Here is a 56,673-nt window from a genome sequence, read left to right on the forward strand (position 1 = left end):
TTTCGGCGCTCAGAAAGCTGGACGAGAAGGGCGTGACCTTCAAGAGCCATATCGACGGATCCAAGCACCATATGTCGCCGGAGCGTTCGATCGAAATCCAGGGCCTGCTTGGCTCGGATATCCAGATGCAGCTCGACGAATGCGTGGCGCTTCCGGCCGAGGCCAAGGAAATCGAGCGCGCGATGGAATTGTCGCTTCGCTGGGCAGAGCGCTGCCGGGTGGCCTTCGGGGAGCAGCCGGGCAAGGCCATGTTCGGCATCGTCCAGGGTGGTGACATTCCGGCGCTCCGCGTGCGGTCTGCCGAAGGGCTGAAACAGCTCGACCTCAAGGGATATGCGGTGGGTGGCCTTGCGGTCGGCGAGCCGCAGGACGTGATGCTGCGCATGCTGGAGGAAACGCTCCCGGTTCTGCCGTCCGAAAAGCCGCGCTATCTGATGGGCGTCGGAACGCCTGATGATATCCTCAAATCGGTGGCGCGCGGTATCGACATGTTCGACTGCGTGATGCCGACGCGGGCCGGCCGTCACGGTCTCGCCTTCACCCGTCGCGGCAAGGTGAACCTTCGCAACGCACGCCATGCCGAGGATATGCGACCGCTCGACGACGAGTCCGGCTGCCCGGCGACACGCGATTACTCCCGCGCCTATCTGCACCATCTGATCCGCGCAGACGAATCGCTGGGCGGGATGCTGCTCTCGTGGAACAACCTCAATTACTACCAGGATCTGATGAAGGGCATTCGCGAGGCGATCGCGAATGGTCGTTTCGAGGATTTCTGTGCAGAGACCCAGGCGGAATGGGCCAAGGGCGATATCGACCCGGTCTGACAATATTCGAGCGGGCAGGGGCGGTGCCCCTGCCGACCATATTTTGGCTAGATGCCCTGGCTCGCCGTATTGCGGATCATCCGGACGCCGTTGACCTTGTAGGATCCGTCGTCCATCAGCCGCATGTCGTAGATTGCGGTCCAGTCCTTGCCCTGCTTGGCGCTGATCATCACCTCCTGCAGCACGACTTCGCCGCCGCCCACCAGTTTGGAGCGGCCGAAGGCATAGGTTCCGGCCTGATAGACAGCCTCATAGTTGTCGCGGACCATGGCGAAGAAGACTTTTTTATCCGGATAAAGACTGCGGATCCCCGGCGACGCGAGAGAATAGGCCTTATCCGCATCGTCGTTCATCAAGGCGGAGATCTGGGCGGAGATGACGGCGCGGGCGTCGGCGACCGGATCTTCGGCGTGGACGACACCTGCGGGTGACAGAAAGAGGAATGCGGCAAGAGAGGCTATTCGAAAGCGCATCTGACATTCTCCAGCATCGGCTTCCATAAAGTTTAGAGCATACTCACCAAAGGGAAAGGTGGCGTTGCGGATATTTTCAGCATCACCGCGATCTGCCCAGTCGGACGGCAAACCTTAACGCAGGGCAGGGTCCCACGTTCATGTCTTGTCGTCGTCAAAGTCGCGGTGCACCAGTGTGTCTGATGTGATTGCTTCGGAATTCCGTAATGACCCTACTTGCGCCGGCTCTGCTCTATTTCAGCAATGCTCTTCTGTTCGTTTCCCTGTTCACGCGGCTTCCGGCCATTCAGGAATCGATGGGCATCGACAAGGCGGTGCTCGGGATGGCGCTCTTGAGCGCCCCGGTTGGCACGTTTCTGGCGCTACCTCTGGCCGGACGGATCACCGATAGGCTTACGCCACGGCTGACCGCGGTCATCACGCTGCCCATTGTCGCGCTTCTGAGCCCGATCCTGGCGGCCGCGCCGCTCCCTTTATTTGTCCTCGGTTTCTTCCTGTTCGGCTTTTTTCGCACGATCTTCGATGTGTCCGCCAACATGATCTCCGCCGGTATCGAGCAGCGGACCGGCACAAAGGTTCTGGCGAGAAGCCACGGGTTCTGGTCGGTCGGGCTTCTGTTCGGATCGCTTGCGTCCGGTTTCCTCGCAGCGCAGGGCGTATCGCCCTTTGTGCAGCAGAGCGTGGCGGCGCTACTTGTCCTCGTAGCCTGCTTTGCCGTCTTCCGGGTGACGGCCGCCGACCCGGCGCCAGCTGCGCCGACGACGAAAAGAAAATCCGCATACGTCATGCCGGACAAGACCATCATCCTCATCTGCATCATGGTGTTCGGGCTCTGCATCGTGGAAGGCGCGGTCTACGACTGGGCGATCTTCTTTCTGCGCGAGGAAATGGGGGCGGATCCGGCGATGGCCGGCGTCCTCTACGCCGTCTTCACCGTCGGCATGGGACTGACGCGGCTGTCGGGCGACAAGCTGCGGGAAGTCGCAGGACCGATCTCGCTGATCCGGGGATCCGCTATCGCCGTCGCGTTCGGTATCGTGCTGCTGGTGACCGCCGCAAACCTCGTCGTTGCCGGCGTGGCGCTGTTCCTGATCGGCTGCGGGATCGCGCTGGCCTTTCCCCTGGCAGTCTCGACCACGATCGCGCGCGGCAAGGGACAGCCGTCCGACAATCTTGCAGCGCTCGCGCTGACACTGATGCTTTCCACGATCGGCGTGCCGCCGCTTCTCGGCTTCATTGCCGAGCATGTGAGCCTGGTTGCCACGTTCGTCGTTCTTCTGCCGACCGTTCTCATCAGCTTCCTGATGGCGCCCGTGGCCGATGGGCGCCGGCCGTTCCGTCTCAGGCGTTGATCGCTTGCATGTGGAAAACCGGTCGGTTTTGGGGCAGGGGCAAGACTTGCCGGCTGATGGCCCCTAATTGGCCACATGAATGGATAATGGCTTGAGCCGACTGGACTTCGTCGCTACGACTGGATTGGCATTTTCTGATATGACTTTCCGAAAACAGGTGGCACTGTGATCGATCCCTATGAAATTCTTGGTGTTTCGCGCGAGGCGGATGTGACAGCGATCAAGCTTGCCTACCGCAAACGGGTGAAATCTGCCCATCCCGATACCGGCGGCGATGCGGAAACGTTCGGGCAGTTGAAGGCATCCTTCGAACTTCTGAACGACCCGATCCGCCGAAAAGTCTATGACGACACCGGCTACGATCCCGAGCTTGCCGACAAGAAGGATCTGCAGGGTCTCGTCATTCTGGAGATGCTCGTCAACGAGATGATCCTCGACGAGCGCGAGCCTGGCAGCTTTGATCCGGTTTCCTCGATGCGGCGCAAGCTCACGGACCGGATCGTCAATGCGCGCTTCCATATTCTCGAAATGGAGCGCCACCGCGCCCGCATCCGCAATCACATCAACCGGATCGGCCGCAAGCCGGAAACGGATGTTCTGGGTCGCATGCTGAAATCCCGCTGCGAAACGATTGCCGATGCGATCAGCAAGGCCGATTCCGAGATCCAGACCATTGAGCAGGCCTATGGCATGCTGGATGGATACAGTTACGAGATCGAAATTGTCGAGGTGAAGGACGCGGCCGAATAGGCCGCGGACCCTCACTCGGCCATCGGGCGATCACATTTGGCGTCGCCGAAACTTCACGGACTATTCCATGCCACTCTCGATCCGAGACGCTACCCATTCCGATGCCGGCACGCTTCTCTCCTTCATCCGCGAACTCGCGATCTTCGAAAAGGCCGAGCATGAGGTTGCGGCGACCGTCGAGACGATTGAGACATCGATGTTCGGCCCGACATCTGTCACGCGCGGCCTGATCTGCGAAAGCGATGGCAAACCGGTCGGCATGGCCATCTGGTTCTTCAATTATTCGACATGGCAGGCACGGAACGGACTTTATCTCGAGGATCTCTACGTGACGCCGAACGCTCGCGGGCTCGGGGCCGGGAAGGCGCTGTTGCGGCATCTCGCGAAGATCGCTGTCGAGAGCGGGTGCGGACGGTTCGAGTGGAGCGTGCTCGACTGGAACGAACCGGCGATCGGTGTCTACGATGCGATCGGTGCCGAACCGCAGAAGGAGTGGATCCGCTACCGGATGGCGGGTGACAAGCTCAGGGACTTTGCTGACGGCTAGGCCGGGTCAGCGCGTTACCATCGCGCGGTCAAAGGCCAGGTGAGCGCGACGAACGCCATGCCGCCAGCAACCAGAACGAAGGCCACACCCAGACTATAGTGATGGGCGACGAAACCGATGGCTGCCGGACCCATGAGAATTCCGGCGTAGCCCATCGTCGTGATGGCAGCGATCGCATGGCTGGGTGGCATTTGGGTCTGCTTGCCGGCGGCTGTGAACAGAACCGGCACGATATTGGAAGCGCCGAGCCCTACCAGAAGGAAGCCCGCAAACGCCAGGGGCTGGTTGGGAGCCAGGACTGTCAGCAGGAAACCCAGTGCTGCGAGCGTGCCGCCACCGACCACGACTTTCATGCCGCCGAGCGTTTTGACGATCCAGTCGCCCGTCAGCCGACCGACGGTCATCGCGATGGCGAACATCGTGTAGCCAAAGCCTGCCTGAGTCGGATCGACCAGGTGTGCGCCGATGAGGAACAGAGCGCTCCAGTCGAGGACCGCGCCCTCGCCAAGAAAAACCAAAAAGCACAGCAAACCGATGAAGGCCACGATGCCGCGCGGGATGGTGAACAACGGCGCATCTCCGGTCTCCTGGTTTCCGTAGGGCAGGAGGCCCCGAAAGGATTGCGCCAGGAGGCCAAGCAGCAGCGCACTGAACATCAAGGTCGCGGTCAGGGGTGAAACGCCCGCACCGAGCAGAAGGCTCATACCGCCCGCGCCGACAATGCCGCCAACGCTGAACAGCCCGTGGAAGCCGGACATCATGTTGCGGTCGCTATCCTTCTCGACCATGACGGCCTGAATATTGATCGCGACGTCAACCGCGCCAACACTTGCCCCGAACAGCGCCAGCGAGATCGCCATGCCGGGAAGCGAATCGGCGACCGCCAACATCGGGAGCACGAGGGCCAGCGCCAGGGTGCTTGCCACGATGACAGCCCGGCATCCGAATCGGCTCGCGAGAATGCCGACCATTGGCATGGTCACGATAGAGCCCAGGCCAAGGCACAGGAGCAACAGGCCAAGCGTGCCGTCATCTACGCCGATTCGAGCCTTGGCGACAGGAACCAGCGGCGCCCAGGCCGCCATGGCCGAGCCGGCAATGAGAAAGCTGGAGCGCGTGGCCCATTGGTGTCGGCCTCCGGTGCGGGGGCGTCCTGTGAGGATCTGGGCGTTCGGCATCTCGGTAGCTCCTGGATTACAGCGTTGGACCTCGGCAGAGATCGTCGCCGTCCTTGATGGTGCCCTGTTTACAGAATGCGTAAGAATGTGCAAGATCGTGCAGAAACTTTGATGAGGGACCCGGCACGTGCTGACAGAAGAGAGGCTCGACCGCATCCGCGAGCAGTTGACCATCCGCGGCAAGGTCGTGGCGAGCGAGCTGGCGACGCAGTTCGACGTTTCCGAAGACACGGTTCGCAGAGACCTGCGCGAACTCGCCAAGCTGGGCTTCTGCCGTCGTGTCTATGGCGGCGCGCTGCTGCCGACGCCGGATTTCGGCACGCTGGCCACCAGAACTGCATTGGATAAGGATCGAAAGTCGAGCCTTGCACGGGCGGCGGCGCGGCTTGTCGAGGACGGCCAGACCGTGTTCATCGACGCCGGATCCACCAATCTTGCGGTCGCGAACGCGCTCGATCCGAGCCAGACGCTGACGATCATCACGAACGCGCCGGTGATTGCGACGGCGCTATCAGACCGACCGAACTTCACGGTCATTGTACTCGGCGGTCTGTACGATCAGGCGAAAGGCGCGTGCCTCGGGCCGCAGGCGATACGTGAAGCCATGCAGGTCTATGCGGACATGTTCATCATCGGCGTATGCGGCGTGGACAGCATCGCCGGCGTCACTGCGCTCGATCCGAGCGAAGCCGAACTCAAGCGGACCATGGTGAACCAGAGCAGCATTCTCGTTGTCGCCGCGACGGCCGAGAAGCTCGGCACAGTCGCGCCGTTCAAGGTCGCGGACACGTCGATGATCGATCATCTCATCGTGGAGGATGGCGAATTCGACCGCGGAGACTTCGCGCGGTGCGATGTCCAGGTGCATGTCGCACTAGATGGCGGTTCTCCGTCGACGTGAAGCATGTGGCGGCAACGTCCGCATCTTTCGTAGCTTCGCACGTTCGTCAAACGAGGAATTCAACGACCCATGCGCATCGCCCACACAGCACTTTGGACCCGCGACCTCGACGCCGCTGCCGGGTTTTTCGAGACCTATTTCGGCGCAACGGTGGGAGAACCTTACCACAGCAAGAACAGGGTAGGGTTCACATCGAGGTTCGCCAACCTGCCCGGTGCAGAGGACCAGATCGAGCTCATGTCCGGGCCATGGGTGACGGACGCCACAGAAGAAAGCGTTGGCTGGGATCATATCGCCATCGCCCTTGGCAGCGAGAGTGCAGTCGATGCTTTGGCGGAACGTTGCCGACTGGCCGGCTGTCTGCGGTCAGGACCCAGATGGACCGGTGACGGGTTCTACGAGGCCGTCATCGTGATGCCGGATGGTAGCGCCGTCGAGATCACCGTTTGAACGCGATGCCGACGGCGCACAAAGTTGTTGCGTTCGATCATCAATGTTCTGGGTACTGAAACGTATGGGATGTGATCCGGCGGATCCGGCGCTCGCTCAGGTCAAGACCATGCGCCAGTGACACTATTGTCATCAAGCAAGATCCGGCCTTGGACGAAACTTCGATCCGCCGCAGATCGCGCTCGCTACTCACATGCGGGGAGTGTGACAGTCCAGCTTCACGGCTATATCCAAAGATCAGATAATATAGATTATGGAACTATAGGATGCGGTTGAGAGTGCAAGACCTTGGCCTTCTCCCTTAAAGCTGCAGATCATCCGCTGTCACATCGACTTCGAACGCCAAGCCGTCATAGGCCGGTTCGACATTGACCGGCGTTTCAGCCATGACGCGATCGTAATCCAGTGGAATATGCATGTGGGTCAGCAGCGCGCGCTTGGGCGCCAGTTGGCTGATCCAGTCGAGTGCCTGCTGAAGTGACATATGGCTCGGATGCGTGCGGTACTGGAGCGCGTCGATGATGAGCGTATCAAGTCCGATGAGCTTCGGCACGGTTTCCGGCGGAAAGTCGCTGACATCGCTGCAGTACGCGACGTTGCCGATCCGGAAGCCCAGCGAATGGATATTGCCGTGGATCTGCCTGTGCGGCTGGAACCGGATGGCGCCGCCCGGACCGTCGATGACGATCGGTTCGTCCATCGTCTCGATCAGCACCGGCTTGACGATCGGCGGATAGCTGCCGCCGGCCGGTGTTTCCAGGCAATAGCCGAAGCCCTGGCGGATGCGTTCCATCGTCGGCGGATCGGCATGGATCGGAATGCGGTGCTTCTGGAGGATGAAATAGCCGCGTAGATCGTCGATGCCGTGCAGATGATCGGCGTGTGGATGGGTGTACAGAACGGCATCGATGCGCTGGACGCTTGCGGCGATCATCTGCTCGCGAAAGTCCGGGCCGGTATCGATCACGACAACAGTTTTGCCGCCATCCGGCGCGATCTGCTCCACCATGAACGAGGCGCGCGTGCGCCGGTTCTTCGGGTTTTCCGGGTCACAATCGCCCCAGTCGCCGTTGAGCCGCGGTACGCCCGGCGAAGACGCGCAGCCGAGAACGGTAAAGCGCCGCCGATATCCGGTGCTCGTTCCGACCCGGGCCGCCATCACCTCAAAGCCTCGGCATCTTGGAGAAGCAGCGGAACGCGTTTTCCGTCGTGATCGCAGCCATCTCTTCGTAAGTCAGGCCGTGAACATCGGCCAGCACCTCTGCGGTATTGACCACGTAGGACGGTTCGTTGCGCTTTCCGCGCCAGCGTTTTGGCGCCAGATAAGGCGCGTCGGTCTCGACCAGCAGCCGGTCCGTCGGCAGCGTTTTGGCGATGGCCCGGATCTCTTCGGATTTCGGGAATGTCAGGATGCCCGAGAAGGATACGTAGCCACCAAGCTCGATACCGGCACGGGCGAGGTCGGGTCCGGCCGAAAAGCAATGCAGAATGAAGGGGAAGGCCCCCTTCCCGCTTTCAGCTGTCAGGATCTCGATCATGTCTTCGTCGGCACTGCGGCTGTGGATCACCAGCGGCAGCCCGGTCTCGCGTGCAGCTTCGATATGTCTGATCAGACCGGTCTTCTGGTCGGCCGGCGTTTGCGTATCGTAGAAATAATCGAGACCCGCTTCGCCGATCGCGACGATCTTGTCATGCGAATTGGCGAGACGAATGAGGTCTTCCGCCTGGATATCCAGCTCTTCGCTGGCATTGTTGGGATGCGTGCCGACCGAGCAGAACACCGACGGATATTTGTCCGTGATCGCCAGCAGGCTGTCGAGTTTCCTGACGCGTGTCGAAATCGTCACCATCTGCCGGACACCGGCTTCGTGGGCGCGCTCGATCAGTTCGTCGCGTTCGGAGTCGAAATCCGCAAAATCCAGGTGGCAGTGGGTATCTATCAGCATGACTTGCCCTATGCCGCCGGCTGCGGTGCAACGTAGCGCGGAAAGACCGGGCTTGGCGCTTCCAGCACCGTGCCGGGTGTCAGGCGGCCAACTTTGCCGAGTGAGGCAAAATCGCGCGATCCGGCAGGTGCAGCAACCAGGTCGAGGAGCTTGGCCGACGAATCCGGCATGAAGGGCTGCAGCAGGATGGCGATCTGGCGCACCACTTCGGCGGCCACGTAAAGGACCGTCTCCATCCGGGCCGGATCGGTCTTTTTCAGCACCCATGGCGCCTGGGCCGCGAAATAACGGTCGGTTTCCGACACAACGGCGATGATTGCTGCCAGCGCACGGTGAACCAGCTGCTTTTCCATGTCGTCGCGGCAGATCGGCAGGAGCGCATCGACGGATGCCAGCATCTGCCGGTCTGCGTCGGTGAGTTCTCCGGGTGCGGGGATCTTCGCGTCGCAGTTCTTGACGATCATCGACAGCGAGCGGCTGGCAAGATTGCCGATGCCGTTTGCGAGATCGGCATTGATGCGCGTGCCGATCGCGTCTTCGCTGCAGGTGCCGTCCTGGCCGAAGGAGATCTCCCGCAGCAGGTAATAGCGGATCGCATCGAGGCCGAAATGGCCGATCAGTTCGAACGGGTCGAGCACGTTGCCGAGCGACTTCGACATTTTCTCGCCGCCCTTCGCCAGCACGAAGCCATGGGCATAGACGCGCTTGGGCAGCGGCAGACCTGCCGACATCAGGAAGGCGGGCCAATAGACGGCGTGGAAGCGGATAATGTCCTTGCCGATGATATGCGCATCCGCCGGCCAGTATTTCGCCCGCGGACCGTTCGGGTCGTCGAGGTAGCCGGTCGCGGTCAGGTAGTTCGTGAGCGCGTCGACCCAGACATACATGACATGGGCCGGATCGTCGGGAACCTTGATGCCCCAGTCGAACGTGGTGCGCGATACCGAGAGGTCGCGCAGGCCGGATTTCACGAAGGAGATCACTTCATTGCGGCGTTCGGCCGGACCGATGAAATCCGGGTGGTCCTCGTAGTGCTTCAGCAGCTTGTCGCCGTACTCGGACAGCTTGAAAAAGTAGCTGGACTCTTCAACCCACTCGACCGGCGTGCCCTGCGGGCCATAACGGGTGCCGTCACGCAGCTGCGTTTCGTCTTCCGCATAGTAGGCCTCGTCGCGGACCGAATACCAGCCCGCATAGGTATCCTTGTAGATGTCGCCGGCAGCGGACATCCGGTTCCAGATGTCCTTGCTCGCCTGATGGTGGCGCGGTTCTGTCGTGCGGATGAAATCGTCGTTCGAGGCGTTGAGCAGCTTGCCCATTTCCCGGAACTGTTCGGTATTGCGCTCGGCCAGCTCTTCCGGCGAAATGCCTTCGTTGCGGGCCGTCTGCTGCATTTTCTGGCCGTGCTCGTCCGTGCCCGTCAGGAAGAAGACATCCTTGCCGTCGAGGCGCTGGAAGCGCGCCATCGCATCCGTCGCGATCAGTTCGTAGGCATGGCCGATATGCGGCTTGCCGTTCGGATAGGAAATCGCTGTGGTGATGTAGAAAGGTGTCTTGTTCGGCATGGGCTGTACTCGGACAGATGTTAAGTCACGCCGCTCTTAGCGCATGTTGCAGACAAGTGAAACCCAAACTTCCCGCCATGGTCCGGATCGACGATCAGGCGAGCCTGGCGGTTTCGAGAATGGACATCAGCGTCTGTTTGCGATCGAGGTTATAGGCCTGGGCGATCTTCAACTTCTCGGTCATATCGGAAACCAGCTTCGCCCTGCGGTCCGCCGTGGCGAGATCGCCTGACAATGCGGCCTCCCTCGCCCGTTTGACGAGATGGTCCGACAGATGCTCCAGAAAGAAGCCGAAGATGACGTCGCTGTCCTTGCCGGAGAGAACGTCAGCCAGCCGGTGCATTGCCTTGCGCGCGGCCGGTCCATCCGCCGAGACGGCATCGTCGAATGCCGAGATGATATCGGCTCCGCCGTAATTCAAAAGTTTCAGCGCCTGCGCGACGCTTCCCTTGGATTGCGACAGCACCATTTCCTCGGTCTTGCCGCCATCGAGCGGGCTGCCGAGGGCCGCGAGCGCACTTGCAAGATCTGCTTCACTGAGCGGTGACAGCCTGAGCGGCTGACATCTGGAACGGATGGTCGGCAAGAGCCGTCCGGGGGCATGGGACAGAACCAGGAAAAGCGCGCGGCGCGGCGGCTCTTCCAAAATCTTGAGGATCGCGTTGGCTGCGTTGCGGTTGAGGTCGTCTGCCGCATCAATGATGACGATGCGCCAGTTGCCGGTTCCGGATGTCTGGGAAAAGAAGTGACCGGCCCTGCGCACTTCATCGACGGTGATGGCCGTCTTCATCTTTCCGGTCTTCTCGTCCACCGGTCGAGACAGATGCAGGAGATTGTGCGAGGCGCCGGAGGCGATCTGGCGGCTGACGGCGCTGTCTGGATCCGGATCGGCAATGTGATCAGGCGCGCCTTCCGGCTCCGGATGGGAGAGGACATGATTGGCGAAACGGAAGGCCAGCGTCGCCTTGCCGATCCCTTCCGGCCCCTCGATCAGGATGGCGTGATGGCCTTTGCCCGTTTTGTAGCTGGCACTCAGAAAATCCTCCGCGGCACGATGGCCGAACAGGTGCGGATTTCTGGCGGGCGAAATGGCGCCGTCCAGAATGTGCGGATCCTGGTCGCTCATTCGGATGAACCCGGGCCGCCCGCCTGATCAGCGCCGAGGCTCAAAGCCATGGGCTCGATCAGCGCTGCGATCTCCTTGGCGATGATCTCCTCGTCGCGGTCGGCATCGATGACGTGACAGCGGCCGGGATCGGCGGTGGCAATCGCGAGATAAGCCTGGCGTCGCGTTTCGTGGGTCTCGATCTCTTCCCGCTCGAAACGGTCGGGGGCTTCGTCCGGCGCGCGTTTGCGGGCACGGCCAAGGCCGAGTTCTGCGGGCAGATCGAGGATCACGGTACAATCCGGCTTCACACCATCGATTGCGACACGCTGCAAGGCCTCGATCAGATCAGACTCCAGATTGCCGGTGGCGCCCTGGTAGACGCGGGAGGAATCGATGAAGCGGTCGCAGAGAACGATTGCGCCGCTTGCGAGCGCCGGCCGGATGACCTCCTCGACATGATCGTTGCGGGCGGCTGCAAACAAGATGGCTTCCAGCCGTGTCCCGAACTCTTGCGCTGCGCCCGAAAGCAGGACGTGGCGAACCGCTTCGGCGCCCGGCGAACCGCCCGGCTCGCGCGTCATCAGAACGTCGTAACCACGCCTGCGCAGGAGATCGGCAAGCCTGCGGATCTGGGTGGATTTCCCCGCCCCTTCCCCGCCTTCGAATGTCACGAATAGCCCGGATTGTTGTGTCACACCTGGTCCCGTATTGCGCCTGTCGGTCGGTTCATAGCCCATATTGGCGCGTCACGGAACATGTCAAAGCCAGAACAACATCAGTTCCAGAACCGCGTCCGTCGCCTTGTTGAAGAGTGTCCCGTCTTCGATGGCATCGGCGGTCATCAGCGGCACTTCCCGGACCAGCCGGTCTCCGGACGAAATCCTGAGAACGCCGATTTCCTGTCCTTTCGTGACGGGTGCACGGAGCGGCCAGCGGTAGACGATCTGGCCCGAAAGGCGATCGGGGCTATTGGTCGGCAGGTAGAGATCAACGGGCTCCTGCGCGACGAGATCGACGTGGCGGCTTGTGCCGCCATAGACGCTTGCCTGGCCGATCACTTCCCCTTGCGCGAAGATCACCTTGGTCTGGAACGAGGAGAGCCCCCACTCCATCACCCGGCGCGCCTCTTCCACCCGCTCCTTGTCACTGGCAAGTCCCCCCATGGCGAGGAACAGCCGTGTTCCTTCGCGCTCTGCCGACGCAACGAACGAGAAACCTGCGCCTTCCGCATAGCCAGCGCCAAGCCCGTCTATGCCGAGATTGAGCGCGAGAAGCGGGTTCTTGTTGCGCTGGAAGATCTTGTTCCAGGTGAAGTCCGGCTGAGAATAGAGCGGGTAGTATTGCGGATATGTCTTTTGGAGATGGCGCGCGAGTTCCACCATGTCACGGGTGGTGGTTCTGCTTTCGGCAGAAGGAAGGCCCGTCGAATTGCCGAATGCGGACCGGGCAAGGCCGAGATCCTTGGCGCGCGCGTTCATGCGGGTCGCGAATTCACTCTCCGTGCGGGACAGCCCCTCGGCCAGAATGATGCAGGCGTCGTTTGCGTTCTGAATGATCACGCCGCGGATCAGGTCGTCGACCTTCATTTGCGATTTCAGCGCCGCAAACATCGTCGTGGTGCCCGATGGCGCGCCACCGGTGCGCCAGGCAAACTCGGTTACGGGATAGCTGGTTTCGGGTGTGATCTCGCCGCGCTGGAGCGCGCTGAACACCACTTCCATGGTCATTAGCTTGGCAAGCGAGGCTGCCGGAAGAGACTGGTTTTCGTTTGCCGACAGAAGCACCGTGCCGGTCTTTTCCTCGACCATATAGACCTGTCTGGCCTTGGTCGCGAAGGCAGGTGCGGCGTCCTGCGCCTGCACGATCTCAATGCCGGAAAAGACTGCCGTGACGCACAGGCAGGCCGAAAACAGAAAGCGTCGCATCATGCCCCCAGAAACGTTTCGACCTATGCCTACAGCATCGATCCGCGAACAGGAATCAATTTTCGGAGATAGGATGTTTTGTGGAAGACAGCGCGAACAACGCGCTGCCGATCGGGACGTCAGACGCGTCGCCTCAGGGGCGGGCCGTGCCGGGCCGCTTAGTCCTGCAGCAGGACGTTGCCGAACATGACCTGCTGCTTGTGGCCCTTAGGCGGCTCGACATAGGCAGTTTCGGAGGTCCAGGCCTGCTGTGCCCGGTTTGCGACCGGGCGGATCTGCTGTTCTGCCCGCGCCGGAGCGACTGGCTGAACGTAACGCTGCTGGCTTGCAACCTGCTGCTGAGCCGGGGCTGCGATCGCCTTCTGGGTCGTAGCCTGAACTGGTGCCGGCTTTGACGCAACTGCCGCGACCTGTCGCTGCGGTGCTTGGGCACGAACAGTCTCAGCCGTCGAACGCTCGACCGGGCGCGGCGACGCCGCATACTGCTCGGCCTGCTGGAAGCCCCTCTTCGAGGATGCGTTGCTCTGCGCACGGCTCGGATAGGCGGCAGGCGTCGGTACGGACGAACCGAAGCTCTGCATCTGGTCACGCAATGGCTGGTTCGACGCGACCATCACGCCGCTTGAACTCTGACCGCCACCCGGATTGAAGGACGGCAGTCGATCGCCCTTGCGGATGTAGGACGCCATCAGGAACGGTGTATCCTCACCATCCATACGAGCGCGGCCGACATACTGGACATTGACCTTGGCAGTCCCCGAACGCTTCATATCGAGGAGCTCGGCGGTCTTGCTGGACACGTCGAGGATGCGGCCGGCGTGATACGGGCCGCGGTCGTTGACGCGCACGATGACCGACGAGCCGTTTTCGACATTGGTGACGCGGGCATAGCTCGGCAGCGGAAACGTCGGATGGGCTGCCGTGAGGCTGGCCGAATCATAGACCTCGCCATTGGCGGTATAACGGCCGTGGAAGGCCGAACCATACCAGGATGCGAGACCACTCTTGTTATACTGCGGATCTTCCTTGGGAACGTAGGTCTTGCCCCTCACCTGGTAAGGCTGGCCGACCATAAAGCGACCGCCGCCTTTCGGCACCGGCTGTCCGTCCCTGACGACGCGCGGACTGGCTTTGACGCCATACTCCTTCTCGGAGAAGTATTCCTTGCTGCGCACCTGCTTCTGCGCAGGTTCAGGCGTCGGCTTTGTCGTGGCACAGGATGCCATCGCCGCGAAAACCACCGTCATGCCAAGCCACTTCGCACTTAGCGAAACAATACCGCCACTCAAACGCAAAACCTGTCCGCCCCATAATTTCTTGCCACAACGAGCGCTTGAGCTTCGAAGATCGATTCGTCGTTCCGATCAATGAACCAAGCGAGACCCGTTCGGCCCCGTCTTTGATGGATGCCTAGATTTGCTTTTTTCGTGGCTAAAATGCGAACGAAAACTGTTGAGTAATTAAAATTGTATCCAGTATGGTTAACGGATACTTAAAGTAATATTCTATTAATACTTTGATTGCCGCATGCTCCGCCAAAGACTAGGGTACCAGTGCAGCAATCGAAGCGCATCTCCAGTTGACGACAGCAGTTCTGCGATTATAAAGCCTGACAGCGAGGAAGAGTGTCCGAGTGGTTTAAGGAACCGGTCTTGAAAACCGGCGTGCGGGAGACCGTACCGTGGGTTCGAATCCCACCTCTTCCGCCATCAGCCGATCGCATTGAAAAGAGTGACAGCGTTCCATACACGTCATGTCTGTAATGCTTGCGGGCTTTTTGCCCTTGAAAAAAGCGTACCGCTCGCCATTTCGCAACTTCCTGTTTTAACCATGCGTGAAATGATGTCCGATAGCACAGCCTATACCGAATCCGCGAAAATCCTCCTGTTGGAGGATGATCTCCTTCTTGCCATGGACATGGAGGATTACCTCCTCGACCGTGGACACGAAGTCGTCGGACCGTTTGGACGTCTGGTCGATGCGCTCGATGCCATCCCTCGCAACGAGCTTGCCGGCGCGGTGGTCGATCTCAACCTGCACGGCGAGTTGTCCTTTCCGGTGATCGAGGAACTGCAGGCACGTTCTGTCCCCATCATCGTCTGCACCGGTTACGCCGAGCTGCCGGAAGTCAAGACGAGGCTGAAGGGATTGCCGCTGCTTCCCAAGCCCTGGACGGCCCACAAGCTTTCCTCGCTGATGGAAGAGACATTCGGGGCCACTCAGGAACCACGTGATGCGCCTTCGTCGAAGATCCGGAACTAGGCGCTCGGGCTCTCATCAAAGTTCGTTCTGACACAGTTTCGACGCGGCACTTAAAGGGGCAGCTGCGCCGGAGTTCCGAACTTCAGTCGAATGACGGTATCGGGAACGTGATCCGGCAGACTAGGCCTGTCTCGGCATAGTCTATTTCGACGTTCCCTCGGAGTTCATACTGGATGCTCCGCTCCACCAGCGTCGTACCAAAACCCTGTTGCTCGGGTGGCGTGACGGTCGGGCCGCCAATCTCCTGCCAGGTGAGGGTGATGGTTGCCTTTCCCTCCTCCACGGCGTCGCGCACCCAGCTGATCGCGATATGACCGCCATCCTGTGACAGTCCGCCGTATTTCACCGCATTGGTCGTCAGTTCGTTGAAGACCAGGCTGAGCGCCAGCGCGGACTTCGGGTCAAGATGAACGGTCGGACCGGGATCGATCACGAACCGGTTGCCGCGGCCCTCCATATACGGTGCCAGGGTTCGACGTACGACGTCGGCAAGCTCCGCCTTGCTCCAGTTCGTTTCGAACAGGAGCGCATGTGCGTCAGCCATCGCCCGAAGCCTGCCAAGCAGGTTCGACGCGTAGTCGTCGACCGTGTGACTGCTCTTTGCCGTCCGGCGTACGAGCGACATGACCATGGCCATGGTATTTTTCACCCGATGGCTGAGTTCGCGGACGAGCAGTTCCTTCTGGTTCTGCGCGCGCCGGTGCTCGGCTTTCTCGTGAGCCTCCGCCAGTGCCCGCTCGACGGCAGCGGGCAAGCGTATCAACCGTTGCTTCAGAACGTAGTCCGTCGCGCCACGCCGAAACGATTCGATCGCGGCCTCCTCCCCGAGGATACCGGAGACAAAGATGAATGGTATCTCCGGCACCTCGCGGCTTGCCATGTCCAGCGCCGCCATACCGTCGAAATCGGGCAGCGAAAAATCCGAAAGGATGAGGTCGAAATCGCGCGCTTCCAGCGCTTTCACAAATTCACCGCGGTTGCTGACGAGACGGATCTCCGGCTTTTTCGTCAACAGTTCAAGCTGCTCGCGGATCAATTCGGCATCGAGCGGGCTGTCCTCCAGCATGAGTAGGCGTGGATTGTGCTGCACTCTGTTAGCCTCCGTCTTTGGCGCGGTATCCAGGAGGTGGTTCATTCAAGAGAGCCCAAAATACCCCGAGATCCTGAATGGCCTTGAAGAACTGCTTGAACTCGACAGGCTTCACGACGAAGGCGTTGACGCCGAGCTCGTAGCTTCGCACCAGATCCTGCTCTTCCCTCGACGACGTCAGCATGACGATCGGAATGTGGTGCAGTCTCTCGTCTTTCTTGACACGCTCGAGGACTTCGAGACCATCGATCTTGGGCAGTTTCAGATCAAGCAGCACGACGGTCGGATCGCCGGACGGGCGACCTTCATGAATCCCGGTTCCGAAGAGATAATCGATCGCCTCGGCGCCATCGCGAGCAACGACAATCTCGTTGGCAAGCTGGCACTTTTCCAACGCGGCGAGCGTGAGTTCCAGGTCGCGTGGGCTGTCTTCGACAAGCAGTATCGGGCGTAGTTCAGGCATGGGCGCGGCCTTTCTTCTCAGGGCCTGGCAGGGCAAAGACAAAGGTTGCGCCCTTGTCCACTTCCCCATGGGCGGTAATGCTTCCGTTATGGCGTTCGACGATCCTGCGCACAAGAGCAAGGCCGATACCGGTCCCCTCGAAGTCTTCGGCGCGCTGGAGCCGCTGGAAGACCCCGAACAGTTTGCCGACATAAGCCATGTCGAACCCGACGCCGTTGTCGCTGACGCTGTAGGTGGTCACATCGCCTTTGACGGAGCCCCGGACGCGGATTTCTGCGGGGTTGCGGTGCCTGCTGTACTTTACCGCGTTTTCGATAATGTTGAACCAGACCTGCCGCAACAGCGTGGCATCGCCCCAGGCGGTCGGCAACGGCTCGATCGACCACGAGATGGCTCGGTCGTCCTGGTTCAGAATCACGCTCTTCACAACCTCGGCGACAAGCTTGTTCATGTCGACATGCTTATGGGTGATCGAGGCACGCCCCAGCTGCGAAAAATTGAGCAGGCCATCCACGAGCCTGCCCGCTGCCAGCGCCGAATCGGAGATGGTCCGAAGGTAGTGGCGCGATTTTTCGTCGAGACTGTTTTCCCTGTCTGTCAGCAACTGAGCGAAGCCGACGATGTGCCGGAACGGCGCCCTCAGATCGTGCGACACCGAATAGGAGAAAGCTTCAAGCTCCTTGTTGGAGCGCTGCAGTTCGCTGGTGAGTTCACCCAGCTCTTCAGCCTTTCGCAAGACGATCCCGACGATCGCGTTGCGAAGGTCGCGTGCAGCAGAAAGTTCTGCTTCGCTCCAGGCCTGAGAATGGAGCCGGACATTTTCGCTCCAGGCCTGAAAGGATTTCCGCGGATGGATACGTCCTTTTTCCTGGACAATCTTATGCGGGTCTCCAGCCCACTGGACCGTGCGGATCACCTCGGGCCGGAACCAGATCAGCCAGTTTTCGTAAAGCTCGGACAAACGAATGGCGATGATGCCGCTTGCCTCGCCGGCAAACGCTTCAGCCGATGGAAAGTCCGCAGCAAGCGATGTGGTGGCGAAGATGTCGTCGTCCGCTCTGCCGGAAAGCCAGCCGACGATGGAGCGAACTTCGTCGTCCGTCGGGGTGATCCCCACCTTGTGGCACTCTCCCTGTGCAATAATGGCGGCTCCCGAGGCACCGACCTGCGCGACCAGATCCTTCGGCAAGGTCTCCAATCCCTCGCTCCAGGACGAGGCAGATGTCATTGCCCGCAGAAGATCACCGGAGATGCGCGCCAGCTCGACGCGGCGGGTGGCGTCCTGGGAGTGAACTTGCGCTGCGATCCGCATGGCGAGCGACTGGACGATAAAGTCGCAGGCATCGCGCACCCTGACCGGAACCATGTGAGGCTGGGCGCTATGGCAAGCGACAAGCCCCCAAAGGCGTCCGTCGATTATGATAGACATGGACATGGATGCGGCCGTGCCCATGTTGTGCATGTATTCGAGATGCACCGGCGAAACGCTGCGCAGCTGCGAGAAGCTCAGATCAAGCGGACTGCCTGCGGTCCCGGATTCGCGACCAGCGTCTATCGGCACAGGTTCATAGGATGCGTCGGGAATGACCCGCAAGCGATTGGCGGCATAGAGCGCACGCGCCTGTGCCGGTATGTCGCCCGCCGGGAAACGCAGGTCGAGATACGATGGCAACCTGCCATTGCCTGCTTCCGCGACAACGTGTCCGTTCCAGTTGTCGTCGAACTTGTAGACGAGGACGCGATCGAACCCTGTCAGGTCGTGAACAAAGCGAGCGGCCGCCGCAAGCGAACCCGCCACATCCGCCTGCGTCGACAGAACCTGCGCAAAACCGCGCAAGCGCGCAAACAGGCTGCCGAGTGTCTGCGTTCCCGAACGTTCGACTTCCAGGATGACAAGTCCACCAGATCGATGCGCCGTCAGTGTTGCATCGGAGATATCTGTCTGGAAAACGGCTTCGCTCGACTCATGCCAATTTCTAATGTCGTCATTCAGTGGATCAAGGATCGCCGGCGCCGGACCGCCGAGGCGCAGATCGGCACCAAAAAACGCGCCGGCATTGCGGCTTGCCTGCAGGACCGTGAGATCAGCCGGCCGCAGAACGATCAGCGCACCATGCGGCTGGATCGCACCCGGTATATGGATCGGCTCCTGCGCGCAGGATTCCAGGTTGATTTCCGATCGATCCAAAATGCTTTTTCTCCCTCATCTCCGCCCGCATTCCACCGCGGTTCAGAGCCAAACAGGCTTCTAAATTAGTCCTGTCGTTTCACAAGCCAAAATACAAACTGGACGATTCATGTAAACCGAGCCGCTACCCATCGGCTCGGAATCGAGGGAACTTCGCCGTCCCAACTTCATTATTCGCTGACAAACACGAGCAAGATTCGGATGAATGCCAATGGTCCTCAAACAGTGATTGCTCACCTTTACGATTGTCGGCGCCGCGTCTCTTCGCGCCAGAAGAACTCCAGTTCCACGCAAGCGCGATTATCTAGCCTGCCCTTGTCGGAATCAATCGCGACAGTTAGGGGACAATGAATGTCTAAAGAAACCGAACACACGAGCCAGCCATCCGAACAGGCCATTGGCCTTTTCCTGCAGGACGGCGATGGCGACAGCCTTACCGACGTGCTCGTCGAAGCGCTTTACGAAGCATTTCGCATCATGGACGACGACGTCTCTACCGAAACCTACCACTAACGCGCTAAAACGTACACTGGCGGCGAATGAGTGGACGCGACGCCGGGCCTGAGACGGCTCGCACGCGGAGATGCTGAGCAGCGTTCGGCGAAACGGGTCGTTTCGATCAATAGCGGGAATGGAGTGTCCATTGCACCTGGCTGTTATGTCCGTCGTCGTCGTGTAATCCCGCCCGTTACCTTCACGAAATAGTCAGTGGGGCGGACAATGGTGGTACCTGCGCGCTTTTGCGCGTCAACGCCTTCATTTCCGTTGCAGATTGTTCTAGAGACATTCGCTCAAACCGCCGGAAAGGCGGCACTACGACTGATAGGTAATATCGCCGATGCTCAATTCGCTCAGAAACGCAGCCCGCTCCTGGGTCGCAAAACTCCTGCTCCTGGTTCTTGCCGCATCCTTCGGCATCTGGGGCATTTCGCACTCCCTGATCGGATCGAACAGCAATACCGTCCTGACGGTGGGCGATCAGCAGATCTCGTCTGAAGAGTTCAGGCTGGCCTATCAGCGACAGGTCGCCAATATCGGTCGTCAGTTCGGCGCACCGCTGACCGCGGAACAGGCACGTGCATTCGGCGTCGAGAACGAGGTGTTCGCACAGCTCGCCGCAGGCGCTGCACTCGATCAGCTTTCCGACGACATGAATCTCGGTCTTTCAGAAGACAAGCTCGGTATCCTGATCAGCGAAGACCCTGCATTCCAGGGCGTCAACGGTCAGTTCGACCGTGCCTTGTTCACATCCCGCCTGCGCAATGCCGGCCTTCGCGAGGACGATTACATCAAGGAGCGCAGCAAGGTTGCTGTCCGCAGCCAGATCGTCGAATCGGTGTCCGACGGGTTCAAACCGCCGCAGGTTCTGATCGATGCATTGAAGCAGTATCGGGACGAAAGCCGCACGGTCGAATATCTGCTTTTGTCGAACGCCAATATCGATCCCGTAAAAGCACCGACGGATGATATTCTGGCGCAATGGTTCGAAGGTGCGAAGAGCCGCTATCGTGCCCCGGAATACCGCACGTTTGCCTATGTGAAGCTGCAGCCATCCGACATCGCGGATGCGTCTTCGATCACCGACGAGCAGGCGCGGGCCGAATACGACAAGCGGATCGCCAGCTTCAAGACGAGCGAGACGCGCACCATCGAGCAGCTGCCCTTCCCCAACATGGAAATGGCAGAAGCCGCGGCGACGCAGTTGCGCGCCGGAACGACGACGTTCGACCAGGTCATGGCGGACCAGGGCAAAACCGCAGCCGACGTTCGCCTCGGCGACTTTACCCGCGACGCTGTTCCGGATGAGGCAATTGCAGAAGCGGCCTTCAAGCTTGGCGCGAATGGCGGCATCACGCCAGCCGTTCAAGGTACATTCGGTCCCGTCATTTTGCGGGTCTCCAACGTTCGTCCGGAAACCACCCGCGCCTTCGATGAAGTCAAGGGCGAGTTGCGCCAGCAGATGGCGGTCGCGGCCGCCTCGCAGGAACTCAACACGGCACATGACCGCTTCGAGGAGTTGCGCAGCAACGGGACGACGCTTGAAGACGCGGCAAAGGATCTGAACCTCAAGCTCGTCACGGTCACGGCCAATGCATCCGGTCTTGATCCGCAGGACAAGCGCATTGCGGATCTCCCAAGCGGCACCACGCTTTTGACCGACGTCTTCCGCACCGATCCCGGCGCCGATACGCTGCCGCTGACGGTTGGCACGGACGGCTTCGTCTGGTTCGAGGTCCGCAACGTCACGCCGGAACGGGAACGTCCGCTTAGCGAAGTCCGCGACCGGGCCGTTGCCGACTGGACGGCTGATCAGCAGCGTCAGGCGCTTTCCGCACGCACAGCCGACCTCAAGGGTCGCCTCGACAAGGGCGAGACGCTGGCAGTGATCGCTGAGGATCTCGGCGTCGCCATCGAAACAAAGTCAGGCCTGCGCCGCAACGGCGAGGACGCCATCTTCGGCAACGAAGCGATTGCGGCAGCCTTTGCCGGACCGGTCGGCGTGACTGGAACAGCGCTCGGATCCGACGGCGAGAGCCGCCTTCTTCTGAAGGTGACGGCGGTCGATCAGGCCACGAGCGATGCGCTTGCCGGCGACGAGCAGCTGCAGCGCATGGCCGATTCTGCCGGCGATGACATGCTCGATCAGATGGTCAACAGCCTCAAGAACACCTACGGTGTTTCGATCAACCAGGCCGCCGTCAATCAGTCGGCTGCGCCCGCGCAATACTAAGCGACTTGAGAGCCAAAGAATGCCTGAGCTGAAACCCTTCATTGCCAAAGTTGCTGCCGGGGAGAGCCTCACGCTGGATGAGGCGCGTCAGGCGTTCGACATTCTGATGTCCGGCGAGGCGACGCCCTCGCAGATCGGCGGGTTTCTGATTGCGCTGCGCGTACGAGGAGAAACGGTGGCGGAAATTTCCGGCGCCGTAACGACCATGCGCGAGAAAATGCTGCGGGTCGACGCACCAGCCGATGCCGTTGATATCGTCGGTACCGGTGGCGATGGTGCCGGCACCTACAACATCTCGACACTGGCGTCGATCATCGTGGCTGGTACGGGCGTTCCCGTCGCCAAGCATGGCAACCGGGCGTTGAGTTCCAAATCGGGGACGGCGGACGCTCTGTCGGCTCTCGGCGTCAACCTGGAAATCGGTCCGGACCGCATTGCCCGTTGTATCCGCGAGGCCGGGATCGGTTTCATGTTTGCGTCTATGCACCATGCCGCGATGCGCCATGTGGGACCTAGCCGCGTCGAACTGGGCACGCGGACGATCTTCAACATTCTAGGTCCTCTCTCGAACCCTGCAGGCGCCAAGCGTCAGTTGCTCGGCGTTTTCGATCCGAAATGGCTGCAGCCGATCGCAGAGGTGCTGCGCGGTCTCGGCTCCGAGACTGTCTGGGTCGTACATGGCCAGGGTCTGGACGAGATCACCACGACAGGCGTGACGCAGGTCTGCGCTCTGGAGGGCGGCAGTATCCGCTCCTTTGAACTGACCCCAGCCGATTTTGGCGTGCCGCAGGCAACGCTTGCCGACCTCAAGGGTGGTGACGGAATCCACAATGCGAAGGCGTTGCGGGCGGTTCTCGGCGGGGCGAAGAATGCATACCGTGACATCTCACTCTGCAACGCGGCGGCAGCGCTTGTCGTCGCCGGAAAGGCTGAAACGCTGAAGGATGGCATGACGATCGCCACGAACGCGCTCGAAAGCGGCAATGCCGCTGCAGCGCTTGACCGGCTTGTGGCCGTATCGAACGAGAAGGATTGAGCGAATGGCGGATATTCTCAAGAAGATCGAAGCCTATAAGCGCGAGGAAATCGCAGCGGCCAAGGCGAGTGTACCGCTCACTGAGCTGAAGGCTCGTTCCGCCGACCAGCCTGCTCCGCGCGGTTTTCTGCGTGCATTGCAGGCGAAGAAGGATGCCGGCATTTTTGGTCTCATTGCCGAAATCAAGAAGGCGAGCCCTTCGAAAGGGTTGATCCGCGCAGATTTCGATCCGCCGTCGCTCGCCGCAGCCTATGAGGCCGGCGGTGCAGCCTGCCTGTCGGTTCTCACCGATACACCGAGCTTTCAGGGCGCACCGGAATTCATGGTCGCGGCAAAGGCTGCCTGCGCCCTGCCCGTTCTGCGCAAGGATTTCATGTTCGAGACCTACCAGGTGCACGAAGCGCGCGCCTGGGGAGCCGACTGCATCCTGATCATCATGGCGGCGCTGTCGGATGACGACGCGCTTGCGATCTACGAGGTCGCCGGCGAGCTTGGCATGGAGGCGCTGATCGAAGTGCACGACGCCCCTGAAATGGAGCGGGCGCTCAAGCTCGAGGCACCGCTGGTGGGGATCAACAACCGCAATCTGCGCACGTTCGAGCTCGATCTCGCCATCAGTGAGACACTTGCACCGATGGTGCCAGCCGATCGACTCCTCGTCGGCGAAAGCGGCATCTTCACCTACGCCGACTGCCAGCGGCTTCAGAAGGCTGATATCGAGACCTTCCTCGTCGGTGAAAGCCTGATGCGTCAGGACGACGTTGCTGCGGCGACGCGGCTGCTGCTGTCCGGCGAGCTCTCCGCACAGGCGGCCGAATAATGGCAACACTCACTCATATCGATGCGGCCGGCGAAGCGCATATGGTCGATGTCGGCGACAAGACTGAAACCGTACGCTCGGCGACGGCCGAGGGTCATGTCAGGATGCTTCCCGAGACGCTGGCGCTGATTCTGGATGGCAATGCCAAGAAGGGTGACGTCATTGGAACAGCGCGGCTCGCCGGGATCATGGCGGCGAAGAAGACCAGCGATCTCATTCCTCTTTGCCATCCGCTGATGCTGACCAAGGTCTCGGTCGAGATTACCGAAGACGCCGCCCTGCCCGGTCTGCGTGTCACGGCGACCGCCAAGCTGACCGGCAAGACCGGCGTCGAGATGGAAGCGCTGACGGCGGTGTCCGTTGCCTGCCTGACGATCTACGATATGGCGAAAGCCGCAGACAAGGGCATGCAGATCGGCGGCATCCAGCTTCTCGAGAAGACCGGCGGCAAGTCCGGAACATACCGCCTGGAGGGCTGATGAAAGCACTACTCCCCGTGGCGGATGCCAGGAGCCGGCTGCTCTCTGCAGCGCGTCCGATCGACGATATCGTGAATGTCCCGCTCGGCGAGGCCGACGGTCGCGTGCTGGCTGCCGATCTGGCCGCGAGGCTGACACAGCCACCGTTCGACGCGTCCGCCATGGACGGCTACGCAGTACGGGCAGAGGACGCGTCTACGATCGGCACGGAACTGTCGGTCATCGGGACGGCGTCTGCGGGCCATGCCTTCGAGGGCATTGTCGGCCCGGGCGAGACGGTGCGGATCTTCACGGGTGCACCTCTGCCGCAGGGCGCTGATTCCGTCCTCATCCAGGAAGATGCCGAGCGAATCGCGGACGACCGGATCCGCACTGCATTTGCCGTCGTCGAAGGACGGCATGTGCGGCCCCGCGGCCAGGATTTCGCGGAGGGCGAGATCGTCCTCAAGCGCGGCACAGAGCTCGACTTCGCGCATCTGACCGTCGCCGCCGCGATGAACCATCCGACGCTTGAGATCTATCGGCGACCAAGGGTCGCGATCCTTGCGACCGGTGACGAGCTTGTAGTTCCTGGCGGTGTGCCGGCGACCGCGCAGATCATTGCCTCCAACACGTTCGGCGTCGCCGCACTGGTGCGGTCCAACGGCGGTGAGGTTCTCGACCTTGGCATCGTCAAGGACAACCAGGCGGATATCGCTGCAGCTGTCGCACGGGCGCAGCTCGAAAAGGCCGACGTGCTGGTCACGCTCGGTGGAGCTTCTGTCGGCGATCACGACCTCGTCCAGTTGACGCTGAAGGGCGCCGGTATGGAACTCGATTTCTGGCGGATCGCGATGCGTCCCGGCAAACCGCTGATGGTCGGTTCGCTCGACGGCATGCATGTGCTGGGCCTGCCCGGCAACCCGGTCGCAAGCCTTGTGACCAGTCTCCTCTTCCTCGAGCCGCTGCTGCGAAAGCTCGCGCATCTCAGCGAGAGGAACCGCGAGGTCATGGGTGTCACAGCGGAGCCTATCAAGGCGAACGACCAGCGGCAGGACTATGTTCGCGCGAGCGTGACGCGTGACGCGGCGGGAAATCTTGTTGCCAAGGCTTTCGGAAAGCAGGATTCGTCGATGATGAAGATATTTTCGCGATCCGACGGACTTATCGTGCGTCCTCCGCACGCTCTGGAGCTGGCTGCCGGTGCACCCTGCCCTATATTGCTCATTCGTTCCTAAGGCGCTTTCCAGGCGTCCTTTGCGATGCCTCGAACGGAGAAGCGCGTGCCTGCCGATCATTCTACTGACAAAGACATTCCGACCATCCTGTGGTTTCGCAAGGATCTCCGTCTCGATGACAATGCGGCGCTGAATGCCGCGATCGATGCCGGCGGCCCGGTCATCCCCGTCTATATCCGCGAACCCGACGAACTGAACATCGGGCCTCTCGGTGGCGCGCAGGAATGGTGGCTGCATCATTCGCTGACGGCACTCAAGGGCGCGCTGAAAGCGCTCGGCAGTGACCTCATTCTCGTTAGGGGAAAGGCCGAGGATGTTCTGTCCGACATCGCCCACAAGACCGGCGCCCGCTCCGTCTTCGTCAACCGCGCCTATGAACGCACGGACTACGACCGTGAAATCGCGGTCGCCCTCAAAGACAAGGGCATCGCCATCAGCGCCTTTCATGGCCAGCTTCTCCACGAGCCGGACCGGATCCGGACGGGGGCGGGCAAGCGATTCAAGGTTTTTACACCGTTCTGGAACGCGATGCAGAAGCTCGGCGAACCGCACGAGCCGATGGATACCCCAAAGTCCATCCCTGCCCCGAAGCAATTTCCCCGTTCGGAAAGCCTGGACGGCTGGGACCTGCTGCCGGCAAAGCCGGACTGGGCTTCGGGTTTTTCCGAAATGTGGACACCGGGAGAACAGGGCGCGCGGGAGAAGTTAAAGGACATCATCGACAGGGACCTGCACGACTACAAGCGCGGTCGGGACTTTCCGGCGATCGACGCCACGTCTTCGCTGTCTGCCCACCTCACCCATGGCGAGATTTCCCCTGCCCGCATCTGGTACGAGACGAGAGGTCTTCCGGCGAAGACATCGGAAGACGTGTCGCACTTCCGCCGCGAGCTTGCCTGGCGCGATTTCTGCTACGGTCTGCTGATCGAATTTCCCGGCCTCGATCGCGAAAACTGGGACGACAAGTTCGACGCATTCGAATGGCAATACGATGCCAAGCAATTTACGGCCTGGACCAAGGGGATGACGGGTTATCCGATCGTCGATGCCGGTATGCGGCAGTTGTGGAAACACGGCTATATGCACAACCGGGTGCGGATGATCACGGCGTCGTTCATGATCAAGGATCTGATGATCGACTGGCGCAAGGGCGAGCAGTGGTTCCGCGATACGCTTGTCGATGCGGATCCTGCCAACAATTCCGCCAACTGGCAGTGGGTGGCCGGCAGCGGCGCCGATGCCTCACCGTTCTTCCGGATCTTCAACCCTATCCTGCAGGGCGAGAAATTCGATCCAGACGGCGATTACGTTCGCGAGCATGTGCCCGAACTGGCAAAGCTCGACCGCAAATACATCCACAAGCCGTTCGAGGCGCCGGCGGCGGTGCTGGAGAAGGCCGGGATCGAGCTGGGGAAGACCTATCCCAAGCCCATCGTCGATCACGGTTTCGCCCGCGACCGGGCGCTTGCCGTATACAAGGCGCTGAAATAGAAAAGCGGGCAAAGAAAAACCCGGTCGAAGCCGGGTTTTTCAGGTCTTAGACGAGACGGCTCTGTTCGAGCGCTGCCTCGACGAAACTCGCAAACAGCGGGTGCGGATCGAGCGGTCGGCTCTTCAGCTCCGGATGGTACTGAACGCCAATGAACCACGGATGGTCAGGATATTCGACCGTTTCCGGCAGAAGGCCGTCCGGTGACATTCCCGAGAAGACGAGGCCGCAGTTTTCAAGGCGGTCCTTGTATTGGACGTTCACTTCGTAACGGTGACGATGGCGCTCGGAGATATCCGTCGACCCGTAGATCTCGGCGATCTTGGTGCCCTTCTTCAGAGCTGCCTGATAGGCGCCGAGACGCATCGTGCCACCGAGGTTGCCGGCGGTAGACCGCTTCTCGAGCTCGTTGCCCTTCAGCCATTCCGTCATCAAACCGACGACCGGTTCCTTTGCAGGACCAAACTCGGTCGAGGATGCGTCTTCGATGCCGGCGAGATGACGGGCGGCTTCCACCACCGCCATCTGCATGCCGAAGCAGATGCCGAAATACGGAACCTTGCGTTCGCGTGCAAACTGCGCCGCGAGGATCTTGCCCTCGGAACCGCGTTCGCCGAAGCCGCCGGGGACCAGAATGCCGTGAACCTTCTCAAGCCACGGAGCCGGGTCTTCCTTTTCGAAGACTTCCGATTCGATCCACTCGAGATTGACCTTGACGTGATTGGCGATGCCGCCGTGATGCAGGGCCTCGATCAACGACTTGTAGGCGTCCTTGAGGCCTGTGTACTTGCCGACGATCGCGATCGTCACTTCGCCTTCCGGCGTGTGGATGCGGTTGCAGACCTCTTCCCAGGCGTCCAGACGGGGCTTGGGAGCGGGTTCGATGCCGAACGCAGCCAGCACTTCCGAATCGAGGCCTTCCTTGTGGTAGGCCATAGGGACGTCGTAGATATTGGCAACGTCGAGCGCCTGGATGACCGCGGATGGGCGAACGTTGCAGAACAGCGAAAGCTTGCGGCGCTCGGCCTCCGGGATTTCCCGGTCTGCGCGCACCAGCAGGATGTCTGGCGCGATACCCAGCGCCTGCAGTTCCTTGACGGAATGCTGGGTCGGCTTGGTCTTCAACTCGCCGGCTGCCGCAATGAACGGCATCAGTGTCAGATGCAGATAGATCGTTGTTCCGCGGGGCAAGTCGTTCTTGACCTGGCGGATCGCCTCCATGAACGGCATCGCTTCGATATCGCCGACCGTACCGCCAACTTCGCAGAGGACGAAATCGTAGTCCTCATTGCCCTCGGTAACGAAATCCTTGATCTCGTTGGTGACATGCGGAATGACCTGAACGGTCGCGCCGAGGTAGTCGCCGCGGCGTTCCTTGTCGATGATGTTCTTGTAGATGCGGCCGGTGGTGATGTTGTCGGTCTTGGTCGCCGAACGGCTGGTGAACCGCTCGTAGTGACCGAGATCCAGATCGGTCTCAGCGCCGTCGTCGGTCACAAAGACCTCGCCGTGCTGCGTCGGGCTCATAGTGCCCGGATCAACGTTGAGATAAGGATCGAGCTTCCTCAGCCGAACCCGGTAACCCCTCGCCTGGAGCAGAGCTCCGAGGGCCGCGGCCGCAATTCCTTTTCCGAGGGAAGAAACCACGCCGCCTGTGATGAATACATATCGCGCCATGGGAGCCACCGAATACCTTCTGATTTCTGATTCCGCCAGCGGAATTTTCTTTTTCCGAAAAAAGTCTGTGGAATCTCCACAAACGAAAACCGGCAGGCTTTTGGCCCGCCGGAGTTTGTTGCCTTCAACCGTGCCTTACTGGCCGGTTGGAACGCTGTTCGTCGGAGCGGGCGTTGCCGGGGCCGGTGTCGCCGGAGCCGGTGCTCCCGTTGCCGGTGCTGTCGGAGCAGGCGCTGAACTCGCGCCATCCGATGGGACGCCGTTGCTTGCCGGCGGAGCGGTCGGTGCCGGGCCGAGCTGGTTCAAGATACCATTGCCTGAACCCTGCTGGCTCTGCGGAATGCGGTCGAGAATATCCGTTGGACGCGATTCGTAGCGTGCCAGAATACCGAGCGCCAATGACGTGACGAAAAACAGCGTCGCCAGGATCGCCGTCGTGCGGGTCAGGGCGTTTGCCGTGCCGCGCGCCGACATGAAGCCGGAACCGCCGCCGATGCCAAGCCCTCCGCCTTCGGAGCGCTGGATCAGCACGACGCCGACAAGCGCCAGCACGATCATGAGATGAATGACGATCAGAACAGTCTGCATGAATAAGATCCCTGCCCCGTTGGCGAGGCAATAGAAGAAGTTTGGCGGCTCTTTACATGAGGCCCGCCCGCTTTCCAAGCCCCTATTGAATGGCTCAGGCGGTCAAGGCCTCATAGACGCCGTAGATGGCGAGAAAATCGTCGGCTTTCAAGCTGGCGCCACCGATCAATGCGCCATCGACATTTTCGATCGCCATCAGCTCCGCCGCATTGCCCGGCTTGACCGAGCCGCCGTAGAGGAGACGCATCCCCTTGCCGTCGTCGCCGAACCGCTTCACAAGTTCTGCGCGCATGAAAGCATGCGCGGCTTCCACATCGCTTGCGGTCGGCGTCACGCCGGATCCGATCGCCCATACGGGCTCGTAGGCAATGACCGTGTTTGCGGCCGTCGCATCATCTGGCAGGGAGCCATCGAGCTGACGCTTCAGAATATCCAGTGTCTGACCGGTGTCGCGTTCCTCCGCCGTTTCGCCGACGCAGACGATCGCGATCAATCCGGCTGCATGGGCAGCCTCGGCCTTGGCGCGAACCGTCGCGTCCGTTTCACGATGATCGACGCGCCGTTCGGAATGGCCGACGATCACATGCGTGCCGAAGCAGTCGGCGATCATGTTTGCTGAAATATCACCGGTATGCGCGCCGCAATCCTTCCGATGACAATCCTGGGCGCCGATCATCAGCGGGCTGTCTGTCGAAAGCGCCGTCGCCACATAGAGAAGCGTGGCCGGCGGGCATATCAGGGTTTCGACCTTTTCCGAGAGAGGTCCCATCACGCCCTGAGCAATCGCCTTGATCTCGGGAAGGCTGTCCCTCGTGCCGTTCATCTTCCAGTTTCCGGCAATAAGCGGGCGAATTTCTGGTGTCATGTCGATCCCTGTTCCTCTCCTCCAGCCGACGCCGTTGAGCGCCGCCACCTAAACGTGCAGGACAGGCGTCCCGACATGTCCTTTCACACTTCGTACGCTGAATAATGAACGCATTTCAAGTGCTTGGATGGATCATGGATGCCGGGACACCGGCCTAGAGCCCACTCATCGCGCACCGCAAGCGATGCACGCCGCGATTCAATCGGTTGAGATCCATTGAAACGCCCGATTGCGCTTAAACCGGTTATTTGTGGGCAATAAGCACGAAATTGAGGGCTTTGCGCCAGTCGATCATCCGGATCGGCGTTCCGTGCCCACCCGTGTTGAAAACGGACATGCGGACCGGGTATCCGGCGCTCTGCAATTTCCGGTAGATCTCGGTCTGTCCGCTGGCTGCGTAGACGCTGTCGGCACTGCCATGGGCGATATAGACCGGCAGTTTCGCCTTGGCGAACGGCGTCGACGGCAGACCCGGATCAGGTGGACCGCCAAGCAGAACCATTCCCTCCAGAATGCGGATCGTCGTGGCGTCACGGCTCACGGCCTGACAGATGAAGCCACCCATGGAGGCGCAGGCGAGGATGATTGGACGTCCAGTCGATTTCTCCGACGCATAGCGAATAAGGGCGGCGATATCGGCTGCACCTTTGTCGTCGAAGGATTTTACGCTCGGCGAATAGTAGGTCCCGCCTGACGCGGTGACGAGGTTCTTCAGTCGGTTGAAATTGCCGCCGAACGTGTAGTCGTTGACGCCGAGCCGCCTGTCGCCGCCCCTGCCGTGAATGAAGATCACCGTGAAGGCGCCACCTTGAGAAGGTCCCACCCTGGTGACATCAAGGGTCCGTCCGGAGAAGGCCAGGGTTTCATTTTCCTGGACACGGCGCGGTCCAAGCGCCACATAGGCATTCTTGACCCGCCGCTCAGGCTCACTGTCACGACCGTTGATGTCGCGCAGTTCCTGGTAGTCGACCACCTCGTAAGCGCCGCCGTCCTTAGTCTCCAGCACCTCGAACCTGGAGAAAAGCTCGTCCTTGAACGGCTTGATGGGGCCTTCCTGCGCGAGGCTTGCTGAAGCGGTGAGCGCGACCATGCCAGCAAGAAGCGTGCCGAAAAAGAAATGAACTGTGGACATGCGGGCTTTCATTCGGAACCTTCTGTCTTCCAACTTGCCATGCTAAAGCCGAGGCAGCATTGCTGGCAGAGCCGCCGTGTGCGTACGGCATCGCGAGAAAGCCGGTTTTCTGGCAAAATCGCATGTGATTCGAAACAGCACGAGATGGGTATGGCTATCTCCTCCGCACCCCGACAGGTAGTACCGACACCGCCAATGGATGACAATAACGACCTTTTTGCCGATACGCCCGCTCTCCCCAGATCAGCGCCAGCGGAACCTGTACCCGCCGTCAAGGCAGCGCCTTCGCCGCGACGTCCGGCTACAATCGCCGCCGACGGCGACGACTACGGCGCATCGTCGATCCGCGTGCTGGAGGGGCTGGAACCGGTGCGTATGCGCCCCGGCATGTATATCGGCGGCACTGACGAAAAGGCTCTCCACCATCTGTTTGCCGAGGTCATCGACAACTCGATGGACGAAGCCGTGGCCGGCCATGCCAATTTCATCGAGGTGTATCTGGATACCGAAGGTTGCCTGACCGTGACCGACAACGGTCGTGGCATTCCTGTGGAAAACCATCCACAGGTGCCCGGCAAGTCGACACTCGAAGTTATCATGACCAAGCTTCATGCCGGCGGTAAGTTTGACGGAAAGGCTTACGAGACCTCGGGCGGTCTGCATGGGGTTGGCGTCTCCGTCGTCAATGCGTTGTCCGACATGCTGGAAGTCGAGGTTGCGCGCAACAAGAAGCTCTATCGCCAACGTTTTTCCCGCGGCGTTCCGCAAGGTGGGCTCGAAGAACTCGGTGACGTACACAATCGTCGCGGCACCCGCGTCCGCTTCCATCCGGATCCGCAGATCTTCGGCGATCACGCGAAGTTCGATGCCGGTCGCATTTTCCGCATGGCGCGCTCGAAGGCTTATCTGTTCGGCGGCGTCGAAATCCGTTGGAGCTGCGATCCGTCACTGGTTCAGGCCGGTGGCGACGTGCCGGACAAGGCGGTCTTCCATTTTCCCGGCGGTCTGAAAGACTATCTTTCGGCCACGCTCGGCAAGGATTTCACCGTCACTCGCGAAATCTTTGCGGGCCGTACCGAAAAGACCGGTGGTCACGGCGCCATGGAATGGGCCATCACGTGGTATGGTGGCGACCCGCAGGTTCACTCCTACTGCAACACAATTCCGACGACCGAAGGCGGTACCCATGAAGCCGGGTTGCGCATCGCGCTGACCAAGGGCCTGAAGAATTACGCCGAACTGACCCAGAACAAACGTGCCCGCGAAATTACCACTGATGACGTGATGATCTCGGCCGTGGGCATGCTGTCTGTCTTTATCCGCGAGCCGGAATTTGTCGGCCAGACCAAAGACAAGCTTGCGACCGTGGAAGCCCAGCGGCTCGTCGAGAACGTTCTGCGCGACCCCTTCGATCATTACCTGACCGGAAATCCCAACGAGGCCGCGAAACTGCTCGACTGGGTGATTGAGCGCTCCGAAGAGCGGCTTCGTCGCCGCAAGGAAAAAGAGGTCAATCGCAAGACGGCCGTGCGCAAGCTGCGCCTTCCCGGCAAGCTTGCCGATTGCTCACAGAACACGGCCGAGGGCGCCGAACTGTTCATCGTCGAGGGTGACTCGGCTGGCGGCTCGGCGAAGCAGGGCCGTAACCGGTTGAACCAGGCCATTCTTCCGCTCCGAGGTAAAATCCTCAACGTCGGCTCGGCAAGCCGCGAGAAACTCTCGGCCAACCAGCAGATCGCAGATCTGGTGCAGGCCCTTGGCTGCGGCACGCGGACGAAATACCGCGAGGAGGATCTTCGCTACGAGCGGGTCATCATCATGACCGACGCCGATGTCGACGGCGCCCATATCGCATCGCTGCTGATCACGTTCTTTTATCAGGAAATGCCCGAACTCATCCGCGGCAGCCATCTTTATCTGGCCGTGCCGCCGCTTTACGTCATCCGGCAGGGTGGAAAGACCGTCTATGCCCGCAACGACGCGCATCGGGCCGAATTGATGGAAACGGTGTTCAAGGGCAAGAAAGTCGAAATTGGTCGCTTCAAAGGCCTTGGCGAGATGATGGCTGCGCAGTTGAAGGAAACGACCATGGACCCCGCCAAGCGCACGTTGCTGCGCGTCGGGATCGACGAGGTTGATTTCGAAGGCACGCGCGAGGCGGTCGACAATCTCATGGGCACGAGGCCCGAGGCGCGCTTCCGGTTTATCCAGGAACGCGCCGCCTTTGCCGATAACCTCGATATCTGATTGCTGCGACCGGAAGACTTCCGGTCGCATTTTGAAGCTATCGTTCCAGAACCTTGCTGACGGCGGCGATCAACGCCGTCGCTTCATAAGGCTTGCGCACGACCGGCGCTGAAAACGTCGCCGGAATGATCGAGCGATCGCTGTATCCCGTCGCAAACACGAAGGGCACGTGACGACGCAGAAGTTCTTCCGCGATTGGAAGCGACGTACCGGATCCCAGATTGACATCGAGGATCGCGACGTCCGGGGTGAAATCCTTGAGGCGGCGAAGCGCGTCCGAGACCGAAGGCGATGTCGTTACCTTGTCGATACCATTGTCCGCCAGCATCGCCTCGACATCTGCTGCGATCAGCATCTGATCTTCCACAAGAAGGAACTCCAGATTGCCGAGTGATCGCTCGCTCGCCGTCCGTCCGCCGAGCCCATCAAGGTGGAGATCGTCCTCGGATGCCGCGTCATCATCTGCGTGAACGTGCTTGGAGGGGATGACAAAGACCGCGTTGACGCCCTCGGGCGGATAGTCGACCGATGCCCGTCCATCCAGCTCGAAGGGCATGCTGCGGCTGATAAGGACACTGCCGAACCCACTGCGACTGGGCGCCTTTGTGACCGGACCACCGGTTTCTTTCCAGGTCAGCTCGCAATCGCCATCAGCACTTCGGCCCCACTCGATGTCGAGCCGACCGTCAGATACCGAGAGCGAACCGTATTTCGCAGCATTGGTAGACATTTCGTGCAGGACGAGGGCCATGACGGAAAACGCACGGCTATCAAGCCAGAATCGCGGTCCGCTCATCGTCACGATGCGGCCGCTTCCCTTATAGGGCTGCAGTTCGGCTTCGAGAAGGTCGGCCAGATGTCCGCCATCGCCGCTGCGGACGACCTGATCGTGCGCATAGGCCAATGCCTGAATGCGTCCCTTCAGCGAGCCGACGTAATCGGACAGCGGTCTTGAGTCATCCACAGGATGCCCCACGAGCGCCTTGATCACAGACAGGATGTTCTTGACGCGGTGGTTGAGCTCCTCGTTGAGCATGCGCTGGCGCACGTCCGCCTTACCGCGCTCGTCCGCAAGCAGTTCGTTATGATGCAGTACGGTTTCGACAAGAACTGCCCTGATGGCGTCGGCAATCTCGAGATCCGTATCGGTCCAAGGTTGAGCCTTGAGGCGCACCTGTTCTTTCCAAATGGCGAAGCTCGACCTCGGCGTCAGTCGCTCCCCATGCGGTCCGCTGGTATACTGCTTGTCGGGATTGCCTGCCCAATCGAGGGTCTGCACGACTTCCTTGCGGAAGAAAAACAGATAGTCGCGAGGGCGCTGGGACAACGAAATGGCAAGAACGCCGCTCACGTCGTCCGGCGAGATCATCGACAACGGTAGCGACCGAGACAATTCGGCCGTCGACCAAATCCGTCCGCCCGCGACGCCGCCGACCAGTTCCGCCAGTTCGGCAACCAGATGCTCCTGTGGCACGAGCCCCTGCCCTGTCCAGATCCCGTCAAGCCACAGCCCGACCCCATCGCAGGGTAGCATGCCGCCGAAATCATCCAGTGAACTTCTCAACAACCCGCTGATATCGTTGTGGTTGGAAGCGATCTGAAGGAATCGGTCGAGCGAACGTCTGGCAAGATTTGCCGTTTCGACAAGTTGCTTCTGTTTCAGCGCGCTCAAATGCAGGGAGAAGAACTCGCCGAACGTTTCTGCCGCAACGCGCTGGGGCATCGACAAGGTCTTTGGCGAATAGTGGTGGCAGGCCATCAGCCCCCACAACTCCCCATCAACGATGATGGACACCGACATCGAGGCAGAGACGCCCATGTTGCGAAGATACTCGCAGTGGATCGGCGAAACACTCCTCAGATGCGCGAAGGACATATCAAGCGGCAGGCCGTCTTCGCCCAACTCAGGGACGATGGCCACACGCTCGTTATCAGCGTTGGAGATGACGCGGATGGTGTTCTTGATGTAGAGAATGCGTGCCTGTTTGGGGATATCCGCTGCAGGAAAATACTGGCCCTTGAAGCTCTCGAGGTCGCGGCGTTTGTATTCGCTGACGACCTTGCCGGACCCTTCCTCCTCGAAACGATAGACCATCACGCGGTCATATCCGAGCATGGCGAACATCAGCCTTGCAGCGTTCTCGATAAGCCTGTCGATGCTCTTCATGTTGCGAATGCGGCTGATCAACATGCGCGCAACTTCGAGCGGCTGGTCGGCATCGTTGGAAGCCGGCTCGAACTCGATGATCACCTTGGAATCGAAACGATGCAACGAGATGTCGAAAGCTTTGCCTGACGGGAGTCGCAAGGCATGGCGTAGCGCCGGGCGTGCTGGATCATCAGAGGTCGCGAGCGCGTTGCGAAGCGAATGGGCCGCTTCGCCACCGACGACGTCTTCAAGACGCCGGCCGTTGATGTCACCTTCAACACCGAGCATTTCTCCGACATTCGCAGAGTGGTGAAGAATCTCAGCGCCAGTTAAGTCGCAGGCAAGAAGGCAACCATGCGGTTGAATGCTCCCTGGGATGTGAATTGGCTCGCGGTCGCAATTTGTAAGGTCGACCGCCTCCGCATTGAGCATCATTAAAGTCCTTGGATCTCGTCTCTTATAAAACACGCGTACGTTACGGTTATCTATTGTTCTGCTCTACCGAAACAAGGGGCGCTGACAAAGACGGTTTAGCCATCGCAATGCCCCAGATGAAGTTATGGTTCGGTGTTTTCACATTTGTATCGTATCTAAAGGATAGGCAGACGATGAAGGGCTAGGTTAAGAGGTCCATTGTAGGCTTGCAGCAAAATGGCCGAGACACCATATCGGCGACAGCAATCGGGAGTGGCAGTTTATCGTGAGCGCGCAAAATGATCGGAACACCCCAAGAGAACCGCGTTGGCTGGGACCGGTCTCTCCCAATCGCATTGCTCTGATACCGGCCATATCGGCAGCTCGATGGCTTCTGGTCCTGATTGTTGCTGCGTCGATCTACTTCTTCTACGGCTTCCTAGTCCCGGTTCTGGCCGCCCTTGTCATCGGATTTGCCAGCTGGCCACTTTATCGCAAGCTCTTGGTCCGCGTTGGCGGAAACACGACAATCGCCGCGACGCTTGCCATTCTGTTCATCCTCGCCTTTCTGATTGTGCCGATCGGCGTTGCGATCAGCTACACCACGGGTGAACTGCGCCAGTGGTTCAGCTGGGCGGTCGAAGTGAACAGGTTCGGGGCGCCGCCTCCAGCCTGGATCATCGGCCTTCCCTGGGCCGGTGATTGGCTCGGGTTGCAGTGGACAAAGCATGTTGGGTCACCCGGCGCTATCGGCGAGCTTGTACAGATCGTTAGCGGAGCCAATATCGGCAATATCTACCGCGCCGTGATTGCTGCCGGAGATGGCGTCTTCCATCTTGTTCTGACCATGCTGTTCATGATGATCGCGCTGTTTTTCGTTTATCGTGACGGCGCATCGTTTTCACGCCAGATTGATCTTGTTGGTGAGCGCATCCTGCCGTCGCGGTGGGAGCGGATTTCGCGTGTCGTACCGGCGACAATTAGTTCGACGGTGACCGGGATGACGTTGATTGCGATCGGCGAAGGCATCGTGCTTGGCGTGGCCTACTGGATTGCTGGCGTCCCCTCGCCTGTGACACTTGGGGTCATCACTGGTGTAATGGCGCTTATTCCGGGCGGCGCGCCGCTTTCGTTCACGCTGGTATCTGCCTATCTCGTTGCCAACGGCTCGTTCGTCGCAGGGATCGGGCTGTTCACGTGGGGTGCGGTGGAATTGTTTATCGTCGACAAGACGGTTCGTCCGCGCCTGGTTGGCGGCCCTATCAAATTGCCATTCCTTCCCACATTCTTCGGCCTTGTCGGTGGTGTGAAAACCATGGGCTTTCTCGGACTGTTTATCGGTCCGGTTCTGATGGCGCTGATCGTGTCGATATGGCGGGAATGGATTCGCGAGGTCCGGATGGCAGAGACGACCGAAGTGCAATCGGCCGACCTTGCGGTGTCGCCAAGCGAAGCGGCGGAGCGGGCCTATAAGCGTAAGGCGCAAACGCCTTAAGCGTTCAGCCCCGCTGCCGTGACGCCTCGCTGGCGCCATCATTGAGCAATCTAACCCCCAACAACCGCCATTGGGGAAACAGCATGAATTCCGCGCTCATCGTCATGACTATTTTGGGCTGCAACGATTCGGCCACGGACTGCCGCTACATCTCGACGGTCGACCAGAGATGGCCAACGGTCGCCATGTGCGACGCCGTTTCCGAAGACAGGCTACCGTCCTATGCCAATCAGCCTTATCCGGTGATCATCGCCGTCTGCCAGAATCCGGACGATGCGATCGAGACAGCAACACAGTCGCAAACCCCTCCCGTGCGGGATCAAGCGTCCGAGCCGATAGCGGCGGCTCCGGAGCCAGACAGCGACGTAAGCGAGAAGCAGAAGGAAGGTCTGGCCAGCCGTGCGATCCAGCGGGTTCGCAACGTTTTGCCAACGACCGAAGGCGTCAAGACGCTCGTGACGACGCCCGTAAGGCTTGTCGAAGGCGGTTATTCGTGGGTTGCCAAGCGTTTCGACCGCTGAGCTCAGGCAGCAAGCGCTAACTCGCTCGCATAGGCTCGTGCGGCGAACCGCATCTCCAGACGATGCCGTCTCTCGATCATCTGGATCATATCCGAGACTGCCGGATGCTGCCCTGCAACCCCTGAAAACCTCTCGATCAAACGACCGCAGACATCAGCGGTGGAACGACCCGCCGACGCGTCGCGCCAGAGCAGGACAGCCTCGACGAAGACGGCGGCGATCTCCCTTGTCAGACCACAGGCTTCAAAAAGGGCGCGAACGGCATGAAGGCGGCCTGTCGCCAGGATAGGCCTCACGCGACGCTCTCCGAGCCCGGAAAGGGTCGATACCGCCTCTGCAACGAGGTCAGCCTTGCCAAGGCAGAGGGCGTGGATCAGGAAAGACGGTGTGAGGCGTCCCGATGCCCGGAGATGCTCGACAAGTGCCGGCACTTCCTGCTGGGACGTCGTTCCTGCAATTGCGACGGTTGCCGCTTCGTCGGCCTCGCGGCCCACATATTCGATACGGCCGCGAGCAAGCGTCGAGCGGACCAGACCGCAGTTGAGAAGCGTGTCCGCGATATGGCTAACGAGCATGTGGCGCGCTTCTGAAGGAAGGTCTTCGCGCTCGAGCAGAAGGTTGCGAATGTCGTGGCGCTGTCCATGCCGCTCGGCGATCCGGCGCAGGGATATGCCTGTGATCAACGCAGTGCCACTTTCGAGCAGAATTAGAATTTCCGGCTCGTCGCCGATTTCTGCAAGTGCTGCACAGGCGCCGCGGGAAAGATTTGGCCGCGAAGCGATCAGACGCCGGGTCATTCCATCGCCTCGGCCGATCAGGTCGACAAGATCCGAGTCGCTGATCACGGGCGAGCGGGCAATCACCGTACAGGCGATCTCGACCTGATCTTCCGCAAGCGCGAGGATGATCGCACGAGGAGCCTGAGGCGAATCGGCGATCGATTCTGCCAATGCGAGACGTACGCGCGGCGAAGGGTCATCGAGAAGGTAAGTGATCGCCAATCCGGCAGCCTTGCGCTCTTCCGCCCCCATCGCCGCGTGGAGATATGCTCGACCAAGGGCATCCGCTGCGCGGGAACGGTCCCCAGCTCTTGCCGTCTCAGCCCAACGAAGAAATGCCTGTACGATCACGACCTGCCCCGGAAACACAACGCTGCTGCTCCGTCTGGAGCAGCCTGGTGCCACGGTAGAGACAAAAAGTTTAAGATTGGTTCACCATGTTCCACACCCGGCGCGGCGCACCTCACGCGTAGCCTGAACCAGGCCGAGAGTATGAAATCTCACGTCGGACGGATCAGTTCGAACACGCCCTCGCCGGCATCGGAATAGTCACGGTAACCCATGCGGCCGACCGGTCGGGCAAGCCGCATGTCGATTCGGCCATCCCGGATGATGTCTTCGGAGATATGGATTCCGACCACCTCGCCAAACACCATGTAGGCGTCGGTGAGCTCGCCCTTGAGATCCTTCGGCTGGATCACTTCGGTAAGACGGCACTCCAGCGCGGTATAGGCCTCCGCAACGTAGGGCGCGTCGACGACCTCTCCCATTCTGGCGGTGAGGCCAGCCAGGTCGAACTCATTCACCCCGTAATCTACCGGAGCCGAGGAAGCGTTGACCTGTTCGGAAACATGGCGGCTGGCCATGCTTGCCGTGAAAAAACCCGTGTCCGACGCATTCTTCAGACTGTGCTTGCGTCCCGACGAGGAGAACATCACGATCTTGGGGTTATCGGACACGATGTTGAAGAAAGAATAGGGCGACAGGTTCAGCGAACCGTCGCGGCCTTTGGTACCGATCCAGCCGATCGGCCGCGGCGCCACGATGGCCTTGAAGGGATCATGGCGCATGCCGTGGGCGTTCGTGTCGGTGCGATAAAACATGCGTTCAACCTGCGTAGGTGACAATGTCGGCAAGAGCCGGCCGCGGCCGGTCCGGCGTCGCGAAATCGCTCGAGCCGATATGAATGAAACCCGCGACCTTTTCGCCCGGGCTTATGCCAAGAGCGTCGAGGGCTCGCTCGTCGTAGCACACCCACTCGGTGCGCCAGTTGGCAACATAGCCATGTGCATTTGCAGCCATCAGCATGTTGAGGCAGACAGCGCCAGCCGACAGGACCTGCTCCCATTCAGGGATTTTGACGTGGGGCTGCGCGGTGCTGACAACGGCAACGACAAGCGGTGCACGTGTGAAACGCGTCAGTTCAGCCTGTTTGGCCGGTTCATTCATCTCCGGGTTACCGGCGAGCGCGAGTTCAAGGAAGGTTTCGCCGAGCTTCGTGCAAACGTCACCCCGATAGACGACAAGGCGCCAAGGCGCGATTTTGCCATGATCGGGAACGCGGACCGACATGCTCAAGATCGATTCGAGCTCTTCTTGCGATGGGCCCGGGCCTGTGATCTGGGCAACGGGCGTCGAGTGGCGCTCTTGCAGGTAATCGCTGAGCTTCAGGTTGTTTTCCATGTCGAAAGCTTCCGATCGATACGTGATATAGAGGTAGGCCTTGAAAATGCCCGGACGTTCGTCTTCAAGTGGCTTCTCGCAAAACAAGAGTCAACGGGTCATATCCTGATGCCAGGCCTATCGTTCGTTACCCGTATCGCTGCTGCAGGCCTGCTGCTGTTGACCGCTGCCGACCTGGGTTTCGCGCAAAGCGATGCGTTCGGAAGCTTCCGCCAGCTCGACAGCACGGGGAAGATGCCCAAGCTGAACGCCTTCTCGGCCACACCGGGCGAAAGCGCCGGCTCGATCGCGAAGGATGTGCGGTTTGATGCCAGGCTGACGGCTGACAGCGACGTGATGCAGGAAGGTCTTGCCTGGCGCGTGTTCAGCCCGATTGCCGGTGTGGACGGCAAGCTTCCGCTTGTTGCAAGCTCCGACGGCGGATCCGCCGCCTTCCAGCTGGCGCCGGGTGATTATTTCGTGAATGTCGCGTTCGGCCGCGCCGGCGTCACGAAAAAAGTAACTGTACCTTCTGAAGGCGACTTCCAGAAACAGACCCTCGTCCTTGATGCCGGCGGGTTCATCCTGAACGCGGTTGCCGGAGCGGACCAGACTATCCCACCGGCACAGCTGAGCTTCTCCGTCTATGCGGCCGAAGTCCGCGAAAACGGCGATCGGGCCCTGGTGATGTCGGAGGTAAAGCCCAACACCATCGTGCGGCTTGCGACAGGGACCTATCACGTGGTCTCTGAGTACGGTGACATCAACGCCGTCGTGCGTGCCGACATCCAGGTGGAAGCGGGCAAGCTGACGCAGGCAGTCTTGCAGCACAAGGCCGCGGAGGTGTCGCTGAAGCTCGTGTCTCAGCCGGGTGGCGAAGCCATCGCCGACACGGCCTGGTCGGTGCTGACGGCTGCGGGCGACGTGGTCAACGAAAGCGTCAGCGCCCTGCCCTCCATGGTGCTGGCCGAGGGCGACTATCTCGCCGTTGCCCGCAACAAGGACAAGATCTATCAGCGCGAATTCAAGGTGACGGCTGGTAACAACGTGGATGTCGAGGTTTTGATGCGCAATGCCAACCCGTCAGATGCCACGACCGCTGCCGTCGTGCCCGACTGACATCGGCTTCCTGGGTCAACTGGCCTTCTTGAGAAACCGCTGACGTCTGACGGGTCGCATGGAGAAGACGGCACTGTGGAGCAGACCGAGCAACTCCTTGCGGTCTGTGGTCCCAGCCATATCGTCCCAGCTCATCACCCTGCCCACCCGTGCCGTGATCGACGTTCCAGACAGGCGTTTAAACTCGCGGATGAGAAGCGACAGCCTGAATGTCATCGAGATCCGGCTGGCCAGGTGAAAGAGCCGACCATTCTGCCCCTCGAAATAGACCGGAACCACGTTGGCCCTGGTAGCCTGGATGAGTTTTGCGGCGAAGATCTTCCACGGCAGGTCGTCGGCAATGCCGAATCCCTTCTTCGCGGTTGCGACACCGCCGGCTGGAAAGATAATGATGGTCGTGCCGTCTTTCAGCAGCCGTATCGCTTCGTTCCGCGTGTGCATGTTCAGCACCAGCGCCTCCTTCGTCTCCTCGAAGGATACGGGCAGCGAATAGGGTTCCATCTCAGGAACCTTCAGGAGATCGTTGTGGATCAGCACGCGGAAAGGTCGGCCGAGCTGTTCGGCAAGTGCCAGCACGGCAATTCCGTCTCCGATGCCGAACGGATGGTTTGCAACGATGACCAGTGGAGACTGCAGCTGTTCTTCGGGAGGCCACGCGCCTTCTATCTCGAGACCCACGTCGATGATATCGAGCATCTTGCCGAAGACGCGGTCGCTCTTGCCGACGATGTCCGTGCGCCAGATATCATACAGCCGGGCGAAACGATCGCGTCCCGAGAGCCCCTCGATAGACCGGATGAACCAGCGCTTGAAGCGCGGATCCCTGTCATTGGCGTAGGAAAGTTCCCTGAACCGCAAATCAGTCTCCCAACGGAAAGGCGCATCCGACGAGAAGGCAATATTACAAAACGATTGCAGTTTTTTGACAGCACCCGCGGACATGGCCCGCGGGCGCTGGTATTGATCAGGCCGGGCGCTTTCTCAGTGCTGCGCGGCGGCGAAGGTCCGGCGGCGTCGCTTCTTCCGCAAGCGACCGAATCGCCTCTTCTAGCGTCATCAACGTTTGCGCCTGCGAGCCGAGACGACGGATGTTGACCGAGTTCTCCTCGGCTTCCTTCTTGCCGCAGACGATGATGACCGGAACCTTGGTCACCGAATGCTCGCGGACCTTGTAGTTGATCTTCTCGTTACGGAAGTCGGTCTCGACCTGCAGGCCGGCATCGCGCAACTGTTCGGCAACTTCCCGACCGTAGTCGTCTGCGTCCGAAGTGATGGTCGCGACAACGACCTGGGTCGGTGCAAACCACAGCGGCATGTGGCCTGCGAAGTTCTCGATCAGAATGCCGAGGAACCGTTCCATCGAGCCGCAGATGGCACGGTGGATCATCACCGGCTGCTGCTTTTCCGAGTTGGCATCGATGTAGAAGGCGCCGAAGCGCTCCGGCAGGTTGAAGTCGACCTGAGTCGTGCCGCACTGCCATTCGCGACCGATCGCGTCCTTCAGCGTGTATTCGAACTTGGGGCCATAGAAGGCGCCCTCGCCCGGAAGAATGCCGGTCTTGATGCGACCGCCAGACTGTTCTTCAATGGTTTTCAGAACGTCCGTCATGACGCTTTCGGCGCGATCCCAGAGATCATCGGTGCCGACGCGCTTTTCCGGACGCGTGGAGAGCTTCACGACCACTTCCTCGAAGCCGAAATCCTCGTAGACGGAGAGGATGAGATCGTTGATCCGCAGGCACTCGGCCGCCATCTGCTCGTCTGTGCAGAACACGTGCGCGTCGTCCTGCGTGAAGCCGCGCACGCGCATCAGACCATGAAGCGCGCCTGACGCTTCGTAGCGGTGAACGAGACCGAATTCGGCAAGCCTGATCGGCAGTTCGCGATAGGACTTCAGACCGTGCTTGAAGATCTGGACGTGGCCGGGGCAGTTCATCGGCTTTAGTGCGAAGACGCGATTGTCCGCTCCCTCGTCCTTCGGATGCGTGAACGCGTAAGCGGATTTCACCGCGAACATGTTTTCCTGATACCAGCCCCAGTGACCTGACGTTTCCCAGAGAGACGCGTCGAGAACCTGCGGTGCGTTGACCTCTTCGTAGGTGCCGGCCAGACGGCGGCGCATGTAGGAAGTCAGGGTCTGGAACATGCGCCAGCCCTTGCCGTGCCAGAAGACGACGCCGGGGCCTTCTTCCTGGAAATGGAACAGGTCCATTTCGCGACCGAGCTTGCGGTGGTCGCGCTTTTCGGCTTCGGCCAGGATATGCAGGTAGTTATCGAGCTGCTCCTGCTCCGCAAAGGCCGTGCCGTAGATGCGCGTCAGCATGACGTTGTTGCTGTCGCCGCGCCAATAGGCGCCAGCCACCTTCATCAGCTTGAAAGCCGTACCGATCTGGCCCGTGGACGCCATATGCGGCCCGCGGCACAGGTCGAACCAGTCGCCCTGATAATAGATTTTCAGATCCTGGTCTTCGGGAATGGCGTCGACCAGCTCGACCTTGTAGGCCTCGCCCTTGGCTGCAAAAACCTCGCGCGCCTTGTTGCGCGGCCAGACTTCCTTGGTGAAGGGCTTGTTGCGCTGGATGATTTCCTTCATCCGCTTTTCGATCTTCGGCAGGTCGTCCGGGGTGAAGGGCTCGGCCTTGGCAAAATCGTAATAGAAGCCGTTCTCGATGACGGGACCGATGGTCACCTGCGTGCCGGGCCAAAGCTCCTGCACCGCTTCTGCCATCACGTGCGCTGCATCGTGGCGGATCAGTTCGAGTGCCTTGGGGTCCGTACGGGTAACGATCTCGATCTGACCGTCGACGACGGGGTCGGAGAGATCGCGCACGGTGCCGTCGATCGCGATCGCGACAGACTTTTTGGCAAGCGACTTGGAAATGGATTCGGCAACATCACGGCCGGTCGTGCCGGCATCATACGTGCGGACGGAGCCATCGGGAAATGTGAGGGAAACCTGGGACATGTTCTATCTCCTGTCCAGTCCCGCCAACGAATGCGGGTGGTGGTAAAATGGCCAGATCGACCGGCCGGCAACGGGCGCGGTGATAGTGTGTTTCAGGCCGTTAGTAAAGGTTTGGAACCCGCGAACGGATGGTCGGAAAGCCTTTAGCTTCCGAACTCTGGCGAGCTGCAAGGACTGACGCCTTTTGAGATAGCTGGGCTGGTGTCACGCTTATCCATGACGCCAGTAGCGCCAGGGCATCCACCAGACCTGGCGTTGCCTCTGCAGGTCCGGAACCGGGTCCAGTCCGCCGGAGCCACCAGGACCGCAGCGCGCGACTCGGTACAGTGTCATCCAGAGACCGGGCCAGAGCCCGTGTCGGGCGATCGCCTCGTAGCCATACTCGGAACAGGTCGGAATATGGCGGCAGCCGTTTCCGACAAAGCCGGAAAGAGTGAGCTGATAGAACCGGATCAGTCCCATACCGGCGAGGCGTCCGGGCGTCTTTTTGAACGGGCCCTGCCAGTTGCGCGATCGATAGGGCCCGCCGCGTTTCGTGTCGTGGTCACAATCCGGCGAGCCGCACATCAGGCGGTCGCTTTGTCGGCCCGGTCGCGGACGTCGATCTGATCGAGCGCGTCAACGACCGCATCGAACGTCAGCATGGTAGACGGATGCCGGGCCTTGTAATCCTTCACAGGCTTCAGGTAGCGCATGTCTTCGAAGCGGCCGACCGGGCCTTCGCCGCCCTCTTTCAGCATCGACAGCATGTCGACCCTCGCCTGGCGCAGTTCGTCGACCGGCGCGCCGACGATATGCCGTGCCATGATCGACGACGACGCCTGACCAAGGGCGCAGGCCCTAACCTCGTGAGAGAAGTCGCTCACCACGCCGTCACTGACTTTCAGGTAAACACGAACTTTTGAACCACAGAGCTTGGAGTGCTTTTCGGACGTCGCATCCGCATCGTCCATTGCACCCGCGCGGCCAATGTTCCCCGCAAATTCAAGAATTTTCTGGTTATAGATCTCGTCCATGTCGCTCGCTCACGTCATCGTCCTCGACATCCGCTCGACCGATCGAACGCACCGTCTACCGGGATGACCTACCACAATCTGGATTAGGCCCCTATATGTTGTCCGCGACGGGAATTATCAAGGAAACACGTTTTCGAGAAACGCGCGAAAACGGCGATGGTATGCCTTGAAAATTCGGAACGCGCAGACGAAAAGTCAGGAAACTGGTATTCCGGCGTGATCCATGGCGATCAGCTTTTTTACCATAGTGAGATCGGATGTGGCCCTGGCCCGCATCGAGGGACACAAGATGGATGCTATTTTGAAGAATTTTCCGGCCTCCAGCCAGAAACAGCCTCGTCCGACCCAGCAGGAAGCTGAGGACGCCGTGCGCGTCTTGCTCCAGTGGTCCGGTGACGATCCGGAGCGCGAAGGTTTGCTCGATACGCCGAAGCGCGTTGCAAAAGCCTATCGCGAGCTCTTTTCGGGCTATGATCTGTCGGCCGAAGAGGTTCTCGGCCGGACCTTCGAGGAGGTCTCGGGTTATGACGATATGGTTCTCGTTCGCGATATACCATTCTTCTCCCATTGCGAGCACCACATGCTGCCCATCAAAGGCAAGGCGACCGTTGCCTATCTTCCGCAGGGCCGGGTTCTGGGGCTGTCCAAGATCGCGCGTGTGATCGAGATCTACGGTCGCCGCCTCCAGACACAGGAAAATCTTACGGCACAGATCGCCAGCGCGATCGACACGACATTGAAGCCGCGCGGCGTGGCTGTCCTGATCGAGGCGGAACACATGTGCATGGAAATGCGCGGTGTGGAGAAGCAGGGATCTCAGACGCTGACGACCCGGTTTACCGGTGCGTTCAAGACCGACGCGGCCGAGCAGGCGCGCTTCTTTACCATGGCCCGCAACCGCTGAGCGCCGAAATGATAATGACTTTTGAAGCGCCGTCGTCGGATAAGGCCGAGCTCGAGGGTGACGGCGCCTTTACGCCCCGTTTCGATTCCGACGGTCTTGTGACCGCTGTCGTGACCGACATTCGCGATGGCGAATTGCTCATGGTGGCGCATATGAACGCCGAGGCGCTTGCGCTGACGATCGAGACGGGCGTCGCTCACTACTACAGCCGGTCGAGAGCGAAACTCTGGAAGAAGGGCGAGACCTCCGGCAATCTGCAGACTGTGCATGAGGTCAGGACCGATTGCGATCAGGACGCCGTCTGGCTCAAGGTCTCGATGTCCGGCCATGACGCCGCTTGCCACACCGGGCGACGCTCCTGTTTCTATCGTGCGGTAAAGAAAAGTGACGGTGGCGCTGTCCTTGAAATACAGGATCAACAGCGTCACCTTGATCCAGAGCATGTGTATTCTGGTCATGATGAGACGGGAAAGCGGTAGGCGTCTGCACCGCTTTCATACCATCCCCACCTGAATAACGAATTGGCAACCAAACGATGCGTTAATTGGCGTACGTGGCTGTGTTCAGCTGAGAGGTGATGGGCGATGATGAATTGGAGTTGGAGTCGCAACGAGCGGCAAGCCGCGCCAGCAGACGCTGTCACAAATCGGCTCCAGACGTCCCCTCCTCCCATTGTCATTGAGCAGCCACGCAAGGCAAAGCTGTCTTTAGCACTTGGTGGCGGCGCGGCCCGCGGATGGGCGCATATCGGCGTGTTGCGCGCGCTTGACGAAGCCGGCATCGAAGTCGGGATGATTGCCGGCACATCAATCGGCGCGCTGGTCGGAGGCTGTTATCTCGCAGGCAAGCTCGACGAACTCGAAAGCTTTGCCCGATCTCTGACCATGCGGCGGATCGCGGCGCTTCTCGACCTCACCATCGGTGGCGGCGGCCTGATCGGTGGCATGCGGTTGACGAAGCGAATGCAGGAACACCTGCAGGGCATCTCCATCGAAGATCTCGACCGCCCCTTCGTCGCAGTCGCGACGGAACTTCATACCGGGCACGAAGTGTGGATTTCGGCCGGCTCTCTGATCCGAGCCCTTCGGGCGTCCTACGCGCTGCCGGGGATTTTCGAACCTGTGAAATGCAGCGGCCGCACGCTGGTCGATGGCGCGCTGGTCAATCCGGTCCCGACCTCCGTCTGTCGCGCCTACGAGCAGCCGCTGGTCGTGGCCGTGAACCTCAACTACGATGTCTTCGGCCGGTCCGCGGTTGTCAAACACACTGCAGCCGATGCGCCGGACGATCACGAGCGTTCGCGCCATCAGGACGACCCCCGCGTCGGTGTCACCGGCACCATGGTGCAGGCGTTCAACATCATCCAGGAGCGCATATCGCGCGCCAGACTGGCCGGCGATCCGCCTGATCTGGCGCTGCATCCGCGCCTCAACGATATCGGTCTGTCCGAATTCCACCGCGCCGGCGAGGCGATCGACCGGGGCTATGAGGCCACCATGTCGCAGATCGTGGCGCTTCAGCGCATGCAGGAAGTTTTCGCCCGCTGAGATGCGGGCGAAGATGCCGCTCTCCCAGCCGCCTTACCCGGCGATATAGGCCTTCATCTGTTCGGCTTCGATCTCCACTTCACGCAGCCGCGATTTCACGACGTCGCCGATCGAAATGATGCCGGAGAGCTTGCCGTCGGCTTCTACCGGGACATGGCGGAACCGTCCCGCCGTCATCATGCCCATCACCTCGTCTGCCGTCTGATCCTCCCGACAGCGTTGCACGGAGGTTGTCATGACGGCCTTGACCGGCTGCTCCAGCGCATCGACGCCTTTGGTGGCGATGCAGTGGACGAGGTCTCTCTCGGTGAAAATGCCGGCAATACGCCCCTCCATCCCGGCAATGATCACGGCACCGATGTTTCTGTCGTTCAATATGCCCGCGATCTGGCGCAACGTCTCGTCCGGGCTGACGGTCACGACGTTACGGCCCTTCGAATCCAGCATGCTCTTTACGGTCGTCGACATGGCTCGCTCCTCCAAAACCATTCGAACCGAAACGTCTCCCCTCAAAGACATTTGCGGCACAGTCCCTCGACGCGAAGCTTAAGACGACAGCAACTGGAGATCAAGCGGGCGCCAATGGGTGGTCATCGGCGGCAATCCTGTCGAACAGGCCGAAAAACAAAAAGCCGAAGAGAAAGCCACCGATGTGAGCATCCCAGGCGATCTCTCCGACATCGGATCCGATCAGCGGCAGGCCGATGGCGACGAGCACGTTTCCGAAGAACCACATCGCCGTGAAAATCACCACTGTCCGGTTCCGGAAAGAGCCGAGTATGGACTGACGTGGATGGAGATGGCCGAAACTGCGGTCGTATCCGCGGCCGTCCGGGAACGCGAACCGGCACGCGGCGCCCATCAAGCCTGAGACGACGCCTGAAGCGCCGACGAGTAGCGTCTGGTCGCCCCAATGCAGGCCGGCATGGAAGAAAGCTGCCGCCGCTGCCGAGAAAATCCAGAACAGCATGTAGCGGAGAGTTCCGATGCGGCGCACGACCGGCGCTCCGAAGGCGACCAGCCAGAGTGCGTTAAAGCCAATATGCTCTATACCGCCATGCAGGAAGGAATAGGTGACAGGCGTCCACAGCCATTCGAAATTCTGCTCCGCAAACGGAACGACGTAGCGTACGGGCGTGAAGGCGAACCACATCAGCACCGAGATCTGCGCCTCCTCGTCGAGCAAGTAAGCATCGACTAGATAGACGACGGCCAGGAACAGGACCGAGATCACCAGACTTCGGGGAAGATTGAAAACTGGCTGCGACGACTGGTCGTCGATGGCGTCCGCATCCCTGTCCGTATCGTTCGCGGCACCCGGCAGGTCTTGCCTGTCGCTCATCACAATTCCTTCCCTGTTGAAGCGTCAGGCTTACAGGACGACCCGCCTGAAGAAAAGCTGCAGATAGCACCGGATACAAGCACTTAGTCGCCGGGTTCGACATTCTTTCGTCTAGGCTCACCGCTCTGGCATGGTTTTCGCAGCGTTAAGGCTGACCCTCGTGTTGTGCCTTAGAAAACGGTTCAGCACGGGATGAAGCGTCTCGAAATGGATCACGGGAAAGCGAATGCGAAATCCGGCTACGACGGAAATCTTCGAATACTGGACAGGTCTGTGCGACGGGCGGTTGCCTCCCATGCGCAACGAGATCGATCCGGTCGCCCTGCGCAGATTTCTGCCTCATCTCTTCATCGTCGCAAACGAGGCAGACGACCAATTGACGTTTCGGCTTGCGGGAACGCGGTTATGCGAGTTGTTCGGTGGCGAGTTTCGCGGGATGCCGTTCCGCACGATCTGGGATCTCGAAGAAAACGATCGCGCCCAGGAGGTCGTCATGCAGATCCTCGTCCATGAGAAACCCGCGATTGCCGACGTAGTCCTGAACGTAGCCGGCACGTCAATCGAATGCGAAATGCTGATGATGCCGCTTCGCTCTTCCGAAACCGGAAGCGACCGGGTACTCGGAGCACTTCTGCCTGCCGACGGCCCTTTCCCGGTGGCGGCCAGACCGGCAAGTGGGCTGCATCTTCAAGATTGGGGCTTTGTCGAAAGCCACGAAACCGGCGGGTTGTCCGTCTGCGGGCATGACCAGCCGCAGTTGGTCCAGTCAGGACTTCTGCGCCGCTTCCTGCCGGCGAGCTTCTTCCCACAATGACGGCTTCGGGAACGATATATTAACGCCCCGTCGCTAATGTAGGCTAGGACTCTAGCTGAAAAAGCGCTCATCCATGTTTTCCGGCACCTCCTCTCAGGCATCCGTTTCGCAAGCAACTGCAGCGCAGCGCTCATTCCAACGCGTCTCCGTGAACATCGGCGGCCGCTTGATGCTGGCCGACCATGAGGAATATGCCTGCACCGCGATCGAGATGTCCCCCGGGGACGTCAGCTTCCAGTGTGCCGGTCGTCCACGGACCAACGAGCGGGTCATCGCCTATCTCGATCACGTCGGCCGCCTTGAAGGGACAGTTCTCAGTGTTGCCGGCGGCGGCTTCCTGATGATGATCAACGCGACCGACCGCAAGCGCGAAAAACTTGCCGCACAGTTGACCTGGATCGCCAACAAGCATGAACTCGGGCTGCCGGAGGACCGTCGCCACGATCGTCTCACCCCGCGCAACACCCGTTCGGAGATTACTCTCGACGACGGGCGCCGCTATCCGTGCCGGCTGCTTGACCTTTCGCTTTCCGGTGCGGCTGTCGACATCGAGACCCGTCCGTCAATCGGGACCCCGCTTCGCCTCGGAAACATGCGCGGACGCGTGGTGCGTCACTTCATGGAAGGCGTCGCGATCGAGTTTCACTCGGTCCAGTCCCGCGAAGCGCTGACCGAGTTCCTGTAAGCCTCATCATATCCATTTTCTAACCCGCCTGCCCGCAGCTGAGTTGTGCTGTGTCTGCTCCGGCGTGAATTCTTAAGATCACCGCCATCGTCAGCGGCGCTGGACTGCTGGTCCGGCACACCAAAATCCCGAAAAAACACGTCGCCAGAATTATTTTGTGCCTTTTCGGGATTTTTTTCGCGCAGTTTTAGGCGGCGAAACGGGCTGTTTTGGTCGCGATTTCGTCCCGGAACGCGGCGAAGCAAAGCAACAGGCACAGGCAAATCGAAGACTTCGCTCACCTTTCGATGATGTCACGTTTCATCAAAGCGATGCCGTATCAGGGAGATAGGAGCGGATAGGTCAAATTTACCTCGCATTTTATGCAAATTCGCCGAAAAAGCAGTGCGTATTTTATGAAAAAGCACGTCGAATTCGACGCGTATTTTCGCCAAAGTTGATTAGAATAAACATCTGATTTTACTGCGGTATTTTGCGGTCGATCAAAGGGTCTGAGGCATTGTTTCCCCACAACGGGGAGACAAGAAAAATGAACTGCCGTAAAGCTCTCGCATTCGCAATCGCCGCCGCTGCAATGATCGGCTCCATGACCGTCCAGTCCTTTGCAATGCCATCCGGCGCCATGCGCGTTATCGGCAAGGCAAACCCGCCGATCGGTCATTACGAATTCTGCAAGACCTACACGAGCGAATGCGTGGCATCCTACAAGGACGCCGGCCCCGTGGCACTCACCGAAGACACCTGGCGCACGATCCTCGACGTCAACTACACGGTCAACACCTCGATCACACCGATGACCGACCAGGAAATCTACGGCGTCGAAGAGCGCTGGGCATACCCGCGGACCGTCGGGGACTGCGAGGACTTCGTGCTCCTGAAGCGGAAGATGCTGACGCAGCAGGGCATTTCGCCTTCCAACCTGCTGATCACGGTCGTGCTGCAGCCGAATGGCGAAGGTCATGCAGTCCTGACCGTCCGCACCGATCGCGGCGACTTTGTCCTCGACAACATGCGCAACAAGGTCATGATCTGGACCGATACGGAATACACATACCTGAAGCGCCAGGCGACCGATGATCCGGCGCGTTGGGTCAAACTCCAGGACGGCCGGGCGACCGCAGTCGGCAGCGTCAGCCAGTAAGACAAGATTACCCCGACGAACGATCGACCATGTCATCATTCAGAACGCCGGCAGGGCCTCCGAGGAGGTATCCTGCCGGCGATTCCATTTATGGCGCTCACCACTGTCGCGCGACTATGACTAACGATCCATTAACCACAAATCCGCAACAATGGCGGTATCGCTGCCGGCGCGGTCGCACCCCTCGTTCGGTCCGCCGGCCACTCCAGTGACGAGAGCCCGGCCGCATGCAACCCGACAGCCTTAGTGAAACGGACAGCCCGCTTCTATCCAGGCGAACCCTATACAAGATCACCGGCATCGTGGTTGCGCTTGGCATAGTGACCAGCGCCATCAGCGTTGGCGGCCGATGGCTCGGCGAGCGGATGATGCTGGGTGGCCATTCCGAGAGCACCGAGACATTCGACTTGGTGATCGGTCAGGATACGATCCAGCTTTCAGCCAACACGCTCCGTTTCAAAGAGCAGAGACGGAGCGGTGCAACTGAACGGGCGGATCTTTATCTGACCTGGCCGGAAATGATGGGCTACAGCGCCACAAATCGGGCGCGATTCGACACCGTCTCCCAGCCGGCATCTCTGATCTTCGTACAAATGTCGCAGAGCACCATGTCGCGCGACATGTCGGGGCGGCTTCAGCCGATCTACGAGGGACTTTTCGAAGGCCCGGCAGAACCGGCTGAGCATGGGCTGACACTGCATCGCCTCCGGGCGGACAGCGGTTACGGGAACGAAGTGATTCTGACGGGCGCACAGCCTGGTGCCGCCTCCCCCTACGCCGTGCGTTGCCTTTTTCCATCGGCGGGAGAGCGCCCTACCAGCGGCGACTGCCAGCGCGATATTCGAGTGGGGCAGGATCTGACCGTGCTTTATCGATTCTCGAGCGTGCTTTTGCGCGACTGGCAGAAGATTGACGCCGGAGTTCGGACATATGTCCAAACCCGCCTTGTGACCGGGCACCCGGTAACGCAGGTCAATCGGTAAAATGGTCCTCTGCGAAGCAACCAAACGTTCATCATAAACCTCTTGGTAACGCTGTTCCCCTAGATTGCCTGACAACGGGCCCATCGGGGGCGCTGAGCCCGGACGTAATACAACCACCATGCAAGCGATGAGTGCGGCAGTGTCGAAGAGCATGTTTTCCACAATCCTCCCCAAGGGACGCGTGGCAGTGCCGGGAAAATTTCTCGGTTGTCTTTTTACGGTGATCTTGGCCTTTTCGAGCCTCGCCAGTCCGGCGCATGCCGATCCGAAATATGCAGGGATCGTCGTCGACGCCAAGTCTGGAAAGGTTCTTTACGGCGAGGATCCGGATGGTCTTCGCTATCCAGCTTCGCTCACGAAGATGATGACGCTTTACCTGACCTTCGAAGCGCTCGAGGCTGGTCGTATCACGCTTGACACCAAGGTTCCGGTTTCTGCGCATGCTGCGTCCGAGCCGCCTTCGAAACTGGGTGTGCGCCCCGGCGGCGCCATCAATGTCGATCAGGCGATCCGTGCACTCGTTACGCGGTCGGCCAATGATATGGCGACAGCTCTCGGCGAGTTCGTCGGTGGATCCGAAGACCGCTTTGCGCAGATGATGACGAACAAGGCACGTGCCCTCGGCATGACGCGTACGACGTATCGGAACGCACACGGCCTGCCCAACACGGCGCAGATGACGACGGCACGTGATCAGGCTCGCCTCGGCATCGCTCTTCGCCAGCATTTTCCGCAGTATTACGGTTACTTCTCCATCCGCACTTTCAATTTCGGCAAGCAGACGATCGGCAACCACAATCGCCTGGTCGGAACTGTCCGCGGCGTCGACGGTATCAAGACCGGTTATACCCGCGCAGCCGGCAGCAATCTGGCAACGTCGGCACAGCTCGACGGTCGCTCGATCGTTGCAGTCGTGCTCGGTGGCCGCTCCAGCGCTGCTCGTGATGCAACGATGCGCAAGCTTGTTGCGGAATATCTTCCGAAAGCCTCCCGCGGCGGTCAGAGCAACCTGATCTCGCAGGCTCCGTCCGCTCCGGTTCCGACACCATCGCTTCCCGTTGCAAGCCAGCCGCGTGTCGCTGCTGCAGTATCCGATGCCCGTCAGGTTTCGGCTCTCGACCTTCCTAACAGTGGCCCCATGCCCGGCGCTCGCTATGACGAGACGGCAGCACCTGCTGCAACCGCCTATCTCGGCGAACCTTCGCAGAAGCGGACGGCTTCGGCAGCGATGAATTCCGCAATGCTCGGTTCTGGCGCTGTCCCGACCCCTGCCCCGGAATATGTTCCGAAGCGCAGTGGCGCCGGCGAGCGGACCGAAATGGCGGCAATCGATTCGGTCACCACGGCATCCACCCGCGATACGCCCAAAGTGTCTCTCAAGGGTGATGTGTCCGGTTGGGTCATCCAGATTGGCGTCTCGCCCAATCCTTCGATGGCAAACGAACTCCTGCAGGATGCGCAGGATAAAGGCGGCAAGGTATTGCGTTCCGCCAAACCCTTCACAGTCGCCTTCAGCACCAATGGCGGCCAGGTCTATCGGGCACGTTTCGGGGGCTTCGGCGACCAGAAGTCCGCGATCGATGCCTGCAATATCCTGAAGAAGAAAGGCGTGAACTGCTGGGCGTCGATACAGTAATCGGCCCATCAGACGACCACTGAAAAAAGCTGCGCCAGCCACCGTGTTTTGTATCCGCCGGCGCAGTGAAATCTCGATAGTAATGCGTAAAACGGGGTTTCCTATGGGAATGAATGAAAACAGTATCGGCTTCGTCGCCAACGCGACGAAGTCCAAGGCCCGCGGCATTGCGCTCAATCCGCTGCACGAAGCGGCCATGCGGCTTGCGGGAATGGGAATGGCGGGAATGAACCTGTCTTCGCGTTCCCGGGAAAAGACCAAGGATCTCGTCACCCTGCTGCTCAGCCATGGAGCCCGTGCGTGGCGCCAGTCGCAGCCACCGGCTCAGATCCATCTGCATGTCGGGCTGCGTGCCGGACGCGCGTCGGTCCGTTTGAGACTTCGCTGACTGAGACTGGGCTGAATAGCTAGAGAAGACCGAGTTCGGCGAGGTGTCGCCGCAACTCTTCCGGCAGCTGGGTGACATCATCTCCCAGTCCGCCGAGGTCCTTCGGGATCTCGTTATCGAGAAGATAACGCCAGCCCTGAAATGGCCGCTTCGGCATCGGCGCGGTTTCGATGACTTCGGGACCGAGCACCAGCTGGCAACGGCCGATACCATCCTCGCCCTTAACTGTGCGAACCTCCAGAAGCTTCTGGCGCGCAGAGACCTGCCCCTTGATCACCCAGTAGAGCGACCCGCCATCGACGAGCTCTTCCACGCGCTTCGGCATCATTCGCGTCGTGTGGATGCTGTGAGGTTCGAGGCCGGCGGACATGGCGGTCAGAGACCGCTCGGCCACCCAGTCCCTCAGGTCCTGGATGGAGTCGGCGCCGACGCAGAGCTTGATCAGATGTAGAGCCATGTCCGTTCAAAGCCGCAAGGACTGCGTCGGGTCAAGTCGGATCTTTCAAAACGGAAAACGTCCCACAGGAAGCTCTCAGCACTCGACCACGTTCACGGCAAGCCCGCCGGTCGAGGTCTCCTTGTACTTCTCGCTCATGTCCATGCCAGTCTGGCGCATGGTTTCGATACAGGCGTCGAGCGGCACGAAATGGCTTCCGTCACCCTTCAGCGCCAGAGATGCCGCCGTCACGGCCTTTACGGCGCCAAGCGCATTGCGCTCGATACACGGCACCTGGACGAGGCCTGCAATGGGATCGCAGGTCATGCCGAGGTGATGCTCGAGCGCGATCTCCGCAGCATTTTCGATCTGCTCCGGCGAACCGCCCATAACGGCGGCGAGACCTGCAGCGGCCATGGCCGCAGCCGACCCGACTTCACCCTGGCAACCGACTTCGGCACCGGAAATCGAGGCATTGTGTTTGATGATGCCGCCGATCGCTGCCGCGGTCAGAAGAAAGGTACGGATGTCTTCCTGCGTCGCGTCGTCGTGAAAATGCAGATAATAGCGAACCGTGGCTGGAATGACCCCGGCGGCACCGTTGGTCGGCGCGGTCACGACACGGCCGCCACCGGCATTCTCTTCGTTGACCGCCATCGCGTAAACAGACAGCCAGTCATTGGCGAGAAGCGGGTTGAGCCGATTGCTGCGCCATTCCTCGTTCAGGCGGTCGTGGATCGCCCGCGCACGGCGCTTCACCTTGAGGCCACCCGGCATGATGCCGTCGACCTTCAGACCGCGATCAATGCAATTCTTCATCGCGTCCCAGATCCGGTCGACACCTTCGTCGAGTTCGACCTCGGTCATCTTTGTCAGCTCGTTGGCGCGTTTCATCTGAGCAATCGTCAGGCCTGAACCGTGCGACATTTCGAGCATTTGTTTGGCGGACGAAAACGGATAGGGCACGCGCGCATCGCTTGCCGTCTTCTTGGACGCCCGCATCGCCTCGAGTTCGGTGTCGGTCACGACAAACCCGCCGCCGATCGAATAGTAGATGCGCTTCAAGAGCAGTCGTCCGTCCCGATCCAGCGCCGAGAAGCTCATGCCGTTGGCATGGCCGGGCAGCGGCTGCTTCTTGTCGAAGATCAGGTCCGTTGCCGGCTTGAACTCGTAGCTGGGGTGGCCCGGCGGGGTGACGCGACCGGTACGTTCGACGTCTGCAATGATCGCGTCCATCCGATCGGGGTCGACGCTGTGCGGCTCTTCGCCGACAAGACCGAGGATAATCGCCCTGCCCGTTCCGTGCCCAATGCCGGTAAAGGCAAGCGACCCGTGGAGGCTGACCTTCAGCGCCGCGACGGCAGCACCCGT

At 60.2% G+C, this 56,673-nt stretch carries 55 protein-coding genes and 1 tRNA gene (2 of these 56 cut by a window edge); 28 read left to right on the forward strand and 28 right to left on the reverse strand.

The genetic code is table 11. From position 1 onward, the window contains the following. Positions 1–827, forward strand: partial view of a tRNA guanosine(34) transglycosylase Tgt gene (gene tgt / locus G6K99_RS12000; RefSeq protein ID WP_174196645.1) — the 3' portion only. The gene continues 307 nt to the left of window position 1, outside the view; only the last 827 of its 1,134 coding nucleotides appear in the window; its start codon lies off the left edge, out of view; the stop codon is at positions 825–827. Positions 828–874: 47 nt separating this feature from the next. Here the strand turns inward: tgt and G6K99_RS12005 are convergent, their stop codons facing one another. Further along, the gene (locus tag G6K99_RS12005) at positions 875–1,300 is read right to left on the reverse strand and encodes a DUF4864 domain-containing protein (RefSeq protein WP_092662372.1); all 426 of its coding nucleotides are present in this window, start codon (positions 1,298–1,300) and stop codon (positions 875–877) included. A 206-nt stretch (positions 1,301–1,506) separates the two neighbouring features. Here G6K99_RS12005 and G6K99_RS12010 point away from each other — a divergent pair, with 206 nt between their 5' ends. From G6K99_RS12010 to G6K99_RS12020, 3 genes are all read left to right on the forward strand, one after another. Further along, positions 1,507–2,652 (forward strand): MFS transporter, encoded by a 1,146-nt coding sequence (locus G6K99_RS12010; RefSeq protein ID WP_174196646.1) that lies wholly within the window; start codon positions 1,507–1,509, stop codon positions 2,650–2,652. A 165-nt stretch (positions 2,653–2,817) separates the two neighbouring features. Continuing rightward, positions 2,818–3,402, forward strand: coding sequence for a J domain-containing protein (locus G6K99_RS12015; protein WP_062456866.1), 585 nt, complete (start codon positions 2,818–2,820; stop codon positions 3,400–3,402). 67 nt (positions 3,403–3,469) lie between these two features. After that, entirely contained in the window at positions 3,470–3,949 is a 480-nt protein-coding gene (locus G6K99_RS12020) for a GNAT family N-acetyltransferase (RefSeq protein ID WP_113110517.1), read from the forward strand. Between the two features lie 14 nt (positions 3,950–3,963). Here G6K99_RS12020 and G6K99_RS12025 read toward each other — a convergent pair whose 3' ends face one another. After that, positions 3,964–5,127, reverse strand: coding sequence for an MFS transporter (locus G6K99_RS12025; protein ID WP_174196647.1), 1,164 nt, complete (start codon positions 5,125–5,127; stop codon positions 3,964–3,966). 127 nt (positions 5,128–5,254) lie between these two features. Between G6K99_RS12025 and G6K99_RS12030 the strand changes: the two genes are divergently transcribed. Together G6K99_RS12030 and G6K99_RS12035 are read left to right on the forward strand one after the other, a co-directional pair. Continuing rightward, positions 5,255–6,028, forward strand: a complete 774-nt coding sequence (locus G6K99_RS12030; protein ID WP_113110515.1) for a DeoR/GlpR family DNA-binding transcription regulator — start codon at positions 5,255–5,257, stop codon at positions 6,026–6,028. Between the two features lie 69 nt (positions 6,029–6,097). Then, entirely contained in the window at positions 6,098–6,478 is a 381-nt protein-coding gene (locus G6K99_RS12035) for a glyoxalase/bleomycin resistance/extradiol dioxygenase family protein (protein ID WP_062456878.1), read from the forward strand. Positions 6,479–6,779: 301 nt separating this feature from the next. Here the strand turns inward: G6K99_RS12035 and G6K99_RS12040 are convergent, their stop codons facing one another. From G6K99_RS12040 to G6K99_RS12070, 7 genes are all read right to left on the reverse strand, one after another. Continuing rightward, positions 6,780–7,637 carry an MBL fold metallo-hydrolase gene (locus G6K99_RS12040; protein WP_174196648.1) on the reverse strand — a complete coding sequence of 286 codons (858 nt, stop codon included), beginning with the start codon at positions 7,635–7,637 and terminating at the stop codon, positions 6,780–6,782. Positions 7,638–7,641: 4 nt separating this feature from the next. Beyond that, positions 7,642–8,424, reverse strand: coding sequence for a TatD family hydrolase (locus G6K99_RS12045; protein WP_174196649.1), 783 nt, complete (start codon positions 8,422–8,424; stop codon positions 7,642–7,644). A gap of 8 nt (positions 8,425–8,432) precedes the next feature. Next, complete coding sequence (gene metG, locus G6K99_RS12050) at positions 8,433–9,989, reverse strand: methionine--tRNA ligase (RefSeq protein WP_174196650.1); 1,557 nt, start codon at positions 9,987–9,989, stop codon at positions 8,433–8,435. Between the two features lie 94 nt (positions 9,990–10,083). Continuing rightward, the gene (locus G6K99_RS12055; protein ID WP_174196651.1) at positions 10,084–11,115 is read right to left on the reverse strand and encodes a DNA polymerase III subunit delta'; all 1,032 of its coding nucleotides are present in this window, start codon (positions 11,113–11,115) and stop codon (positions 10,084–10,086) included. Beyond that, the gene (gene tmk / locus G6K99_RS12060; RefSeq protein WP_174196652.1) at positions 11,112–11,792 is read right to left on the reverse strand and encodes a dTMP kinase; all 681 of its coding nucleotides are present in this window, start codon (positions 11,790–11,792) and stop codon (positions 11,112–11,114) included. The genes G6K99_RS12055 and tmk overlap by 4 nt, the downstream gene beginning before the upstream one ends. A gap of 63 nt (positions 11,793–11,855) precedes the next feature. Next, positions 11,856–13,025, reverse strand: a complete 1,170-nt coding sequence (locus G6K99_RS12065) for a D-alanyl-D-alanine carboxypeptidase family protein (RefSeq protein WP_174196653.1) — start codon at positions 13,023–13,025, stop codon at positions 11,856–11,858. A gap of 155 nt (positions 13,026–13,180) precedes the next feature. After that, positions 13,181–14,269: a septal ring lytic transglycosylase RlpA family protein gene (locus G6K99_RS12070; protein WP_174196654.1), complete on the reverse strand. Its 1,089-nt coding sequence runs from the start codon at positions 14,267–14,269 to the stop codon at positions 13,181–13,183. Between the two features lie 372 nt (positions 14,270–14,641). Between G6K99_RS12070 and G6K99_RS12075 the strand changes: the two genes are divergently transcribed. After that, a tRNA-Ser gene (locus tag G6K99_RS12075) sits at positions 14,642–14,731 on the forward strand. Positions 14,732–14,864: 133 nt separating this feature from the next. Continuing rightward, on the forward strand, positions 14,865–15,284 hold the full coding sequence (locus tag G6K99_RS12080) for a response regulator (RefSeq protein WP_082476293.1): 420 nt from the start codon (positions 14,865–14,867) through the stop codon (positions 15,282–15,284). 82 nt (positions 15,285–15,366) lie between these two features. Here the strand turns inward: G6K99_RS12080 and G6K99_RS12085 are convergent, their stop codons facing one another. The 3 genes from G6K99_RS12085 to G6K99_RS12095 are packed head-to-tail and all read right to left on the reverse strand — an operon-like array spanning position 15,367 to position 19,025. Beyond that, positions 15,367–16,374 carry a sensor histidine kinase gene (locus tag G6K99_RS12085; RefSeq protein WP_371816167.1) on the reverse strand — a complete coding sequence of 336 codons (1,008 nt, stop codon included), beginning with the start codon at positions 16,372–16,374 and terminating at the stop codon, positions 15,367–15,369. A gap of 4 nt (positions 16,375–16,378) precedes the next feature. After that, the gene (locus tag G6K99_RS12090) at positions 16,379–16,837 is read right to left on the reverse strand and encodes a response regulator (protein WP_062456905.1); all 459 of its coding nucleotides are present in this window, start codon (positions 16,835–16,837) and stop codon (positions 16,379–16,381) included. After that, the gene (locus tag G6K99_RS12095; RefSeq protein WP_174196656.1) at positions 16,830–19,025 is read right to left on the reverse strand and encodes an ATP-binding protein; all 2,196 of its coding nucleotides are present in this window, start codon (positions 19,023–19,025) and stop codon (positions 16,830–16,832) included. Before G6K99_RS12095 ends, G6K99_RS12090 begins: the two co-directional genes overlap by 8 nt. Positions 19,026–19,376: 351 nt before the next feature. On the opposite strand from G6K99_RS12095, the gene G6K99_RS12100 reads away from it, so the two are divergent. The 7 genes from G6K99_RS12100 to G6K99_RS12130 all read left to right on the forward strand — a co-directional run bounded on the left by G6K99_RS12100 (position 19,377) and on the right by G6K99_RS12130 (position 26,799). Further along, entirely contained in the window at positions 19,377–19,538 is a 162-nt protein-coding gene (locus G6K99_RS12100; RefSeq protein WP_092662350.1) for a hypothetical protein, read from the forward strand. Positions 19,539–19,863: 325 nt separating this feature from the next. Then, complete coding sequence (locus tag G6K99_RS12105; protein ID WP_062456911.1) at positions 19,864–21,756, forward strand: peptidylprolyl isomerase; 1,893 nt, start codon at positions 19,864–19,866, stop codon at positions 21,754–21,756. Positions 21,757–21,775: 19 nt separating this feature from the next. Beyond that, positions 21,776–22,792: an anthranilate phosphoribosyltransferase gene (trpD, locus tag G6K99_RS12110; protein ID WP_062456914.1), complete on the forward strand. Its 1,017-nt coding sequence runs from the start codon at positions 21,776–21,778 to the stop codon at positions 22,790–22,792. A 4-nt stretch (positions 22,793–22,796) separates the two neighbouring features. Next, complete coding sequence (trpC, locus tag G6K99_RS12115; RefSeq protein ID WP_174196657.1) at positions 22,797–23,612, forward strand: indole-3-glycerol phosphate synthase TrpC; 816 nt, start codon at positions 22,797–22,799, stop codon at positions 23,610–23,612. Further along, positions 23,612–24,091 (forward strand): cyclic pyranopterin monophosphate synthase MoaC, encoded by a 480-nt coding sequence (gene moaC / locus G6K99_RS12120; protein ID WP_062456920.1) that lies wholly within the window; start codon positions 23,612–23,614, stop codon positions 24,089–24,091. Before trpC ends, moaC begins: the two co-directional genes overlap by 1 nt. Continuing rightward, positions 24,091–25,308 carry a gephyrin-like molybdotransferase Glp gene (glp, locus tag G6K99_RS12125; protein ID WP_174196658.1) on the forward strand — a complete coding sequence of 406 codons (1,218 nt, stop codon included), beginning with the start codon at positions 24,091–24,093 and terminating at the stop codon, positions 25,306–25,308. Before moaC ends, glp begins: the two co-directional genes overlap by 1 nt. 24 nt (positions 25,309–25,332) lie before the next feature. Then, positions 25,333–26,799, forward strand: coding sequence for a deoxyribodipyrimidine photo-lyase (locus tag G6K99_RS12130; protein WP_174196659.1), 1,467 nt, complete (start codon positions 25,333–25,335; stop codon positions 26,797–26,799). Between the two features lie 46 nt (positions 26,800–26,845). On the opposite strand, the gene G6K99_RS12135 is transcribed toward G6K99_RS12130, so the two are convergent. From G6K99_RS12135 to G6K99_RS12150, 4 genes are all read right to left on the reverse strand, one after another. Beyond that, entirely contained in the window at positions 26,846–28,474 is a 1,629-nt protein-coding gene (locus G6K99_RS12135; RefSeq protein ID WP_062456928.1) for a CTP synthase, read from the reverse strand. A gap of 135 nt (positions 28,475–28,609) precedes the next feature. Then, complete coding sequence (gene secG, locus G6K99_RS12140) at positions 28,610–29,062, reverse strand: preprotein translocase subunit SecG (protein ID WP_062456931.1); 453 nt, start codon at positions 29,060–29,062, stop codon at positions 28,610–28,612. Positions 29,063–29,156: 94 nt separating this feature from the next. After that, entirely contained in the window at positions 29,157–29,927 is a 771-nt protein-coding gene (gene tpiA / locus G6K99_RS12145) for a triose-phosphate isomerase (protein ID WP_174196660.1), read from the reverse strand. A gap of 244 nt (positions 29,928–30,171) precedes the next feature. Then, a complete protein-coding gene (locus tag G6K99_RS12150) occupies positions 30,172–31,059 on the reverse strand; it encodes an alpha/beta hydrolase (protein WP_174196661.1) in 888 nt (295 codons plus the stop codon). Positions 31,060–31,254: 195 nt separating this feature from the next. Between G6K99_RS12150 and parE the strand changes: the two genes are divergently transcribed. Beyond that, positions 31,255–33,306: a DNA topoisomerase IV subunit B gene (parE, locus tag G6K99_RS12155; protein WP_082471923.1), complete on the forward strand. Its 2,052-nt coding sequence runs from the start codon at positions 31,255–31,257 to the stop codon at positions 33,304–33,306. A 37-nt stretch (positions 33,307–33,343) separates the two neighbouring features. On the opposite strand, the gene G6K99_RS12160 is transcribed toward parE, so the two are convergent. Next, positions 33,344–35,887: an HWE histidine kinase domain-containing protein gene (locus G6K99_RS12160; protein WP_062458046.1), complete on the reverse strand. Its 2,544-nt coding sequence runs from the start codon at positions 35,885–35,887 to the stop codon at positions 33,344–33,346. Between the two features lie 268 nt (positions 35,888–36,155). Here G6K99_RS12160 and G6K99_RS12165 point away from each other — a divergent pair, with 268 nt between their 5' ends. Together G6K99_RS12165 and G6K99_RS12170 are read left to right on the forward strand one after the other, a co-directional pair. After that, positions 36,156–37,364 carry an AI-2E family transporter gene (locus G6K99_RS12165; protein ID WP_174196662.1) on the forward strand — a complete coding sequence of 403 codons (1,209 nt, stop codon included), beginning with the start codon at positions 36,156–36,158 and terminating at the stop codon, positions 37,362–37,364. Between the two features lie 83 nt (positions 37,365–37,447). Beyond that, entirely contained in the window at positions 37,448–37,885 is a 438-nt protein-coding gene (locus G6K99_RS12170) for a hypothetical protein (RefSeq protein ID WP_062580693.1), read from the forward strand. 2 nt (positions 37,886–37,887) lie between these two features. Here G6K99_RS12170 and G6K99_RS12175 read toward each other — a convergent pair whose 3' ends face one another. The 3 genes from G6K99_RS12175 to G6K99_RS12185 all read right to left on the reverse strand — a co-directional run bounded on the left by G6K99_RS12175 (position 37,888) and on the right by G6K99_RS12185 (position 40,347). After that, positions 37,888–39,015 (reverse strand): DUF2336 domain-containing protein, encoded by a 1,128-nt coding sequence (locus tag G6K99_RS12175; RefSeq protein WP_174196663.1) that lies wholly within the window; start codon positions 39,013–39,015, stop codon positions 37,888–37,890. A gap of 149 nt (positions 39,016–39,164) precedes the next feature. After that, positions 39,165–39,767: a flavin reductase family protein gene (locus G6K99_RS12180; protein WP_174196664.1), complete on the reverse strand. Its 603-nt coding sequence runs from the start codon at positions 39,765–39,767 to the stop codon at positions 39,165–39,167. Positions 39,768–39,771: 4 nt separating this feature from the next. Then, positions 39,772–40,347, reverse strand: coding sequence for a nitroreductase (locus tag G6K99_RS12185; RefSeq protein ID WP_062581422.1), 576 nt, complete (start codon positions 40,345–40,347; stop codon positions 39,772–39,774). Positions 40,348–40,455: 108 nt separating this feature from the next. Between G6K99_RS12185 and G6K99_RS12190 the strand changes: the two genes are divergently transcribed. Next, on the forward strand, positions 40,456–41,445 hold the full coding sequence (locus G6K99_RS12190) for a hypothetical protein (RefSeq protein ID WP_174196665.1): 990 nt from the start codon (positions 40,456–40,458) through the stop codon (positions 41,443–41,445). A 15-nt stretch (positions 41,446–41,460) separates the two neighbouring features. On the opposite strand, the gene G6K99_RS12195 is transcribed toward G6K99_RS12190, so the two are convergent. The 4 genes from G6K99_RS12195 to G6K99_RS12210 all read right to left on the reverse strand — a co-directional run bounded on the left by G6K99_RS12195 (position 41,461) and on the right by G6K99_RS12210 (position 45,426). Next, the gene (locus G6K99_RS12195) at positions 41,461–42,303 is read right to left on the reverse strand and encodes a lysophospholipid acyltransferase family protein (RefSeq protein ID WP_062580687.1); all 843 of its coding nucleotides are present in this window, start codon (positions 42,301–42,303) and stop codon (positions 41,461–41,463) included. A gap of 106 nt (positions 42,304–42,409) precedes the next feature. Beyond that, positions 42,410–44,410 (reverse strand): threonine--tRNA ligase, encoded by a 2,001-nt coding sequence (thrS, locus tag G6K99_RS12200; protein ID WP_174196666.1) that lies wholly within the window; start codon positions 44,408–44,410, stop codon positions 42,410–42,412. Positions 44,411–44,620: 210 nt separating this feature from the next. After that, positions 44,621–44,977, reverse strand: coding sequence for a membrane protein insertion efficiency factor YidD (gene yidD, locus G6K99_RS12205; protein WP_092662328.1), 357 nt, complete (start codon positions 44,975–44,977; stop codon positions 44,621–44,623). Next, on the reverse strand, positions 44,977–45,426 hold the full coding sequence (locus G6K99_RS12210) for an iron-sulfur cluster assembly scaffold protein (protein WP_062456964.1): 450 nt from the start codon (positions 45,424–45,426) through the stop codon (positions 44,977–44,979). Before G6K99_RS12210 ends, yidD begins: the two co-directional genes overlap by 1 nt. Before the next feature lie 289 nt (positions 45,427–45,715). Here G6K99_RS12210 and folE point away from each other — a divergent pair, with 289 nt between their 5' ends. The 3 genes from folE to G6K99_RS12225 all read left to right on the forward strand — a co-directional run bounded on the left by folE (position 45,716) and on the right by G6K99_RS12225 (position 47,877). Next, positions 45,716–46,330, forward strand: coding sequence for a GTP cyclohydrolase I FolE (folE, locus tag G6K99_RS12215; protein ID WP_062458053.1), 615 nt, complete (start codon positions 45,716–45,718; stop codon positions 46,328–46,330). An 8-nt stretch (positions 46,331–46,338) separates the two neighbouring features. Then, positions 46,339–46,809 (forward strand): phosphoribosyl-AMP cyclohydrolase, encoded by a 471-nt coding sequence (gene hisI, locus G6K99_RS12220; RefSeq protein WP_174196667.1) that lies wholly within the window; start codon positions 46,339–46,341, stop codon positions 46,807–46,809. A gap of 105 nt (positions 46,810–46,914) precedes the next feature. Continuing rightward, positions 46,915–47,877: a patatin-like phospholipase family protein gene (locus tag G6K99_RS12225; RefSeq protein ID WP_062458055.1), complete on the forward strand. Its 963-nt coding sequence runs from the start codon at positions 46,915–46,917 to the stop codon at positions 47,875–47,877. 33 nt (positions 47,878–47,910) lie between these two features. Here the strand turns inward: G6K99_RS12225 and G6K99_RS12230 are convergent, their stop codons facing one another. Continuing rightward, a complete protein-coding gene (locus tag G6K99_RS12230; protein WP_062456971.1) occupies positions 47,911–48,345 on the reverse strand; it encodes a CBS domain-containing protein in 435 nt (144 codons plus the stop codon). Between the two features lie 100 nt (positions 48,346–48,445). Next, complete coding sequence (locus G6K99_RS12235; RefSeq protein WP_174196668.1) at positions 48,446–49,219, reverse strand: rhomboid family intramembrane serine protease; 774 nt, start codon at positions 49,217–49,219, stop codon at positions 48,446–48,448. Positions 49,220–49,445: 226 nt separating this feature from the next. Here G6K99_RS12235 and G6K99_RS12240 point away from each other — a divergent pair, with 226 nt between their 5' ends. The 6 genes from G6K99_RS12240 to G6K99_RS12265 all read left to right on the forward strand — a co-directional run bounded on the left by G6K99_RS12240 (position 49,446) and on the right by G6K99_RS12265 (position 54,866). Continuing rightward, on the forward strand, positions 49,446–50,033 hold the full coding sequence (locus G6K99_RS12240) for a PAS domain-containing protein (protein ID WP_113167409.1): 588 nt from the start codon (positions 49,446–49,448) through the stop codon (positions 50,031–50,033). Positions 50,034–50,106: 73 nt separating this feature from the next. After that, positions 50,107–50,718 (forward strand): PilZ domain-containing protein, encoded by a 612-nt coding sequence (locus G6K99_RS12245; protein WP_062456977.1) that lies wholly within the window; start codon positions 50,107–50,109, stop codon positions 50,716–50,718. Positions 50,719–51,292: 574 nt separating this feature from the next. Then, the gene (locus G6K99_RS12250) at positions 51,293–51,859 is read left to right on the forward strand and encodes a transglutaminase-like cysteine peptidase (RefSeq protein ID WP_092662577.1); all 567 of its coding nucleotides are present in this window, start codon (positions 51,293–51,295) and stop codon (positions 51,857–51,859) included. Between the two features lie 227 nt (positions 51,860–52,086). After that, positions 52,087–52,842, forward strand: a complete 756-nt coding sequence (locus G6K99_RS12255; protein WP_174196669.1) for a hypothetical protein — start codon at positions 52,087–52,089, stop codon at positions 52,840–52,842. A 118-nt stretch (positions 52,843–52,960) separates the two neighbouring features. Then, the gene (locus G6K99_RS12260) at positions 52,961–54,478 is read left to right on the forward strand and encodes a D-alanyl-D-alanine carboxypeptidase (RefSeq protein WP_062456988.1); all 1,518 of its coding nucleotides are present in this window, start codon (positions 52,961–52,963) and stop codon (positions 54,476–54,478) included. Between the two features lie 103 nt (positions 54,479–54,581). Continuing rightward, positions 54,582–54,866, forward strand: coding sequence for a hypothetical protein (locus G6K99_RS12265; protein ID WP_062456991.1), 285 nt, complete (start codon positions 54,582–54,584; stop codon positions 54,864–54,866). A gap of 19 nt (positions 54,867–54,885) precedes the next feature. Here the strand turns inward: G6K99_RS12265 and G6K99_RS12270 are convergent, their stop codons facing one another. Further along, a complete protein-coding gene (locus tag G6K99_RS12270; protein WP_062456994.1) occupies positions 54,886–55,323 on the reverse strand; it encodes a DUF1489 family protein in 438 nt (145 codons plus the stop codon). A 75-nt stretch (positions 55,324–55,398) separates the two neighbouring features. After that, a protein-coding gene (locus tag G6K99_RS12275; RefSeq protein WP_174196670.1) for an L-serine ammonia-lyase crosses the window boundary here: on the reverse strand, positions 55,399–56,673 show its 3' portion. Its footprint extends 126 nt past the window's final position; 1,275 of the gene's 1,401 nt are visible here — the last part of the coding sequence; its start codon lies off the right edge, out of view; it ends in the stop codon at positions 55,399–55,401.

Origin of the sequence: Neorhizobium sp. AL 9.2.2, from assembly GCF_013317225.1 — a bacterium.
Classification (GTDB): Bacteria; Pseudomonadota; Alphaproteobacteria; order Rhizobiales; family Rhizobiaceae; genus Neorhizobium; species Neorhizobium soli.

Bases quoted from the DNA above. Each gene is read 5' to 3' on its own strand.
- G6K99_RS12005 (WP_092662372.1), bottom strand. From the start codon at position 1,300: ATGCGCTTTCGAATAGCCTCTCTTGCCGCATTCCTCTTTCTGTCACCC.
- G6K99_RS12010 (WP_174196646.1), top strand. From the start codon at position 1,507: ATGACCCTACTTGCGCCGGCTCTGCTCTATTTCAGCAATGCTCTTCTG.
- G6K99_RS12020 (WP_113110517.1), top strand. From the start codon at position 3,470: ATGCCACTCTCGATCCGAGACGCTACCCATTCCGATGCCGGCACGCTT.
- G6K99_RS12025 (WP_174196647.1), bottom strand. From the start codon at position 5,127: ATGCCGAACGCCCAGATCCTCACAGGACGCCCCCGCACCGGAGGCCGA.
- G6K99_RS12035 (WP_062456878.1), top strand. From the start codon at position 6,098: ATGCGCATCGCCCACACAGCACTTTGGACCCGCGACCTCGACGCCGCT.
- G6K99_RS12040 (WP_174196648.1), bottom strand. From the start codon at position 7,637: ATGGCGGCCCGGGTCGGAACGAGCACCGGATATCGGCGGCGCTTTACC.
- G6K99_RS12045 (WP_174196649.1), bottom strand. From the start codon at position 8,424: ATGCTGATAGATACCCACTGCCACCTGGATTTTGCGGATTTCGACTCC.
- metG (WP_174196650.1), bottom strand. From the start codon at position 9,989: ATGCCGAACAAGACACCTTTCTACATCACCACAGCGATTTCCTATCCG.
- G6K99_RS12055 (WP_174196651.1), bottom strand. From the start codon at position 11,115: ATGAGCGACCAGGATCCGCACATTCTGGACGGCGCCATTTCGCCCGCC.
- G6K99_RS12065 (WP_174196653.1), bottom strand. From the start codon at position 13,025: ATGATGCGACGCTTTCTGTTTTCGGCCTGCCTGTGCGTCACGGCAGTC.
- G6K99_RS12070 (WP_174196654.1), bottom strand. From the start codon at position 14,269: ATGACGGTGGTTTTCGCGGCGATGGCATCCTGTGCCACGACAAAGCCG.
- G6K99_RS12080 (WP_082476293.1), top strand. From the start codon at position 14,865: ATGTCCGATAGCACAGCCTATACCGAATCCGCGAAAATCCTCCTGTTG.
- G6K99_RS12090 (WP_062456905.1), bottom strand. From the start codon at position 16,837: ATGCCTGAACTACGCCCGATACTGCTTGTCGAAGACAGCCCACGCGAC.
- G6K99_RS12100 (WP_092662350.1), top strand. From the start codon at position 19,377: ATGTCTAAAGAAACCGAACACACGAGCCAGCCATCCGAACAGGCCATT.
- G6K99_RS12105 (WP_062456911.1), top strand. From the start codon at position 19,864: ATGCTCAATTCGCTCAGAAACGCAGCCCGCTCCTGGGTCGCAAAACTC.
- trpD (WP_062456914.1), top strand. From the start codon at position 21,776: ATGCCTGAGCTGAAACCCTTCATTGCCAAAGTTGCTGCCGGGGAGAGC.
- trpC (WP_174196657.1), top strand. From the start codon at position 22,797: ATGGCGGATATTCTCAAGAAGATCGAAGCCTATAAGCGCGAGGAAATC.
- moaC (WP_062456920.1), top strand. From the start codon at position 23,612: ATGGCAACACTCACTCATATCGATGCGGCCGGCGAAGCGCATATGGTC.
- glp (WP_174196658.1), top strand. From the start codon at position 24,091: ATGAAAGCACTACTCCCCGTGGCGGATGCCAGGAGCCGGCTGCTCTCT.
- G6K99_RS12130 (WP_174196659.1), top strand. From the start codon at position 25,333: ATGCCTCGAACGGAGAAGCGCGTGCCTGCCGATCATTCTACTGACAAA.
- G6K99_RS12135 (WP_062456928.1), bottom strand. From the start codon at position 28,474: ATGGCGCGATATGTATTCATCACAGGCGGCGTGGTTTCTTCCCTCGGA.
- secG (WP_062456931.1), bottom strand. From the start codon at position 29,062: ATGCAGACTGTTCTGATCGTCATTCATCTCATGATCGTGCTGGCGCTT.
- tpiA (WP_174196660.1), bottom strand. From the start codon at position 29,927: ATGACACCAGAAATTCGCCCGCTTATTGCCGGAAACTGGAAGATGAAC.
- G6K99_RS12150 (WP_174196661.1), bottom strand. From the start codon at position 31,059: ATGTCCACAGTTCATTTCTTTTTCGGCACGCTTCTTGCTGGCATGGTC.
- parE (WP_082471923.1), top strand. From the start codon at position 31,255: ATGGATGACAATAACGACCTTTTTGCCGATACGCCCGCTCTCCCCAGA.
- G6K99_RS12160 (WP_062458046.1), bottom strand. From the start codon at position 35,887: ATGCTCAATGCGGAGGCGGTCGACCTTACAAATTGCGACCGCGAGCCA.
- G6K99_RS12170 (WP_062580693.1), top strand. From the start codon at position 37,448: ATGAATTCCGCGCTCATCGTCATGACTATTTTGGGCTGCAACGATTCG.
- G6K99_RS12180 (WP_174196664.1), bottom strand. From the start codon at position 39,767: ATGTTTTATCGCACCGACACGAACGCCCACGGCATGCGCCATGATCCC.
- G6K99_RS12185 (WP_062581422.1), bottom strand. From the start codon at position 40,347: ATGGAAAACAACCTGAAGCTCAGCGATTACCTGCAAGAGCGCCACTCG.
- G6K99_RS12190 (WP_174196665.1), top strand. From the start codon at position 40,456: ATGCCAGGCCTATCGTTCGTTACCCGTATCGCTGCTGCAGGCCTGCTG.
- thrS (WP_174196666.1), bottom strand. From the start codon at position 44,410: ATGTCCCAGGTTTCCCTCACATTTCCCGATGGCTCCGTCCGCACGTAT.
- yidD (WP_092662328.1), bottom strand. From the start codon at position 44,977: ATGTGCGGCTCGCCGGATTGTGACCACGACACGAAACGCGGCGGGCCC.
- G6K99_RS12210 (WP_062456964.1), bottom strand. From the start codon at position 45,426: ATGGACGAGATCTATAACCAGAAAATTCTTGAATTTGCGGGGAACATT.
- folE (WP_062458053.1), top strand. From the start codon at position 45,716: ATGGATGCTATTTTGAAGAATTTTCCGGCCTCCAGCCAGAAACAGCCT.
- hisI (WP_174196667.1), top strand. From the start codon at position 46,339: ATGATAATGACTTTTGAAGCGCCGTCGTCGGATAAGGCCGAGCTCGAG.
- G6K99_RS12225 (WP_062458055.1), top strand. From the start codon at position 46,915: ATGATGAATTGGAGTTGGAGTCGCAACGAGCGGCAAGCCGCGCCAGCA.
- G6K99_RS12230 (WP_062456971.1), bottom strand. From the start codon at position 48,345: ATGTCGACGACCGTAAAGAGCATGCTGGATTCGAAGGGCCGTAACGTC.
- G6K99_RS12235 (WP_174196668.1), bottom strand. From the start codon at position 49,219: ATGAGCGACAGGCAAGACCTGCCGGGTGCCGCGAACGATACGGACAGG.
- G6K99_RS12240 (WP_113167409.1), top strand. From the start codon at position 49,446: ATGCGAAATCCGGCTACGACGGAAATCTTCGAATACTGGACAGGTCTG.
- G6K99_RS12245 (WP_062456977.1), top strand. From the start codon at position 50,107: ATGTTTTCCGGCACCTCCTCTCAGGCATCCGTTTCGCAAGCAACTGCA.
- G6K99_RS12250 (WP_092662577.1), top strand. From the start codon at position 51,293: ATGATCGGCTCCATGACCGTCCAGTCCTTTGCAATGCCATCCGGCGCC.
- G6K99_RS12255 (WP_174196669.1), top strand. From the start codon at position 52,087: ATGCAACCCGACAGCCTTAGTGAAACGGACAGCCCGCTTCTATCCAGG.
- G6K99_RS12260 (WP_062456988.1), top strand. From the start codon at position 52,961: ATGCAAGCGATGAGTGCGGCAGTGTCGAAGAGCATGTTTTCCACAATC.
- G6K99_RS12265 (WP_062456991.1), top strand. From the start codon at position 54,582: ATGGGAATGAATGAAAACAGTATCGGCTTCGTCGCCAACGCGACGAAG.
- G6K99_RS12270 (WP_062456994.1), bottom strand. From the start codon at position 55,323: ATGGCTCTACATCTGATCAAGCTCTGCGTCGGCGCCGACTCCATCCAG.